At 58.2% G+C, this 57,671-nt stretch carries 41 protein-coding genes (1 of these 41 running past the window's edge); 25 read left to right on the forward strand and 16 right to left on the reverse strand.

From position 1 onward, the window contains the following. From HP459_RS00440 to HP459_RS00475, 8 genes are all read left to right on the forward strand, one after another. A partial coding sequence (locus HP459_RS00440; RefSeq protein WP_171935802.1) for an enoyl-CoA hydratase-related protein occupies nt 1-583 on the forward strand: 583 nt, incomplete at its 5' end. A 1-nt stretch (nt 584) separates the two neighbouring features. Beyond that, on the forward strand, nt 585-2,009 hold the full coding sequence (gene paaH, locus HP459_RS00445; RefSeq protein ID WP_150311817.1) for a 3-hydroxyacyl-CoA dehydrogenase PaaH: 1,425 nt from the start codon (nt 585-587) through the stop codon (nt 2,007-2,009). After that, the gene (gene paaI, locus HP459_RS00450; RefSeq protein WP_023300032.1) at nt 1,999-2,421 is read left to right on the forward strand and encodes a hydroxyphenylacetyl-CoA thioesterase PaaI; all 423 of its coding nucleotides are present in this window, start codon (nt 1,999-2,001) and stop codon (nt 2,419-2,421) included. The genes paaH and paaI overlap by 11 nt, the downstream gene beginning before the upstream one ends. After that, the gene (pcaF, locus tag HP459_RS00455) at nt 2,421-3,626 is read left to right on the forward strand and encodes a 3-oxoadipyl-CoA thiolase (protein WP_171935803.1); all 1,206 of its coding nucleotides are present in this window, start codon (nt 2,421-2,423) and stop codon (nt 3,624-3,626) included. Before paaI ends, pcaF begins: the two co-directional genes overlap by 1 nt. 26 nt (nt 3,627-3,652) lie before the next feature. After that, nucleotides 3,653-4,969, forward strand: a complete 1,317-nt coding sequence (gene paaK / locus HP459_RS00460; RefSeq protein WP_023300034.1) for a phenylacetate--CoA ligase PaaK — start codon at nt 3,653-3,655, stop codon at nt 4,967-4,969. Nucleotides 4,970-5,091: 122 nt separating this feature from the next. Further along, nucleotides 5,092-6,027 carry a phenylacetic acid degradation operon negative regulatory protein PaaX gene (paaX, locus tag HP459_RS00465; protein WP_032622213.1) on the forward strand — a complete coding sequence of 312 codons (936 nt, stop codon included), beginning with the start codon at nt 5,092-5,094 and terminating at the stop codon, nt 6,025-6,027. A 9-nt stretch (nt 6,028-6,036) separates the two neighbouring features. Then, a complete protein-coding gene (gene paaY / locus HP459_RS00470) occupies nt 6,037-6,642 on the forward strand; it encodes a phenylacetic acid degradation protein PaaY (protein WP_023300036.1) in 606 nt (201 codons plus the stop codon). A 179-nt stretch (nt 6,643-6,821) separates the two neighbouring features. Continuing rightward, complete coding sequence (locus tag HP459_RS00475) at nt 6,822-8,819, forward strand: choline BCCT transporter BetT (protein WP_023306141.1); 1,998 nt, start codon at nt 6,822-6,824, stop codon at nt 8,817-8,819. A gap of 38 nt (nt 8,820-8,857) precedes the next feature. On the opposite strand, the gene HP459_RS00480 is transcribed toward HP459_RS00475, so the two are convergent. Further along, nucleotides 8,858-9,493: a helix-turn-helix domain-containing protein gene (locus HP459_RS00480; protein ID WP_171935804.1), complete on the reverse strand. Its 636-nt coding sequence runs from the start codon at nt 9,491-9,493 to the stop codon at nt 8,858-8,860. A gap of 203 nt (nt 9,494-9,696) precedes the next feature. Here HP459_RS00480 and HP459_RS00485 point away from each other — a divergent pair, with 203 nt between their 5' ends. Beyond that, on the forward strand, nt 9,697-11,673 hold the full coding sequence (locus tag HP459_RS00485) for an alkyl/aryl-sulfatase (protein WP_022648033.1): 1,977 nt from the start codon (nt 9,697-9,699) through the stop codon (nt 11,671-11,673). Between the two features lie 53 nt (nt 11,674-11,726). Here the strand turns inward: HP459_RS00485 and HP459_RS00490 are convergent, their stop codons facing one another. Both HP459_RS00490 and HP459_RS00495 read right to left on the reverse strand, forming a co-directional pair. Further along, nucleotides 11,727-12,479, reverse strand: a complete 753-nt coding sequence (locus HP459_RS00490; RefSeq protein ID WP_022648034.1) for a hypothetical protein — start codon at nt 12,477-12,479, stop codon at nt 11,727-11,729. Between the two features lies 1 nt (nt 12,480). Continuing rightward, nucleotides 12,481-12,678 carry a hypothetical protein gene (locus HP459_RS00495; RefSeq protein WP_022648035.1) on the reverse strand — a complete coding sequence of 66 codons (198 nt, stop codon included), beginning with the start codon at nt 12,676-12,678 and terminating at the stop codon, nt 12,481-12,483. A gap of 258 nt (nt 12,679-12,936) precedes the next feature. Between HP459_RS00495 and HP459_RS00500 the strand changes: the two genes are divergently transcribed. From HP459_RS00500 to HP459_RS00535, 8 genes are read left to right on the forward strand one after another with little or no spacing between them, the layout of a single operon-like run. Further along, on the forward strand, nt 12,937-13,371 hold the full coding sequence (locus HP459_RS00500) for a nuclear transport factor 2 family protein (RefSeq protein ID WP_171935805.1): 435 nt from the start codon (nt 12,937-12,939) through the stop codon (nt 13,369-13,371). After that, on the forward strand, nt 13,368-14,087 hold the full coding sequence (locus tag HP459_RS00505) for an SDR family NAD(P)-dependent oxidoreductase (protein WP_171935806.1): 720 nt from the start codon (nt 13,368-13,370) through the stop codon (nt 14,085-14,087). Before HP459_RS00500 ends, HP459_RS00505 begins: the two co-directional genes overlap by 4 nt. Next, entirely contained in the window at nt 14,084-15,343 is a 1,260-nt protein-coding gene (locus HP459_RS00510; RefSeq protein ID WP_058646695.1) for an NAD(P)/FAD-dependent oxidoreductase, read from the forward strand. Before HP459_RS00505 ends, HP459_RS00510 begins: the two co-directional genes overlap by 4 nt. A gap of 1 nt (nt 15,344) precedes the next feature. Then, nucleotides 15,345-16,067 (forward strand): DUF1365 domain-containing protein, encoded by a 723-nt coding sequence (locus HP459_RS00515; RefSeq protein ID WP_023306144.1) that lies wholly within the window; start codon nt 15,345-15,347, stop codon nt 16,065-16,067. After that, a complete protein-coding gene (locus HP459_RS00520; protein ID WP_063147357.1) occupies nt 16,064-17,284 on the forward strand; it encodes a cyclopropane-fatty-acyl-phospholipid synthase family protein in 1,221 nt (406 codons plus the stop codon). Before HP459_RS00515 ends, HP459_RS00520 begins: the two co-directional genes overlap by 4 nt. Beyond that, nucleotides 17,281-17,766, forward strand: a complete 486-nt coding sequence (locus HP459_RS00525; protein WP_023300043.1) for a DUF2878 domain-containing protein — start codon at nt 17,281-17,283, stop codon at nt 17,764-17,766. The genes HP459_RS00520 and HP459_RS00525 overlap by 4 nt, the downstream gene beginning before the upstream one ends. Continuing rightward, entirely contained in the window at nt 17,763-18,287 is a 525-nt protein-coding gene (locus tag HP459_RS00530) for a hypothetical protein (RefSeq protein WP_023306146.1), read from the forward strand. Before HP459_RS00525 ends, HP459_RS00530 begins: the two co-directional genes overlap by 4 nt. Continuing rightward, nucleotides 18,284-18,817, forward strand: a complete 534-nt coding sequence (locus HP459_RS00535; RefSeq protein WP_023300045.1) for a DUF3833 domain-containing protein — start codon at nt 18,284-18,286, stop codon at nt 18,815-18,817. The genes HP459_RS00530 and HP459_RS00535 overlap by 4 nt, the downstream gene beginning before the upstream one ends. Here the strand turns inward: HP459_RS00535 and HP459_RS00540 are convergent. Together HP459_RS00540 and HP459_RS00545 are read right to left on the reverse strand one after the other, a co-directional pair. Continuing rightward, nucleotides 18,814-19,272 carry a DMT family transporter gene (locus tag HP459_RS00540; RefSeq protein ID WP_022648044.1) on the reverse strand — a complete coding sequence of 153 codons (459 nt, stop codon included), beginning with the start codon at nt 19,270-19,272 and terminating at the stop codon, nt 18,814-18,816. The two genes, HP459_RS00535 and HP459_RS00540, sit on opposite strands and share 4 nt — an antisense overlap. Nucleotides 19,273-19,276: 4 nt before the next feature. Next, entirely contained in the window at nt 19,277-19,711 is a 435-nt protein-coding gene (locus HP459_RS00545) for a DMT family transporter (RefSeq protein WP_003857304.1), read from the reverse strand. A 98-nt stretch (nt 19,712-19,809) separates the two neighbouring features. On the opposite strand from HP459_RS00545, the gene HP459_RS00550 reads away from it, so the two are divergent. Beyond that, the gene (locus HP459_RS00550; RefSeq protein WP_171935807.1) at nt 19,810-20,742 is read left to right on the forward strand and encodes a LysR family transcriptional regulator; all 933 of its coding nucleotides are present in this window, start codon (nt 19,810-19,812) and stop codon (nt 20,740-20,742) included. A 3-nt stretch (nt 20,743-20,745) separates the two neighbouring features. Here HP459_RS00550 and HP459_RS00555 read toward each other — a convergent pair whose 3' ends face one another. Then, entirely contained in the window at nt 20,746-21,774 is a 1,029-nt protein-coding gene (locus tag HP459_RS00555; RefSeq protein WP_063145942.1) for a methionine synthase, read from the reverse strand. Between the two features lie 26 nt (nt 21,775-21,800). Next, entirely contained in the window at nt 21,801-22,775 is a 975-nt protein-coding gene (locus HP459_RS00560) for a DUF1852 domain-containing protein (protein ID WP_171935808.1), read from the reverse strand. A gap of 168 nt (nt 22,776-22,943) precedes the next feature. Here HP459_RS00560 and HP459_RS00565 point away from each other — a divergent pair, with 168 nt between their 5' ends. Next, entirely contained in the window at nt 22,944-23,483 is a 540-nt protein-coding gene (locus HP459_RS00565) for a DUF2058 domain-containing protein (protein ID WP_022648048.1), read from the forward strand. A gap of 7 nt (nt 23,484-23,490) precedes the next feature. On the opposite strand, the gene HP459_RS00570 is transcribed toward HP459_RS00565, so the two are convergent. Next, on the reverse strand, nt 23,491-24,177 hold the full coding sequence (locus HP459_RS00570; RefSeq protein ID WP_023300051.1) for an RluA family pseudouridine synthase: 687 nt from the start codon (nt 24,175-24,177) through the stop codon (nt 23,491-23,493). Nucleotides 24,178-24,266: 89 nt separating this feature from the next. Continuing rightward, entirely contained in the window at nt 24,267-24,872 is a 606-nt protein-coding gene (azoR, locus tag HP459_RS00575; protein WP_022648050.1) for an FMN-dependent NADH-azoreductase, read from the reverse strand. A gap of 203 nt (nt 24,873-25,075) precedes the next feature. On the opposite strand from azoR, the gene hrpA reads away from it, so the two are divergent. Further along, complete coding sequence (hrpA, locus tag HP459_RS00580) at nt 25,076-28,978, forward strand: ATP-dependent RNA helicase HrpA (RefSeq protein ID WP_171935809.1); 3,903 nt, start codon at nt 25,076-25,078, stop codon at nt 28,976-28,978. A gap of 83 nt (nt 28,979-29,061) precedes the next feature. Here hrpA and HP459_RS00585 read toward each other — a convergent pair whose 3' ends face one another. From HP459_RS00585 to HP459_RS00605, 5 genes are all read right to left on the reverse strand, one after another. Then, a complete protein-coding gene (locus tag HP459_RS00585; protein WP_171935810.1) occupies nt 29,062-29,721 on the reverse strand; it encodes an O-methyltransferase in 660 nt (219 codons plus the stop codon). A 74-nt stretch (nt 29,722-29,795) separates the two neighbouring features. Beyond that, on the reverse strand, nt 29,796-31,175 hold the full coding sequence (locus HP459_RS00590) for an efflux transporter outer membrane subunit (RefSeq protein ID WP_171935811.1): 1,380 nt from the start codon (nt 31,173-31,175) through the stop codon (nt 29,796-29,798). Beyond that, the gene (locus HP459_RS00595) at nt 31,172-32,254 is read right to left on the reverse strand and encodes an HlyD family secretion protein (RefSeq protein WP_022648054.1); all 1,083 of its coding nucleotides are present in this window, start codon (nt 32,252-32,254) and stop codon (nt 31,172-31,174) included. The genes HP459_RS00590 and HP459_RS00595 overlap by 4 nt, the downstream gene beginning before the upstream one ends. Before the next feature lie 22 nt (nt 32,255-32,276). Next, nucleotides 32,277-33,923, reverse strand: a complete 1,647-nt coding sequence (locus HP459_RS00600; protein ID WP_087878632.1) for an MFS transporter — start codon at nt 33,921-33,923, stop codon at nt 32,277-32,279. A gap of 164 nt (nt 33,924-34,087) precedes the next feature. Further along, nucleotides 34,088-35,407 (reverse strand): MFS transporter, encoded by a 1,320-nt coding sequence (locus tag HP459_RS00605; protein WP_032624298.1) that lies wholly within the window; start codon nt 35,405-35,407, stop codon nt 34,088-34,090. A gap of 391 nt (nt 35,408-35,798) precedes the next feature. On the opposite strand from HP459_RS00605, the gene HP459_RS00610 reads away from it, so the two are divergent. The 3 genes from HP459_RS00610 to cybB all read left to right on the forward strand — a co-directional run bounded on the left by HP459_RS00610 (nt 35,799) and on the right by cybB (nt 39,271). Beyond that, the gene (locus HP459_RS00610; RefSeq protein ID WP_171935812.1) at nt 35,799-36,593 is read left to right on the forward strand and encodes a YdcF family protein; all 795 of its coding nucleotides are present in this window, start codon (nt 35,799-35,801) and stop codon (nt 36,591-36,593) included. Nucleotides 36,594-36,792: 199 nt separating this feature from the next. After that, nucleotides 36,793-38,232 carry an aldehyde dehydrogenase gene (gene aldA, locus HP459_RS00615; RefSeq protein ID WP_032624297.1) on the forward strand — a complete coding sequence of 480 codons (1,440 nt, stop codon included), beginning with the start codon at nt 36,793-36,795 and terminating at the stop codon, nt 38,230-38,232. Between the two features lie 508 nt (nt 38,233-38,740). After that, entirely contained in the window at nt 38,741-39,271 is a 531-nt protein-coding gene (cybB, locus tag HP459_RS00620; protein ID WP_023300059.1) for a cytochrome b561, read from the forward strand. A 41-nt stretch (nt 39,272-39,312) separates the two neighbouring features. Here the strand turns inward: cybB and HP459_RS00625 are convergent, their stop codons facing one another. Then, nucleotides 39,313-40,380 carry an oxidoreductase gene (locus HP459_RS00625; RefSeq protein ID WP_171935813.1) on the reverse strand — a complete coding sequence of 356 codons (1,068 nt, stop codon included), beginning with the start codon at nt 40,378-40,380 and terminating at the stop codon, nt 39,313-39,315. A gap of 13 nt (nt 40,381-40,393) precedes the next feature. Then, on the reverse strand, nt 40,394-41,137 hold the full coding sequence (locus HP459_RS00630) for a DeoR/GlpR family DNA-binding transcription regulator (protein ID WP_022648061.1): 744 nt from the start codon (nt 41,135-41,137) through the stop codon (nt 40,394-40,396). A 756-nt stretch (nt 41,138-41,893) separates the two neighbouring features. Between HP459_RS00630 and HP459_RS00635 the strand changes: the two genes are divergently transcribed. Then, nucleotides 41,894-43,207 carry a TolC family outer membrane protein gene (locus tag HP459_RS00635; protein ID WP_223862012.1) on the forward strand — a complete coding sequence of 438 codons (1,314 nt, stop codon included), beginning with the start codon at nt 41,894-41,896 and terminating at the stop codon, nt 43,205-43,207. A gap of 120 nt (nt 43,208-43,327) precedes the next feature. After that, nucleotides 43,328-57,671 carry the 5' portion of an Ig-like domain-containing protein gene (locus tag HP459_RS00640; protein ID WP_171935814.1) on the forward strand. The gene runs 3,662 nt beyond the window's last position, so the window shows 14,344 of its 18,006 coding nt (coding positions 1-14,344); its start codon is at nt 43,328-43,330; its stop codon lies off the right edge, out of view.

Below are 57,671 nucleotides of genomic sequence, written 5' to 3' on the forward strand. Positions count from 1 at the left end.
TAACGTGGACCCGACCGGCCCCGCGCCGGATCTGGGCATGTCCGTTGAGACTTTTTACAACCCGCTGGTGCGCCGCCTGGCAAAACTGCCGAAGCCGGTGATTTGCGCGGTTAACGGCGTGGCGGCGGGGGCAGGTGCCACGCTGGCCCTCGGCTGTGACATGGTGATTGCGGCCCGTTCAGCCAGCTTTGTGATGGCCTTCAGCAAGCTCGGGCTGGTACCGGACTGCGGCGGAACCTGGCTGCTGCCGCGCGTGACCGGACGCGCCCGCGCCATGGGGCTAGCATTGCTGGGCGACAAGCTCAGCGCCGAGCAGGCACAGGCCTGGGGAATGATCTGGCAGGTGGTGGACGACGAGCAGCTCTCCGCCACCGCACAGCAGATGGCGCTGCATTTTGCCTCGCAGCCGACCTTTGGCCTGGGCTTGATCAAGCAGGCGATCAACGCCGCCGAAACCAACACCCTCGACGCCCAGCTTGATCTGGAGCGCGACTATCAACGTCTGGCTGGACGCAGCGACGACTACCGGGAAGGCGTCAGCGCGTTCCTGGCAAAACGCGCGCCGAACTTTACGGGGAAATAAGATGGTGAATATCCATACGGTCGCCGTCATTGGCAGCGGCACAATGGGCGCCGGGATTGCCGAAGTGGCAGCCAGCCACGGTCATCCGGTTCTGGTGTACGACATTGACGCTGCGGCGATTTCCCGCGCCGTCGACGGCATTCGCCAGCGGCTGTCCTCTCGCGTTGCGCGCGGAAAACTCTCTGCCGACGCCGGGGAACAGATCCTCGCCCGCCTGACGCCGGTGACGAATATCAGTGCTCTGGCGAAAGCCGATCTGGTGATCGAGGCGGCCTCCGAGCGGCTTGAAGTGAAAAAGGCGCTGTTTACCCAGCTGGCAGAGGTTTGCCCGCCGCAGACGCTACTCGCCAGCAATACCTCGTCTATTTCCGTTACCGCGATTGCGGCGGAGATAAACCACCCTGAACGCGTCGCCGGGCTGCACTTCTTCAATCCTGCCCCGGTGATGAAGCTGGTGGAGGTGGTCAGCGGGCTGGCGACCTCACCCGAAGTGGCCGATGCGCTGTGCGAGCTGGCGCTGAGCTGGGGAAAGCAGCCGGTACGCTGCCAGTCCACACCGGGGTTTATCGTCAACCGCGTAGCGCGTCCTTTCTACTCGGAAGCCTGGCGCGCGCTGGAAGAGCAGGTGGCAGCGCCCGAGGTGATCGACGCCGCCGTGCGAGACGGCGGGGGGTTCCCGATGGGGCCGCTTGAGCTGACGGACATGATTGGTCAGGACGTCAACTTTGCCGTGACCTGCTCCGTATTTAACGCCTTCTGGCAGGAGCGTCGTTTTTTGCCGTCGCTGGTGCAGCAGGAGCTGGTGCTGGCGGGGCGTCTGGGTAAGAAAAGCGGGCAGGGCGTTTACCGCTGGCAGGAGGACAAACCCGCCGTCAGCTGGCTCGCCCCGGTCAGCCACAGCTTCAGCCCGATGCGCGCACAGCGAAGAAGTGACGGTGTCACGGAAATTGACGATATGTTGCTGATCGAAACGCAGGGTGAAACCGCGCAGTCGCTGGCGCTGCGCCACGGCTGTCCGGTGGTGGTGGTCGACCGCATCGAGCGGGATGTGGCCGTTATAGCCGCCGCGCCCGGCAACCCGCACGCCGCCACGCAGAAAGCCATTTACTGGTTGCAGCACCAGGAGAAACGTGTGGTCCAGATTGCGGATTACCCCGGCCTGCTGATCTGGCGCACGGTGGCGATGATTGCCAACGAAGCGCTGGATGCCCTGCAAAAAGGGGTCGCCAGTGAGCAAGACATCGATACCGCCATGCGCTTAGGGGTCAACTATCCCTGCGGCCCCATCGCCTGGGGCGAGCGCCTTGGCTGGCAGCGTCTGTTAACGCTGCTGGAGAACCTGCAACGTCACTACGGCGAGGAACGTTATCGCCCCTGTTCACTGCTGCGCCAGCGTGCGCTTCTGGAGAGTAGTTATGAGTCATAACGCCTGGCATAACGCCCGCGCGATGTACGAACGGGACGCCTGCGCGCAGGCGATGGGGATGGACATTATCGAGATGGGCGAGGGCTACGCGGTGGTGACCATGACCATCACCCCGCAGATGCTTAATGGGCATAAAACCTGCCACGGCGGACAGCTATTCTCGCTGGCCGATACCGCCTTTGCCTACGCCTGCAACAGTCAGGGGCTGGCGGCGGTGGCCTCAGGCTGCGCCATCGATTTTCTGCGTCCGGGCTTTGCTGGCGATAAGCTGACCGCTACCGCGCGGGTGAAGCATCAGGGCAAACTGACCGGCGTCTACGACATCGAAATTCAGAATCAACAACAGAAAACCGTCGCTCTTTTTCGCGGGAAATCCCACCGCACCGGCGGCAGTGTGACAGGAGAAGCCTGATGCGTAACGCATTTATTTGTGAGGGTGTGCGTACCCCGGTCGGTCGCTACGGTGGAGGATTATCCAGCCTGCGTGCCGATGACTTAGGGGCCGTTCCGCTGCGTGCGCTGCTGGCGCGTTACCCGCAGCTCGATCTGGAGCGCATAGATGACGTGATCTTCGGCTGCGCAAATCAGGCCGGAGAGGATAACCGCAACGTGGCGCGCATGTCGTCGCTGCTGGCCGGGCTGCCGCAGACCGTTTCCGGTACCACCATTAACCGCCTGTGCGGCTCCGGTCTGGATGCCCTTGGCTTTGCGGCGCGCGCCATTAAGGCCGGGGATGGCGATCTGCTGATCGCCGGTGGCGTCGAATCCATGTCCCGTGCGCCGTTCGTGATGGGTAAAGCCACCGCGGCGTTTCAGCGTCAGGCGGAGATCTTCGATACCACCATCGGCTGGCGATTTGTGAATCCGCTCATGCATCAGCAATACGGAACTGACAGCATGCCGGAAACGGCAGAGAATGTAGCGGAATTGTTAAATATAAGCCGTGCCGATCAGGACGCATTTGCCTTGCGCAGCCAGCAGCGCACCGCGCTGGCGCAGCAGAATGGCGTTCTGGCGCAGGAGATAATCCCGGTACAGGTAACGGGGAAAAAAGGCGCGGTAACGGAAGTGAGCGTAGACGAGCATCCGCGCGCCGAAACCACCCTTGAACAGCTTGCCGCGCTGAAAGCCCCGTTTCGCAAGAACGGTGTGGTGACGGCGGGGAACGCCTCTGGCGTCAACGACGGGGCGGCGGCGCTGATTATCGCCAGCGAGCCGATGGCGCTTGCCCAGGGGTTAACCCCGCGCACCCGCATTGTGGCCATGGCGACCGCGGGCGTCGAGCCGCGTCTGATGGGATTAGGCCCGGTTCCCGCCACCCGTAAGGTGCTGGAACGTGCCGGACTCAGTATCACCGATATGGACGTCATTGAGCTTAACGAAGCCTTCGCCGCACAGGCGCTGGGGGTGCTGCGTCAGCTGGGCTTGCCGGATGACGCGGAGCATGTCAACCCGAACGGCGGAGCGATCGCGCTAGGTCATCCGCTGGGAATGAGCGGTGCCAGACTGGCGCTGGCCGCGAGCAATGAATTGCACCGACGCGGCGGGCGCTACGCGCTGTGTACGATGTGCATCGGTGTGGGTCAGGGCATTGCCATGATCCTTGAGCGTGTTTGAGCGAACAATAATGTGAGTACCCTGCGATGATAAATACAACAAAGCTTGATCCGATCGAAACCGCGTCCATTGATGAATTGCAGGCGTTGCAGACCGCGCGCCTGAAGTGGACGCTGAACCACGCCTACAACAACGTTCCGATGTACAAACGCAAGTTTGATGCCGCGGGCGTTCACCCTGACGATTTCAACGAGCTGGCGGACCTGCAAAAATTCCCGTGCACCACCAAGCAGGATCTGCGCGACAACTACCCGTTCGATACCTTTGCGGTGCCGATGGAGCAGGTGGTGCGTATTCACGCCTCGTCGGGCACCACCGGAAAGCCGACCGTGGTGGGGTATACCCAGAATGATATCGACAACTGGGCCAATATCGTCGCCCGTTCCCTGCGCGCCGCCGGGGGCAGCGCGAAGGATAAAATTCACGTCGCCTACGGTTACGGGCTCTTCACCGGCGGGCTGGGGGCGCACTACGGTGCAGAGCGTCTGGGGGCGACGGTGATCCCGATGTCCGGCGGCCAGACGGAGAAGCAGGCGCAGCTGATCCGCGATTTCCAGCCGGATATGATCATGGTGACGCCCTCTTACTGCCTGAACCTGATCGAAGAGCTGGAGCGTCAGATGGGCGGTGATGCCAGCGCCTGTTCCCTGCGCGTCGGCGTGTTTGGCGCCGAGCCGTGGACGCAGGCGATGCGCCGCGAAATCGAGAAACGGCTGGGCATTACCGCGCTGGATATCTATGGTCTCTCCGAGGTGATGGGGCCGGGCGTGGCGATGGAGTGTCTTGAAACCGCTGACGGCCCGACCATCTGGGAAGATCACTTCTACCCGGAGATCGTCAACCCGAATGACGGCTCGCCGCTGGCCGACGGCGAGCAGGGCGAACTGCTGTTCACCACGCTGACCAAAGAGGCGCTGCCGGTGATCCGCTACCGCACCCGCGACCTGACGCGCCTGCTGCCGGGTACCGCACGCACCATGCGCCGGATGGATCGCATCAGCGGGCGTAGCGACGACATGCTCATCATTCGCGGCGTTAACGTCTTCCCGTCACAGCTTGAAGAGGAGATCGTCAAGTTCGAACATCTTTCGCCGCACTATCAGCTGGAGGTGAACCGCCGCGGGCATCTTGATTCACTTTCGGTGAAGGTCGAGCTGAAACAGAGTAGCTTAACGCTGACGCATGAACAGCGTTGTCAGGTCTGCCATCAGCTGCGTCATCGGATTAAATCGATGGTGGGGATTTCAACCGATGTGATGATCGTTAACTGCGGCAGCATACCGCGATCCGAGGGTAAAGCCTGCCGGGTGTTTGATTTGCGTAAGGTTGCGGCTAACGGATGAGGGATCTACACAAAATAATGTCTGCATCGACGGCCCCCTCTCCCTTGAGGGAAAGGGTTAGGGTGAGGGGGAAACCCCATATTCCTATGCTATGATTCATCCAGGAAAAAAATAACAACAGAATGAATCACATGAATAAACTTGATGCCTTTATCCAGCACGCAGTCAGCTCTGTTCCCGTCAGCGGAACGTCGCTTATCTCCTCGCTGTATGGCGACGCGCTTTCCCATCGCGGCGGAGAGATCTGGCTCGGCAGTCTGGCGGCCCTGCTGGAAGGGATGGGATTCGGGGAGCGCTTTGTGCGCACCGCGCTGTTTCGCCTCAACAAAGAGGGCTGGCTGGACGTGTCCCGCATTGGCCGCCGCAGCTTTTACCGTCTCAGCGACAAGGGGCTGCGTTTGACCCGACGCGCGGAAAATAAAATCTACCGTGCAGAACTGCCGGCATGGGATGGTAAATGGCTGCTACTGCTTTCCGAGGGGCTGGATAAAACCACGCTCGCGGACGTGAAAAAACAGCTCATCTGGCAAGGGTTCGGCACGCTGGCGCCGAGCCTGATGGCCTCGCCGTCGCAGAACCTCGCGGACGTGCAGTCTCTGTTGCATGACGCGGGCGTGGCGGAAAACGTCATTTTCTTTGAAGCTCATTCGCCGCTGGCTTTGTCACGCGCGGCGTTACGATCCCGCGTGGAAGAGTGCTGGCAGCTGACCGAACAAAACGCGATGTACGAAACGTTTATCAACTCGTTCCGTCCGCTGCTGCCGCTGCTGAAAGAGGCGTCGCCCGAGGATTTAACCCCGGAACGCTGCTTCCAGATCCAGCTGTTACTCATTCATTTTTATCGTCGCGTGGTGCTGAAAGATCCGCTGTTGCCGGAGGAGTTACTCCCGGCGCACTGGGCGGGACAGAGCGCGCGACAGCTGTGCATTAACATCTACCAGCGCGTGGCAGCGGGAGCCCTGGCGTTTGTCAGTGAGAAGGGGGAAACCTCCGTCGGCGAGCTGCCCGCGCCCGGCACGCTTTATCACCAGCGTTTTGGTGGTCTGAATATCACATAAGGAGAGGGTATGCCTGTTTATCAAATTGATGGTCTGACGCCGGTCGTGCCTGAAGAGAGCTATGTTCACCCGACCGCGGTGCTGATTGGCGACGTGATCCTCGGCAAAGGTGTTTACGTAGGCCCCAACGCCAGCCTGCGCGGTGATTTTGGCCGGATCGTGGTGAAAGACGGCGCGAACATTCAGGATAACTGTGTGATGCACGGTTTTCCGGAGCAGGACACGGTGGTGGAAGAGGACGGGCATATCGGCCACAGCGCGATCCTGCATGGCTGCATTATCCGTCGTAATGCGCTGGTGGGGATGAATGCGGTGGTGATGGACGGAGCGACGATCGGCGAAAACAGCATCGTCGGGGCGGCGGCGTTTGTGAAGGCCAAAGCGGAAATGCCTGCGAATCACTTAATTCTTGGCAGTCCGGCGAAAGCGATTCGTGAGCTAAGCGCGCAGGAAATAGAGTGGAAAAAGCAGGGCACGCGGGAGTATCAGGTGCTGGTGGATCGCTGTAAGCAAACGCTGCATCAGGTAGAGCCGCTGCGGGAAGAAGAGCCCGGCCGCAAACGGCTGGTATTCGATGAGAACTTACGGCCCAAGTCGGCTGGCCGGGATAATTAACCATTTCTTGCCTGCGAAATAATGCAATGGCATGAGGATGCGTTAACGCGCAACAAATACCCTTTGGGGATAGTGTATAATTGAACGTTTCAGACCTGCATTCATAAAGGGATTTTGTTACCCTGACGCAGATCACGCCTCTCATTCAGAGCGGTCAATGCGTTTATGGAAGACACTATATGAGTGAAAACGACACTATCCCAAAGCAGTCCAAAAGCCAGATTAACAAAGCGGTATTTTACACATCTGCTTTGTTAATTTTCCTTCTTGTCGCCTTTGCCGCGATTTTCCCTGACGTTGCCGATAAAAACTTTAAGCTACTGCAACAGCAAATATTCACCAACGCCAGCTGGTTTTACATTCTTGCCGTCGCGCTGATTTTAATGAGCGTGACGTTCCTCGGCTTGTCCCGCTACGGCGATATTAAACTCGGGCCCGACCACTCCCAGCCTGATTTCAGCTACCACTCGTGGTTCGCCATGCTGTTCTCGGCGGGGATGGGGATCGGCCTGATGTTCTTCGGTGTGGCGGAGCCGGTCATGCACTACCTTTCCCCGCCGGTGGGGACACCTGAAACGGTCGCTGCGGCCAAAGAGGCCATGCGGCTGACATTCTTCCACTGGGGGCTGCACGCCTGGGCTATCTACGCCATCGTTGCGTTGATTCTGGCGTTCTTCAGCTACCGCCACGGCCTGCCTTTGACGCTTCGTTCGGCGCTTTATCCGATTATCGGGGACCGTATTTACGGCCCGATAGGTCATGCGGTGGATATCTTCGCGGTAATCGGCACCGTATTTGGCGTGGCGACCTCGTTAGGCTACGGCGTTTTACAGGTCAATGCCGGGCTGAACCACCTTTTTGGCGTACCCATCAACGATACCGTGCAGGTGATCCTTATCGTCCTGATTACCGGGCTGGCGACCATTTCCGTGGTGTCCGGTCTGGACAAAGGCATTCGCATTTTATCAGAGCTCAATCTGGGGCTGGCGGTACTGCTGCTGGTGCTGGTGTTGTGCCTGGGGCCAACCGTACTCCTGCTGAAATCCTTTGTGGAAAATACCGGCGGATACCTGTCCGAGCTGGTGAGCAAGACGTTTAACCTGTACGCTTATGAACCGAAATCCAGCAACTGGCTGGGAGGCTGGACGCTGCTGTACTGGGGCTGGTGGCTGTCCTGGTCGCCGTTTGTCGGGATGTTCATTGCCCGTGTGTCCCGCGGCAGAACCATCCGCGAGTTCGTGACCGGCGTGCTGTTTGTCCCGGCGGGCTTTACCCTGATGTGGATGACGGTGTTCGGCAATAGCGCCATTTACCTCATCATGAACAAGGGAGCGTCCGATCTGGCGAATACCGTCCAGCAGGACGTGGCGCTGGCGCTGTTTAATTTCCTTGAGCATTTCCCGTTCTCTTCCGTGCTGTCATTTATTGCCATGGCGATGGTCATCGTCTTCTTTGTGACCTCAGCCGACTCCGGGGCGATGGTGGTGGATACCCTCGCGTCCGGCGGCGAGGCCAATACACCCGTCTGGCAGCGCATCTTCTGGGCCGCGCTGATGGGCGTAGTCGCTATCGCGCTGCTGCTCGCGGGCGGACTGAGTGCGCTGCAAACCGTGACTATCGCCAGCGCGCTACCGTTCTCGATGATCCTGCTGGTCTCAATCTATGGGTTGCTGAAGGCGCTCCGACGCGATTTGACCAAACGCGAGAGCCTGAGTATGGCCACGATCGCGCCGACAGCGGCCCGTAACCCCATTCCGTGGCAGCGCAGACTGCGTAACATCGCCTACTTACCTAAACGCTCCCTGGTGAAACGCTTTATGGAAGAGGTGATCAAACCGGCCATGGTGCTGGTGCAGGATGAACTGAATAAGCAGGGAACGCAGAGCCATATCAGCGACGCGTCGGACGATCGTATTCGCCTTGAGGTGGATTTAGGCAATGAGCTGAATTTCATTTATGAAGTCAGGCTGCGTGGCTATAACTCGCCGACCTTCGCGCTAGCGGCCATGGAGAATGATGAGAATCAGGCAGAACAGCACCGGTACTATCGGGCAGAAATCTACCTCAAGGAAGGTGGGCAAAATTACGATGTGATGGGCTGGAACCAGGAGCAGTTAATTAACGATATTCTGGACCAGTATGAAAAACATCTGCACTTCCTGCACCTGGTGCGTTAATCAGCCAGCCCCTGAAGCATTCGCTTCAGGGGCGTAATTTAATACGCCTCCGGCAGCGGACGGTCTATCGACACCAGCTTTCCGCGCTTCATGGTGATATAGCCCCCGGCTTTAAGATCCGCCAGCACGCGAAAGACATGCGTTCGCGACAGGTTAGTGCGCTTGATGATAAACAGCGCCAGACCCTCATTCTCGCCCGTGTGGGTTTCCTGCCGATAAAGATAGCGATAGAGCATGGGTTTAATGGTCTGGTAGCTGGTGACCTGCCTGCGTTCGTTATGCAGGTCGATGGTGAATATCGACATGTAGGTCAGTATGGTGGCCAGCGCCTGCATGCGCTCAGGCCCACCCTGGAAAAATATCTGGTCGAAGTCGGCCCAGGATATTTTCACCAGTTTCACCCTGGCACTGCTGCGATATTCATACTTCGCCAGTGGACAATACCTTTCCATTAACCCGATCGGCATATACTCAATAGTATTGCCAATATTCAGCCCATCATCAGGCATTAATATCGTCAGCGACCCTTCAGTACAGAAATAAATATAGCCAGGTTCAACGGTGAGTTTTTTATTTGCGGCAACGGTTAAGACCTCGCCTTCACAAAGCATTTGCGGAAAAAATTGCCCAATATTGAGTTGCTGATAATAGGTATGGATATCCTGAAAATTCACGCTAAGCCTCTCCCCGCAACGTCTGCTATGGTAGCGAGTATAGCAGCAATAGCCCACGGATTACGAATCGATAAATAACCAGTCCCATATGGGACTATGAAGGGAAGGTATTCTGGTTAGAATGGTCCTCAATGAGTTCGCATTAAAATTATCCGCCACAATTAAATATCGCTGGCGGCGCAATTAATCTATGAGGCCATTTAATGAAATTAACGATAATCGCTAAACATCTGGCGCTGGCCGGTGTGTTGACGTCGCTGTCGCTTTCCGCGTTTGCGGAAGTACAGCCGCAGGATGCCACTCCTACAACCCAGCAGGCTAATAACGCCCTGTATAACAAATTACCGTTTGCCGATAAAACCGACTTTGAAAATGCCCATAAAGGCTTTATCGCCCCGCTGCCGCAAAACATGATCAAAGGCGAGCAGGGGAACGTTATCTGGAACCCGGCGAAATATGATTTCGTCAAAGAGGGTGAAAAAGCCCCGGATACGGTAAACCCGAGTCTGTGGCGTCAGTCACAGTTGATCAACATTGGCGGGCTGTTTAAGGTCACCGACGGCGTGTATCAGATCCGTAATCTCGATCTCTCCAACATGACCATCATTGAGGGCGAGAAGGGCATTACCGTTATCGACCCGCTGTTAAGCGCTGAACCGGCGAAAGAAGCGCTGGATCTCTACTATGCAAACCGCGGCAAGAAACCGGTCGTGGCTGTGGTGATCACCCACAGCCACGTTGACCACTATGGCGGCCTGCGCGGCGTGGTTGACGAAGCTGACGTCAAGTCTGGCAAAGTGAAAATCTACGCGCCGGATGGCTTTATGAAAGAGGCGGTTTCCGAAAACATTATGGCCGGAAACGCGATGAGCCGCCGTGCGAGCTATATGTACGGCAACCTGCTGAAGCCGGATGCAAAAGGCCAGGTGGGTGCAGGCCTTGGCACCACCACCTCTGCGGGTACTGTCACCCTCATCCCGCCGACCGACTACATTACCCATACCGGTCAGGAAGAAGTGATCGACGGTTTGACCTACGACTTTATGATGGCGCCGGGTTCAGAAGCTCCGTCGGAGATGCTGTGGTACGTCAAAGAGAAGAAAATGATCGAGGCCGCAGAGGACGTGACGCATACTCTGCACAACACCTACTCCTTGCGCGGCGCGAAAATCCGCGACCCGCTGGCCTGGTCTAAGTACATTAACGCCGCCATTGAGCGCTGGGGCGCGGACGCGGAAGTGATTATTGCGCAGCACCACTGGCCGACCTGGGGTAACGAGAATATCGTCAAGCTGATGAAAGGCCAGCGCGATATGTACCGCTACATCAACGACCAGACCCTGCGTATGGCCAACAAAGGCCTGACTCGCGATGAGATCGCCGCAGAATTTAAGCTGCCGGAATCGCTCGAGAAACAGTGGGCAAGCCGCGGTTACTACGGCTCCGTTAGCCACGACGTCAAAGCCACTTACGTGTTTTATCTCGGCTGGTTCGACGGCAACCCGGCAACCCTCGACGAGCTGCCGCCTGAACAGGCTGCGAAGAAGTTCGTGCAGTACATGGGCGGCGCTGATGCCATCATGCAGAAAGCCAAAGCGGATTATCAGCAGGGTAATTACCGTTGGGTTGCTCAGGTGGTCAGCAAAGTGGTCTTTGCCGATCCTAACAACCAGGCTGCCCGTAATCTGGAAGCCGACGCGCTTGAGCAGTTAGGTTACCAGGCGGAAGCGGGCACCTGGCGTAACTTCTACCTGACCGGCGCGCAAGAACTGCGTAATGGCGTGAAGAAGCTGCCGACGCCGAACACCGCCAGCCCGGATACCGTGCGAGCGATGACCCCGGAAATGTTCTTCGACTACCTGGGTGTGCACATCAACGGGGTGCGGGCCGGTAACGCGAAGGCGGTCTTCAATGTCGATCTCGGTAAGGATGGCGGAAAATACAAGCTGGAGCTGGAAAACGGCGTGCTGAACCATACCGCCAACGCGCAGGCGAAGGATGCCGACGCAACTATCGCGCTTGACCGCACCACGCTGAACAACATCATCCTTAAGAAAGAGACGCTGAAGCAGGCGATGGATAAAGGTGACGTGAAGGTGAGTGGAAACGGGGCGAAGCTGGAAGAGATGCTGAGCTACATGGACAAATTTGACTTCTGGTTCAATATCGTAACGCCATAAGTTCAGGTTTCGTCCACATAATCCTGGCGCCTTAGAAATAAGGCGCCATTTTTTTATTCACGCATCGCCAGCGCGCTGGCACTTGCCGGATCGAACAGTGAAATACTCTCGATCTGATCAAGCATGATCACCTTACGGAAATCCATAGCGCTTTTTGGCTCTGAGTCGAGCGTAACCTCATGCTCGGCGTACCATTTGCTGTAGTTGTGCTCAATACACAGCTGCATGTTCTCCCCGTCGCGGTAGCCGCTCAGCATCGGGATAAGCACGATATTGGCGGTTTTTTCATACTCCAGCGTGGCGGTATGGATCATGCCAATATAAATCCGCCGCGACTTCAGCGTGACGTGCGCAAGTTCACCTTCCTCCATGCACTGATAGAGCAGTTGTTCAATCCCGCTCGATTGCGCCAGCCGCTTGTAGAGCTTTTTCCGGCCTTCGCCGTCCAGCCGCGCGCTGCCGGCCCAGTTAGAACGATAGAGACAAAACAGGATCGCAAAGGCCAGCATCACCACGACCGGAGCCTGAATCCCTAAAAAGCTCCAGTTCATAAAATCAATTTGCCAGTCGGCGTATTTTGCGGACGTGAAATGGAACGTGTTGTCGGCGGCGGAGAGGGCGAACAACAGCAGCCAGAGCAGGCCGGTGGCGATCACGCCCTGTAAAACGAAAATGCAGCCATACAGCGCCACAAGGAAATAGACATCCCAGCCGAATGAACGCTTAATTTTGAACCGGGTTGAGAGATCGCGGCTGGTGTACCAGTAGCCGCATACCATCAATACCATGAATATTGCCGTTCCCATTTCAGGCCCTCTTCAGCGCGTTGACATGGCGCAGAAAGTCCTGCCGAACCTCGTTACTTTTGTAGTTAACCGAGGCGTTTCCATCCTGATCGATGATGATGCGGTCGCCATCCTCTACGGCTTCGATAATTTCCTGGTGACTCATAACCTGCAACAAGGATTCCGGGCTGGAAAAGAGCGCCATCAGTAAATTTTTCATCGCGTGACATCCTTATGAATTAAAAGGATAAGTCTGGAAGATAAATGGCACCTTTGCCTTAAGGTTATCCCTAAAAAATAACGGCACGGCGGTGAGAATCTGCTTTTGACTCAAATTGGCACCTCAGGGAAAGTTTTTAAAATACTGAATTAAAAGAGGTATAAAAAATATATCTGCACAAACTTGGACAAATAACGCTAATTGTGCAAGTTTTAATTATGCGATTTCGCTACGTTGTTTACAGCCAGGATGTGACCCATGAGCACGTTGCCGTCCGTCATCAGTCGATTCGTTGATTATTACGCCACGCTGGATACCCAGCCACCTTCGGCGCTGGCAAAGATTTATCGCGCCGATGCCACGCTTATCGATCCCTTTGGCGAACACAGCGGGTTGTTCGCGATTCAGCGCTATTTCACTCACCTGCTGGCTAACGTCCAGCGGTGCCGCTTTACCGTCGATGCTCCCTTGCAGCAGGGCGATCGCTTTGTTGTTACCTGGATGATGCACTGGTCGCACCCGCGTATTGCCCGGGGGGCAATGCGCCAGCTGCCGGGCTGCTCTGTGGTAGACATGCGCGACGATCGCATTGTTCGCCAGCGGGATTACTACGATGCCGGAGAGATGATTTACGAACATCTTCCGGTGCTCGGCTGGGCCGTACGCGGCGTGAAGGGGAGAGTGAAATCATGAAAACGGTTCTGATCACCGGCGCAAGCTCGGGCATCGGGGCCGGGCTGGCGAAATCTTTTGCCGACGATGGCTACCGGGTGATTGCCTGCGGGCGCGATGCGCAACGTCTGGCAGCCGTGCATCAGCACAGCCCCAACATTACGGTGCGCCTGTTCGATATGACAGACAGGGACGCCTGTCGCCAGGCGCTGGCGGACTGTGCTGCCGACACGGTGATTCTTTGCGCCGGAACCTGCGAGTATCTCGATCGCGGCGAGGTGGATGCCGCGTTGGTGGCGCGGGTCATGACCACCAATTTCATGGGGCCGGTAAACTGCCTTGCGGCGTTGCAGCCGCAGCTGATATCCGGCAACCGCGTGGTGCTGATCAGTTCGATGGCGCACTGGCTTCACTTCCCGCGAGCCGAAGCCTATGGCGCCTCTAAAGCGGCGTTAACCTGGTTTGCCGACACGCTGCGCCTCGACTGGGAGCCGAAAGGGATCGCCGTCACGGTCGTTTCACCTGGTTTTGTCGACACGCCGCTGACCCGAAAAAATGATTTCCCGATGCCGGGCCGGGTCAGCGTGGAGGACGCCGTCCATGCCATTCGTCGCGGTCTGGCAAAAGGGAAGGATCATATCGCGTTTCCCGCCGGGTTTAGCCTGGCGCTGCGCCTGCTCTCCGGTCTGCCCGATATACTTCAGCGCGCACTGCTGCGCAGGATGGTGCGACCATGAAGATCGCGATTATCGGCAGCGGTATCGCCGGGTTAACCTGTGCCTGGCGGCTCGCCGGACATCATCAGGTCACGCTGTTTGAAGCGCAGGCTACGCCGGGCGGGCATACTGCAACGGTGGATGTCGACACGCCGCAGGGCAACTTTGCCATCGACACCGGTTTTATTGTCTACAACGACCGCACCTATCCGCGCTTCATGGGGCTGCTGAGCGAACTGGGCATCAGCGGGCAAAAAACGCAGATGAGTTTTTCGGTACATAACCCGCAGAGCGGGCTGGAGTACAACGGCCACACGCTGACGTCGCTGTTCGCCCAGCGTCGTAATCTGTTAAACCCTGCCTTCTGGACGCTGCTGAAGGAGATCGTGCGCTTTAACCGGCTGGCGAAACAGACGCTCCGGGGTGACGTCAGCGAGTCCGCCACGCTGGAGACGTTCCTGCACCAGCACCGCTTCACGCCTTTTTTTGCCCGTCACTACATTCTGCCAATGGGGGCGGCTATCTGGTCATCCTCGCTACAGGAGATGAAACGCTTCCCGCTGCCGCTCTTTTTACGCTTTTTTGAAAACCACGGTCTGCTGGACATTACCCATCGTCCGCAGTGGTACGTGGTGCCGGGCGGCTCCCGGGAGTACATCCGCGCGATGATGGACAAGCTTGGCAATCGCCTGACGCTGCACCTCAATGCGCCGGTGCAGCAGGTTATTCGCCACGATCGCGGGGTTGATATAACGCGTGAGGGCGTAACAGACAACTTTGATCAGGTGATCTTCGCCTGCCACTCCGCTCAGGCGCTGGCGATGCTCGCCAGCCCAACGCAGGCTGAACGTGAGGTGCTGGGTGATATCGGCTGGCAGCGTAACGAGGTGGTGCTTCACAGCGATCCGCGCTGGCTGCCGGTGCGCAAGCGCGCGTGGGCGAGCTGGAACTACCGCCTCAGCGAGCAGGATCGGGCCAGCGCCTGCGTCACCTACAACATGAATATCTTGCAGGGACTGCCGCCGGGTAGCCCGCTGTTTTGCGTCACCCTCAACCCGGAAACGCCGGTGGAAGAACGCTATGTGCTGCGCCGCTTTGTCTATGAGCATCCGCTTTTTAACCCGCAAAGCTGGCAAGCCCAGGCCCGGCGTGGCGAAATAAACGGTCGCCAGCGGAGCTGGTTCTGCGGCGCGTACTGGTACAACGGCTTCCACGAAGATGGGGTACGCAGTGCGCTGGATGTGGTAAACGCTATCGCGGCCGGGGAGGGCAACTGAGATGAACAGCTGCCTTTACCACGGCACATTGCGCCATCGCCGTCTTTCGCCAAAAGCGCACCACTTTACCTACAGCGTCTTTATGGCCTGGCTCGATCTCGATGAGCTGGACGCGCTGCCCTCCGTCGGTGTGCGCCGTAACCGCGTTGCGCCCGCGGCATTTTATGATGCGGACTACCCGCTGGGCACCCCGCTCAAAGAGTGCGTCCTTGAGCGTCTGGAAAATCTGACCGGCGAACGCCCGGCGGGGCGGGTCATGCTTCTAACCCAACTGCGTTATTTCGGCTTTCATTTTAACCCAGTCAATTTTTACTACTGCTATGACGGGGAAGACACCCTGCGCTGGGTTCTCGCCGAAGTCCGCAACACGCCGTGGAATGAACGACACTACTACGCGGTAGCGGGGCGGGACGCCCCGCCGACGGAAAAAGCGTTTCACGTCTCGCCCTTTAATCCGATGGACATGGTCTACCACTGGCGCTTCAACAGTCCGGCCAGCACGCTGCGCATGCATATCGAAAACCATCAGGAGACGAAGGTGTTTGATGCCACTCTGACGCTGCGCCGGGAGCCGCTGACGCGCGCAGCGCTGCGGTCGCTGCTGGCGCGGATCCCGTTGATGACCCTCAAAACCGTTTTCGCCATTTACTGGCAGGCGCTCAGGCTGTGGCTGAAGCGCGTGCCGCTGCATAACCATCCCCTAAGCAGGAGTGAACGCTCATGACCGATCCCGTCTTTGCGCTTGAACCCGATATCCCGCGCAACGTCCGCGTCGCGCGATGGCTGCTTTTTCGCCTGCTGAACGGGCTGCGCGGCGGCTCGCTGACGCTGCGTGAAGGCGCGCAGACATTCCAGTTCGGCGACGCCTCCGCCGCGCTTCACGCTGAGGTGCAGGTACTCGCTCCGGGCGTCTACTGGCGCATTCTAACCGGGGGCAGCCTCGCCGCGGCACAAGCGTGGATAGATGGCGACTGGGAGACGGCCCACCTGACGCCGCTGCTGGAGCTGATAGCGCGCAATAGCCAGATCCTCGGGCAACTGGAAAAAGGGTTTCGCCTGCTCGGGAAACCGGTAGAGCGGCTACGGCACTGGATGCGGCGCAACTCCCGCGCGCAGGCACGGGAAAATATTGCCGCCCATTACGATTTGGGCAACGCCTTTTACGCCCATTTCCTTGATGAACAACTCCTTTACTCCAGCGCGCTGTTTACCGGGGAAGAGCAGGATCTCGCGGCGGCTCAGCAGGCGAAAATGGCGAGGCTATGCGACCAGCTGGCGCTCACGGCAAACGATCATCTGCTGGAGATTGGCACCGGCTGGGGGGCGATGGCGGAATATGTCGCCCGTCATTACGGCTGCCGGGTGACCACCACCACGCTGTCTCAGGAGCAGTACCACTGGGCCACCGCGCGGATCGCCCGGGCAGGGTTGCAGGATCGCGTTGAGGTGCTGCTCTGTGACTACCGCGATCTGACCGGAGTGTACGATAAGCTGGTGTCGGTTGAGATGATTGAAGCCGTCGGCCAACGCTACCTGCCAACGTTTTTCCGCACCTGCCAGGCGCGTCTGCGTCCGGGCGGGCGGATGGCGATTCAGGCCATCACCATTCAGGATCAGCGCTATCGCGACTACAGCAAAAGCGTCGATTTTATTCAGCGCTACATCTTCCCCGGCGGCTTTTTGCCCAGCATCACCGCCATGAATGAACTGATGACCCGCCATACCGATTTTGTCGTGCGTAACCTCTTCGATATGGGGCCGGACTACGCCCGCACGCTGGCGCACTGGCGTCAGCGCTTCGTTCACGCCTGGCAGGAGATTGAAAAGCTCGGATTTGATGACCGTTTCCGTAGGATGTGGCTGTACTACCTCGGCTACTGTGAAGCCGGGTTTAACGCCCGCACCATCAGCGTGGTGCAACTGACTGCGGAACGCGTATGAAGCGCTACGGGCAGGTCTTTCTGCTGGCCATCGGGTTTGATCTCTACTGGACGCTGGTGGTGCTGTTTCGCGAGCAGGGGCTGGTCATCTGGATCGCGCTGGCGCTGATTGCCTGGCTGTTGTTACCGCCATCACACCGGGTATACGCCCTTGTGCTGGCGGCGTCGGGCGCGATGCTGGACGCCCTCTGGGCGCTGACGGGGTTGATTTCATTCACTGGCACGTCTCTGATGCCGCTATGGATGGTGGCGCTGTGGCTGATGTTTGCCACCGTCTGGACGCAACTGACCCGCACGACCACCTTGCCGGGCTGGCTGCTGACGGCGCTGGCGACCCTGGGCGGGCCGCTGGCCTACCTGTTTGGCGAGCGTTTGGGGGCCATCACGTTCCTGGAGCCGACTTTTATCGTCGTCAGCTGGATGATCCCGGGCTGGCTGGTGCTGATGCTGTTTTTCCACCTGCTGATGGGGAGACAACAATGAGACATCTGTTACTCGCGCTCGCGCTAACCGTTATGGCCTGTAACGCGCAGGCGACTGACTGGCTGAGCTGGCGCAAGGTAGGCGATGCCACCCTCACCTGGGGGCTGTTTACCGTTTATACCTCTCAGCTGCTGACGCCCGACGGCAGATATACAGGAACAAACAGCGATAACGCGCTGATTATCACCTATGCCCGGGATATCGATGGCGACGACCTGGTCGAGGCGACCCGCGACCAGTGGCAGGCGCAGGGCATTTTGCAGCAGGAGCCGCAGAGTGAAGCCTGGCTGCGGATGCTAAAAGCGCTCTGGCCCGACGTCACGCCCGGCACGCAGCTCGCGTTTGTGGTTAATAACGGTCAGGGGCAATTCTGGTATCGCCCCACGGCGTCGCAGAAAAAATTTACGCCCCTCGGGCCGCGCCAGTCGGCAGCGTTTAGCTCGCGCTTTCTGGCGATCTGGCTCGATCCCCGCACCGAGTATCCTGAACTGCGTCAGCAGTTAATCGGAGGACCACAATGAAACGATTCCTGTTAATGGCGCTTACACTGACAATGCTGGTGGCCGGGTGCAGCACAGAAGTGACCGAGTATCGTCAGCAGCAGCCAAGGCTTGATATTTTCCACTACTTCCAGGGCAAAACCGAGGCGTGGGGGATGGTGCAGGACCGCAGCGGTAAGCAGATCCGCCGTTTTCACGTCGAGATCGCCGGAGATGTCATCGGCGATACGCTGACGCTGAACGAGCATTTTGTCTATGACGACGGCGAGAAGCAAAAGCGCGTCTGGCATATCCGCCGCATTGGCCACGATCGTTACGAAGGCACGGCGGGTGACATAGAAGGTGTCGCGACAGGTCAGGTTTCGGGCAATGCCCTTAACTGGCGCTACAGCATGAACGTGAAGGCGGACGGTAAAACCTGGCTGCTGCACTTTGATGACTGGATGTATTTGCAGGACAGCACCCGCCTATTCAATAAAACCGAGATGAAGAAATTTGGCGTCACCGTCGCCACGGTGACGCTGTTCTTTACCCGCAAAGAGGGCGGTTAATCCTCTTCGGGCTGAGGTTTACTGCTTGAGTAGATGAAGAAGAGCGCGATACTCAGGCAGACCACGGCCCCGAAACGGCTCGCTGAAAACGGAATGGCTTCATTGTTCAGCCAGCCAAAGTTATCAATCAGCATGCTCATGGCCAGCTGACCCAGGATCACCGCTACCGTGGCAACGGCGGTGCCGATACGCTGCACCGCGAGCACCATAATCACTATATAGGGCACGCCGCACAGGGCGCCCAGAAGCTGCCACTTGGGCACATCCATCAGGCTGACCGCCTGTTTCGGCTCAAAAAAGAAAATGAGCAGGGCGGTTACCAGCGCGCCGACGGAAAAGGTCAGAAACGCGCTTTTGAATACCCCCACGCTGCTGCCTAATTGCCCGTTAATGGCAGCCTGAATGCTCAGTGTCGCGCCGCCAATCACCGCCAGAATAATCATAATCACTGTCATAACGTTACCCCTGCGCCACGAGAATGAGCGCGGCGATGATAAATCCCAGCGCAATAATGCGTTTTGTATCGATCCTGCGGTGCGGCGTACCCAGCAGGCCATAGTGGTCAATAATCAGGCTTTTAAAGACCTGGCCTGCCAGAATGCCGATCATCGTCATAGCAATACCGATCGCTGGCGTGGCAATGGTGAGAATGATGACGTAGACCGGGCCGAGCACGCCGCCCAGCAGGTGCCATGACGGCTGCGCAAAAAATGAGGGACTGTTGCGGGGGCTGAAAAACAGCATCAGCAGAAACGTCAGCCCGGTTCCCACGCTAAATATGCTGAACGCCGCCCACAGGTCGCCCACCTCCGCGCCCAGCGGCCCCAGCAGCCCGGCTTCCACGGACAGCCCCATGCCGCCGGCAATCACCAGTAAAATTAAAATAATGTGCATAACGCTTTTTCTCCTTTTTCCAGGCGGAGAAGATTACGTCTGAACATCATTGAGAAAAATGCCATAATGCAGGAAACACCTGTGCAGGAAATGCATTAATGATGGATGCCGGACATATCAGCATTCGCGCGCTGCTGATCTTCATCGACGTTTATGAAACGCAGAATTTTTCCGTGGTGGCGAGGCGGGAAGGGATTTCTGCGTCGCAGGTTTCCCGCATGATCCACCAGCTTGAGGACGCCCTCGGGCAACAGCTTTTCTACCGCAACACGCGGGCGATTATGCCCACAGAGAGCGGGCATCTTTTTGTGCGCTATGCCCGGGCGATGGCCGGAAATCTGGAGGATGCGCGACGCGAGCTGGATGAACGCGCCCGCGAGCCGTCGGGCACGCTGCGTATCAATGGCCCGGTCTTTTTCGGACAACGGCACATCGCGCCGGGCCTGCCGGGGCTTCTGACGCGTTATCCTCGTCTCTCCATTGAACTGACCCTCACCGACGATTTTATCGATCCGCACCGCGACGCCGCGGACGTTATCTTCCGCATCGGCGCGCTGACGGACTCCTCGTTTCACGCCCGGGTGTTCGGTCAGCAGTTCTACCATCTGGCGGCCTCGCCGGACTATCTGCAAAAACATGGCGCACCCGAGGGGCCGGACGATCTCAGCCGTCACCACTGTCTGGTTTACCGCGGTTCGTCCGGGCCTAACCGCTGGCTAATCCGGCAGCCGGGCGAGGCGTGGGTTCACTATCCCATCGTACCGCTGATGACTTCCAATAACGCGGAAACGCTCCTGATTGCGGCGCTGGGCGGCATGGGCGTTGTGCTATTCCCGGACTGGATGGTGAGCGAACGGCTCAAAAGCGGTGAGCTGGTGGCACTGCTGCCGGAAATGGAGTGTTCTATTAATACGGAGCCACTGACGATTGCGGCGATTTACCCGAACGCGCGTCATCCGCCCCTGAACGTCAGGGCGGTGATTGACTACTATATTGAGCGGTTCGGTACGCCGCTGTACTGGCAAACCTGAAGGTTAGCGGGCAAGCTCGCGACGGATAATGTCAGCCCCGGCGCTTAATGCCTTCAGCTTACCGTTGGCGACCTGGCGGGAAAGGGGAGCCATGCCGCAGTTGGTGGACGGATAGAGCTTGGCTGCATCCACAAACTGCAACGCCTTGCGTAGCGTATCGGCAACCTCTTCCGGCGTTTCGATGATCTGGGTGGCAACATCAATTGCCCCGACCATCACTTTTTTACCGCGGATCAGCTCCAGTAGATCCATCGGCACGCGCGAGTTGTGGCACTCCAGCGAGATGATATCGATCTTTGAGGTCTGCAACTTAGGAAACGCCTCTTCATACTGGCGCCACTCGGAGCCGAGCGTTTTTTTCCAGTCCGTATTGGCTTTGATGCCGTACCCGTAGCAGATATGTACTGCGGTTTCGCATTTCAGCCCTTCAATGGCGCGCTCCAGCGCGGCGATGCCCCAGTCATTCACTTCGTCGAAAAAGACGTTAAAAGCAGGTTCGTCGAACTGAATAATGTCAACGCCGGCCGCCTCCAGCTCGCGGGCTTCCTGATTAAGAATTTTTGCGAACTCCCAGGCCAGCTTTTCGCGGCTTTTATAGTGAGCATCGTATAGCGTGTCGATCATGGTCATCGGGCCAGGCAGCGCCCACTTGATCGGCTTGTCCGTCAGCTGGCGAAGGTATTTCGCGTCGTCTACAAACACCGGTTTCTGGCGCGCCACCGCGTCTACCACGGTCGGCACGCTGGCATCGTAACGGTTACGGATGCGCACCGTCTGACGATTTTCAAAATCCACGCCGCTGAGATGTTCAATAAAGGTGGTGACGAAATGCTGGCGGGTTTGTTCCCCGTCGCTGACGATATCAATCCCGGCGCGAATCTGTTCATCCAGAGACAAACGCAGCGCATCCTGTTTCCCTGCCAGTAATTCCTCGTCCTGGAGTTTCCACGGCGACCAGAGCGTTTCCGGCTGCGCAAGCCAGGTGGGTTTCGGCAGGCTGCCAGCCGTCGATGTCGGGAGCAATGTTTTCATAAGAAGAACCTTTTATTCGTATTAAATTAAAGCGTGAAGTGATGAGACCACTGCTCAAGAAGGGTTTTATAGGGTTTGATGAACCGCTCTTCGGTATATTTACCCTGTTCAATGGCCAGCCGGCTGCGCTCTTCACGGTCATAGACGATTTTTGTTAATGAGTGATCCTGCTGATTCAGGTCGGGCTGATAGCACTGTCCCGCAGCGGAATTGGCATTGTAAATTTCTGGTCGATAGATCTTCTGGAACGTCTCCATGGTGCTGATGGTGCCGATCAGTTCCAGATTGGTGTAATCACGCAGTAAATCGCCGGTGAAGAAGAAGGCAAATGGCGCGACGCTGTTTTCCGGCATGAAATAGCGAACCTTGAGGCCCATCTTCGCGAAGTACTGTTCCGTTAGCGACTCGCCGTCCGGCTGGTACTCATACCCCAGCACTGGGTGGTGGTTACCGGTACGACGATAGGTGTCTTTGCTGGAGACGCTCAGGCAGATCACCGGCGCTTTTTTAAAGTTCGCCTGATATTCCGCAGAATGAATGAAGCTTTTAAAGATATTGCCGTGCAGCTCGCCAAAATTCTCGGGGAGGGTAAAACGGGGCTGATCTTTATTATGTTCCAGCAGCAGGACGCTGAAATCATAGTCACGAACATAGGATGAGAAGTTATTCCCGACGATGCCTTCGATGCGCTCGTGGGTCTTTTTATCCACAATCGTCGTTTGCAGAATTTCGATGGCCGGGAAAGTAAAATCGCCGCCGATATTCATATCGACTGAAATAATCTCCAGCTCGACGGCATAGCGGTCGGCTTTCGGGTTATCCCAGCTCGCCAGCGCGTTAAAGCGGTTGTTGATCATCATCAGCGTATTGCGCAGGTTCTGCTGACGCTTCTCGCCACGCGCTAGGTTGGCGAAGTTGGTGGTGGTACGCGTGTTTTCTGACGGGTTATAATTTTCATCAAAGCAACTGCGCTTAAGGGTAAATGTGAAAGCCTGACTCATTTGGTTATGCATCCTAAGTTCATGTTGCCTAAACGTTATCAATGCATAATTTATGCCTGAGCCACTGGCGCAGGGGAAGTGACTTAATTTCACTGCGTCATGAGGGTTCTTCATGAACTGCGCGATTCAGGTATAATCCCCCGACATTTCCAACCGGTTTAAACGATCATGACAAAACTCACCCTACAAGAGCAGATGCTGAAAGCGGGCTTAGTCAGCAGTAAAAAGATGGCGAAGGTTCAGCGCACGGCGAAAAAATCCCGCGTCCAGGCTCGCGAGGCGAGAGAGGCTGTTGAAGAGAACAAGAAAGCCCAGCTGGAGCGTGATAAGCAGCTGAGCGAACAGCAAAAACAGGCGGTGCTGGCAAAAGAGTTCAGGGCGCAGGTGAAGCAGCTGATTGAGATGAACCGCATCACCGTGGCGAAGGGCAACATTACCTTTAACTTTACCGATGGCAGCCTGATCAAAAAAATCGACGTCGATAAGCAGACGCAAACCCAGCTGATCAACGGTCGCCTGGCGATTGCCCGACTGGTGATTAACGCGAATGGCGACTGTGATTACGCGATTATCCCGGCGGTGGTGGCGGATAAAATTGCCCAGCGCGATGCGGACAGCATTGTGCTAAACAGCGCGCTGAGTCAGGAAGAGCAGGACGAAGACGATCCGTACGCAGACTTCAAAATCCCTGACGATTTAATGTGGTAAACCTCGTTCAGAATGGCGCGGCGTGACGGGCATTCATGGTCTCGCCGCTCAGCGGATGAATAAAACTCAGAACGCTTGCATGCAGCATCAGCCGGGGCGTTTCTTCCGCCCCCGGCCATTCCAGACCCCCATACAGATCGCACCCCAAAATAGGGTGGCCTAACTGCTGGCAGTGAATGCGCAGCTGGTGGGTGCGCCCGGTCTCCGGGGTAAGCTCAACCCGCGTCAACGGCATTGTCGTATCCTGGTAAATACGTTCCATCACCCGATAGCGGGAGCGAGCGGGCTTACCAGTGCGCGCGCAGATCGTCATCAGCGGAAACAGCGCCGGATCTTTGGCAATCGGGGCATCCACGGTCCCTTCGTCCTGTTCCACATGTCCGCACAACAGGGCGGTGTAAACCTTGGTCACGGCGCGCTGGCTGAACTGGTGGCAAAGCGCGGCGTTAATCGCTTTGTTACGTGCAATCACCATCAGACCCGAAGTGCCAAAATCAAGACGATGCACCAGCGTGCAGCCGGGAAAGGTTTGCACCAGACGGTGGTGGACGGAATCGCGGTTTTGCGGATTTTTCCCGGACAGGCTGAGCAGACCTGAGGGTTTGTTGATCAGCAGCAGATGCTCGTCCTGCCAGAGGATCTCAATGTCGTCGTGACAGGGTGGTGCAATAAACGTATCGATTATGACAGACATCAGGCCGCCGGGCTGGAGAGTGGGTGCGGATGATAACGAAATACGGGGGAAAGAAAAACCCTCCCACCGGGCGGTGAGAGGGGGAAAATTTAGGCTGCGACCAGGCTGTCGATAGCGGCTTTCGCGTCGGTCTGCGCTTTGGTGGCTACTTCCGGGCCGTAAGCGATACCTTCAGCGAACACGAAGTTCACGTCGGTAATGCCGATGAAGCCCAGGAACAGCGTCATGTACGGTGCGACCAGATCGGTAGGGGTATCTTTGTGAATACCGCCGCGGCTGGTCAGGACGATAGCGCGTTTACCTTTCACCAGACCTTCCGGGCCGTTCTCGGTGTAACGGAAGGTTACGCCAGCGCGCGCCACCAGGTCGAAGTAGTTCTTCAGCTGCGTAGGAATGTTGAAGTTATACATTGGGGCGTTGATCACGATAACGTCGTGGGCCTGCAACTCAGCAATCAGCTCGTCGGAGAGCGCCAGGGCTTCCTGCTGACGTGGGGTGAGAGGCGCATCGCTCGGACGCAGCGCGCCAACCAGCTCGCCGTCCAGCACAGGAATCGGGTTTGCCGCCAGGTCACGCACGGTGATTTCATCCGCGCTGTGCTGTTCACGCCACTGTTCAACGAAATAGTCAGCCAGCTGACCAGACTGTGAATACCCTGCCAGAATACTGGATTTCAACACTAATACTTTGCTCATGGGAATTTCCTGTTTTGTATTTGATTGAGGGGGTTGCCCCGTTGCTTGTTGACACTTTATTCACAATCCTGCCACAGGGATAGCGCAATATATCGAAGCCTATGTTCGAATTTTTTGAATAAGGCGCGAAAAGCACTGATGTGGTACTCTATAGCAATCATTAAAAAGAGATTTTATCCGGCAGTGCACTGCCCGTTAACGCTATGACAGAACAACAGAAATTATCCTTCCCGGTGCTGATGCAACAGCTTGATTCGCTGATGCTGCGCGATAAACAGCGGTTTGCGCGCCGTCTGCACGGCGTTAAGAAGGTTAAAAATCCTGATGCACAACAGGCCATTTACCAGGAGATGGCCAAAGAGATTGAACAGGCGGCAGGGAAAGTTGTGCTGCGTAAAGCCGCACGCCCGGAGATTACCTATCCGGAAAACCTGCCCGTCAGCCAGAAAAAACAGGACATTCTTGAGGCCGTGCGCGACCACCAGGTGGTGATCGTCGCGGGGGAAACCGGTTCAGGTAAAACCACTCAGCTGCCGAAGATCTGCATGGAATTAGGCCGCGGGGTGAAAGGGTTGATCGGTCACACCCAGCCGCGTCGTCTGGCGGCGCGCACCGTGGCGAACCGTATTGCCGACGAGCTGCAAACGGAGCCGGGCGGCTGCATCGGCTACAAGGTGCGATTCAGCGACCACGTCAGCGATAACACCATGGTTAAGCTGATGACCGACGGTATCCTGCTGGCGGAAATCCAGCAGGATCGTCTGCTGATGCAGTACGACACCATCATCATCGATGAAGCGCACGAGCGCAGCCTGAACATTGACTTCCTGCTCGGCTACCTGAAAGAGCTGCTGCCCCGGCGTCCGGATCTGAAAATCATCATCACCTCCGCGACCATCGACCCGGAGCGCTTCTCAAAACATTTCAATAATGCGCCGATCATTGAAGTCTCAGGCCGAACCTACCCGGTTGAAGTGCGCTATCGCCCGATTGTAGAAGAGGCGGACGATACCGAGCGCGACCAGCTTCAGGCCATCTTCGATGCCGTCGACGAGCTGGGCACCGAGAGTTCTGGCGACATTCTGATCTTCATGAGCGGCGAGCGTGAGATCCGCGATACCGCCGATGCGCTCAGCAAGCGCGATCTGCGCCATACCGAGATCCTGCCGCTGTACGCGCGCCTGTCCAACAGCGAGCAGAACCGCGTGTTCCAGCCGCACAGCGGGCGCCGCATCGTGCTGGCGACCAACGTGGCCGAAACCTCGCTGACCGTACCGGGCATTAAATACGTGATCGACCCGGGTACGGCGCGCATCAGCCGCTACAGCTACCGAACCAAAGTTCAGCGTCTGCCGATCGAGCCGGTTTCGCAGGCGTCAGCTAATCAGCGTAAGGGCCGCTGCGGCCGCGTGTCGGAAGGGATCTGTATTCGTCTCTATTCGGAAGACGATTTCCTGTCGCGCCCGGAGTTTACCGATCCGGAGATCCTGCGAACCAACCTGGCATCCGTTATCCTGCAAATGACCGCGCTGGGGCTGGGCGATATCGCCGCCTTCCCGTTTGTGGAAGCGCCGGATAAGCGCAATATTCAGGACGGGGTGCGGCTGCTGGAAGAGCTGGGTGCCATTACCACCGACGAGCAGGCGACGGCCTACAAGCTAACGCCGTTGGGCCGCCAGCTTAGTCAACTGCCGGTCGACCCGCGTCTGGCGCGCATGGTGCTGGAGGCGCAAAAACACGGCTGCGTGCGCGAGGCGATGATCATCACCTCGGCGCTCTCCATTCAGGATCCGCGCGAGCGTCCGATGGACAAACAGCAGGCGTCGGATGAAAAACACCGTCGCTTCCACGATAAAGAGTCCGATTTCCTCGCATTCGTCAACCTGTGGAACTACCTCGGCGAGCAGCAAAAAGCGCTCTCTTCGAATCAGTTCCGCCGTCAGTGCCGGGTGGATTTCCTCAACTACCTGCGCGTGCGCGAGTGGCAGGATATCTACACCCAACTGCGCCAGGTGGTGAAAGAGCTGGGCATCCCGGTGAACAGTGAACCGGCGGAGTACCGCGAAATTCACATCGCCCTGCTGACCGGCCTGCTGTCTCATATCGGGATGAAGGATGCGGATAAACAGGAATTTACCGGCGCACGCAACGCGCGTTTCTCCATCTTCCCGGGCTCCGGTTTGTTCAAGAAGCCGCCGAAGTGGACCATGGTCGCCGAGCTGGTGGAAACCAGCCGTCTGTGGGGGCGTATCGCCGCGCGTATCGATCCAGAGTGGGTTGAACCGGTGGCGCAGCACCTGCTGAAACGCTCGTACAGTGAGCCGCACTGGGAGCGCGGGCAGGGCGCGGTGATGGCGACGGAAAAAGTCACCGTTTACGGCCTGCCGGTGGTTGCAGCGCGTAAGGTTAACTACAGCCAGATTGACCCGGCGCTGAGTCGCGAGCTGTTTATCCGCCATGCGCTGGTGGAAGGCGACTGGCAGACGCGCCATGCGTTCTTCCGCGAAAACCTCAAGCTGCGCGCCGAGGTGGAAGAGCTTGAGCACAAGTCCCGCCGTCGCGACATTCTGGTGGACGACGAGACGCTGTTTGAGTTTTACGACCAGCGCATCAGCCACGATGTGATCTCGGCGCGCCATTTCGACAGCTGGTGGAAGAAAGCCAGCAAAGAGACCCCGGACCTGCTCAACTTTGAAAAGAGCATGCTGATCAAAGAGGGCGCGGAGTCGGTCAGCAAGCTCGACTACCCGAACTTCTGGCATCAGGGCAACCTGAAGCTGCGTCTGACCTATCAGTTTGAGCCGGGCGCGGATGCCGATGGCGTGACGGTGCACATTCCGCTGCCGCTGTTAAACCAGGTGGATGAGAGCGGGTTTGAGTGGCAAATTCCCGGCCTGCGCCGCGAACTGGTCATTGCATTAATCAAATCCCTGCCTAAACCAGTGCGGCGCAACTTTGTACCGGCGCCGAACTACGCCGAAGCGTTTTTAGGCCGCGTCACGCCGCTGGAACTGCCGCTGCTGGACGCACTGGAGCGTGAGTTCCGACGCATGACCGGGACCACCATTGACCGCGACGACTGGAACTGGGATCAGGTGCCCGATCACCTGAAAATCACATTCCGCGTAGTGGACGATAAAAACAAAAAGCTGCTCGAAGGCCGTTCTCTGACGGAGCTGAAAGAAGCGCTGAAAGGTAAAGTCCAGGAGACGCTCTCTGCGGTGGCCGATGACGGCATTGAGCAGAGCGGGCTGCACATCTGGAGCTTTGGTCAGCTTCCGGAAAGCTATGAGCAGAAGCGCGGGAACTACAAGGTGAAAGCCTGGCCCGCGCTGGTGGATGAGCGCGACAGCGTGGCGATTAAGCTCTTTGACAATCCGCAGGAGCAACAGCAGATGATGTGGCGCGGGCTGCGTCGCCTGCTGCTGCTTAACATCCCGTCGCCGATTAAGTATCTGCACGAGAAGCTGCCGAACAAAGCCAAGCTGGGGCTCTACTTTAACCCGTACGGTAAGGTGCTGGATCTGATCGACGACTGCATCTCCTGCGGTGTGGACAAACTGATCCACGAGGCGGGCGGTCCGGTCTGGACGGAAGAGGGCTTTGCTCAGCTTCATGAAAAGGTGCGCGCGGAGCTGAACGACACCGTGGTGGAGATTGCCAAACAGGTCGAGCAGATCCTCACCGCCGTGTTCAATATCAACAAGCGTCTGAAGGGGCGGGTGGATATGACCATGGCCCTGGGTCTGTCGGACGTGAAGGCGCAGATGGCGGGGCTGGTGTATCGCGGCTTTGTCACCGGCAACGGCTTTAAGCGTCTGGGTGATACGCTGCGTTATTTGCAGGCGATTGAGAAGCGTCTGGAGAAAATGGCGGTCGATCCGCATCGCGATCGAGCGCAGATGCTGAAAGTCGAAAACGTGCAGCAGGCGTGGCAGCAGTGGCTCAACAAACTGCCGCCAGCGCGTCGCGATGACGACGACGTGCGGGAGATCCGCTGGATGATCGAGGAGCTGCGCGTCAGCTTCTTCGCCCAGCAGCTCGGTACGCCGTATCCCATTTCGGATAAGCGTATCTTGCAGGCGATGGAGCAGATCTCCGGCTAAAACCATTGCCCGGTGGCGCTGCGCTTACCGGGCCTACGGGAGAACATGCAGGCCGGGTAAGGCGTAGCCGCCACCCGGCTTTTTTATCGTTCCACCATCGTTAGCGTAAACCCATCCCACCCCTTAACGCCCACCGTTTGCAGCGCGGTGGCGGTTAAGCGTGGGTTATCTCCAGTCATCTCGATAAACTTCCGTACCCCCTGCACGCGTGCATCGTCGCTTTGCCCGTTAACCACCTCGCCGTCGCGCACCACGTTATCGCCGATTATGACCGTGCCGGGACGGGAGTAGTGCAGCGCCCACTCCAGGTAGCCGGGATTGTTTGGCTTATCGGCATCAATAAAGATCAGGTCAAAGGGCGGGACGTCACCGAAATTCTCGAGCGACTTTAGCGCCGGGCCTGTAATCAGTTCGATACGATCGCCGAGTCCCGCAAGATGAATATTCTGTCGTGCAACTGCGGCATGTGTCGGGTCCGCTTCTAGCGTAATCAACTTTCCGTCCGGCGGTAGGGCGCGCGCCATCCAGATTGAGCTATATGCACCCAGCGTACCGATTTCCAGTATTCGACGCGCCTGCGTCATGCGGACAAACAGCGCCAGCAGTTGCCCCTGATTTGCGGCAACGTCGTGCTCGGGTAAACCGGCGCGTTTGTTGTTTTCAAGGACGTTCTGGAGAACTTCATCTTCAGGAATAAGCGACGAAATCATGTAATTATCTACTGAACACCACTGCTGTTGCATAGATTGACTCCTTGGGGGTATCGCCAGAGGCGAAATGTAGGCCGGGTAAGGCGTAGCCGCCACCCGGCATGTTTTCACGCACTGACCCAACCGCCGCCCAGCGCTTTATACAAATCAATTTGCGCCAGCAGCAGGTTGTTTTTCACCTGTACCACGCTGGTCTGCACCGAGAACAGCGTGCGCTGTGCATCGAGCACATCCAGATAAGAAGAGTACCCGTTGCGGTAGCGGTTTTGCGCTATCCGCAGCGTCTCCTGCGCGACCGCCTGCTGAGCCAGCAGCTCGTTAAGCTGTTCCTGATAACGGGTGATGGCATCAAGGCTGTCATTCACCTCGGCAAACGCATTACGTACGGTTTTTTCGTAGCTGTACAACGCCTGATTACGCTGAGACTGAGAGATATCCACTTGTGCATTCAGCGCCTGTCGGTTCAGCAGCGGCGCAAGAATACTGCCGCCCACGCTCCAGAGCTGGAGGGGGTTATCCAGCAATCCCGACAGCGTGCGATCCTGCACCGATCCTGTGGCCGTGAGGTTGATCGACGGCAGCAGGCTGGCACGCGATGCCGCCAGCGTCGCGTCCGCCGCAATCAGCTGACGTTCAGCCTGGACGATATCCGGACGCCGGTTCAGTAACGTCGACGGCAGTTGGGAGGGCAGTTTCAGCGGCATCAGGGCATCAAAGCTTTCACCGCGCACAACGTCACCCGGGTTGCTGCCCAGCAGCAGGCTGAGCGCATTCTCCTGCTGCGCAATCTGGTGCTGAAGCAGTGGAACCTGAGCGCGGGTGGCGCGCAGCTCAGAATCCGATTGCATCAGCTCAAGGCGAGAGCTGTATCCCGTCTCAAACTGTCGTTTAGCAAGATTGAACGCCTCTTCACGCGATTTCAGCGTGGACTGGGTAACGCGAAGCTGTTCATCCAGCGACAGCAGGGTGACGTACCCGGAGGCCACCGACGATGCGACCGTGAGATCTGCCGCCGCGGCCGCCGCCTTTTGTGCCTCCAGCGACGCTTCGGCGGCACGGGAGGTGCTGCGGTTTACCCCCCAGATATCCACGTCGTAGCTGGCGGTCAGGCTGCCTTTGTACAACGTACCGTATACCGGAAGGCCTGTTGCGGCGGACTGCGAGCGCGCGCGCGTCCCGGTCACGCCCGCGTCAAGCGACGGGAACAGGCTGCCGTCGGCGGCGTATACCCGGGCCTGATACTCGTTAATCCGCTCGCGGGCAATCAGCACGTCGCTGTTGTTCTTCAGCGCCTGATCCACATAGTGATTCAGATTGCTGTCGTGGAAATTACGCCACCAGAGCTGCTCTGTCGGGCTGGTTGGCCCCGACGTCGCGCGCCACTGGGCCGGGATGTGCAGGGACGATGTGGCGGGCTCTACGTCAACCGACTGGCAACCCGCTAGGATAGCCATCATCAGCAGGCCGGCTATCGGGCGAAGCGTCATTGTTTTGCCTCCCGCGTGTCGATGGTGACCTGCACCGACATGCCAGGGCGCAGCAGCCGGTACGCCTCCGGCTCACCGAGTACCTCAATGCGTACCGGGATGCGCTGGGCGATTTTAACAAAGTTGCCCGTGGCGTTATCCGGGGTAATAGCGCTGAACTCGACGCCTGTGGCCGGGGATATGCTCTCCACGCGGCCCTGATAGGCTTTATCGTTTAACGCATCGACGGTGAATTTCACTGGCTGTCCGACGCGTAAATTCGCCAGCTGCGTCTCTTTGATATTGGCGATCACCCAGTGCTGCGGCGGGACCAGCGTGGTAAGGTGCGTCCCGGCGGTGACGTACGCTCCAAGACGCACCGCAATCTGCCCGAGCTGACCGTCACGCGGCGCGACAATGCGGGTGTTTTGCAGATCGATCTGCGCAAGCTCCAGCGCGGCTTTCGCATTTTGAACGTCCGCTTCCAGCGAAGCGCGATTGACGATAACCGTTTGTAGATCCTGGCGCGACATCTCAAGCGTTGCTTTCGCCTGGTCGATATCGGCGCTCCCCTGGGCGGCACTGGCCAGCGCCGCATCGCGCTCGCGAATGGACAGGGAGCCGTCTGCGGTCAGATCCTTCACGCGTTTCAGATCCGCCTGGGTTTTCAGACTTTGGGCACGGGCGTTTTTCAGTGCCGCTTCGTTTTTGGCAATCACCGCTTCCGCGCTTTTACGCTGTTGCAGGTTGTTGTTCAGCGCAGCAATTTTCATTGCCAGCTGCGCCTCGGCCTGATGGACGCGCTGGCGATAGATCCGGTCATCAATCTGCAACAGCAGGTCGCCTTTTTTAACCTGCACAAAATCCTGAACATGGACCTCAGTAATGTAGCCGTTGACTTGCGGACTGATGAACGTGGTCTGGCCGCGCACGTAGGCGTTATCAGTAAACTGGGTATGACGCGTGAACGGGGGCAACTGCCAGGCATAAAGGATCACCAGCACCCCGACAATGCCGATAGCCGCGGCGGTGAAAATGGAAACGACGCGTACATTTTTGCGGGTGTTGGCCTGCTCTTTGGCGGCATCCTGCTGACTCATAACTTCTCCTGAAAAATAGTCATTACTTATTGCCAGTGGCGTTCTTAAGGGCCATACGGGCGGTGATGCGCAGGCGCAGCAAGCGCCATAAAATCCAGACCAGCGTGGCTGTGGCAATGCTCGCCGTCAGGAGATAAGTATCGTTGTAAGCCAGAATGTTTGCCTCAAGCGTCGTCACCGTCTGAAGCTGAATAATGGCCTGGGTTCCCAACAGGGAACTGTCGCCAACCAGGCTTTTATACATCTGGGTGTAAAGCTGAATGCGTTCGTTCACCAGCGGGTTGAGGGTGGTGAGCTGGTCAGCCAGCAGGCTGGAATGGTACTTCTCGCGCCAGGTCTGGAAGGTACCAAGGATTGCAGAACCCAGCAGGCCACCAAGGTTCTGACTCATGCCAAACATCACGGAAAAGCTGACCAGATTGCGTGGATCGGCGATCACCCCGCCAATGGCGGCCAGCATCGCAGGGGCGAGGAAGAAAGCGCTGCCGAAACCAAGCAGGAACTGGCTGAACATCAGCTGATCCGGCCGGGTCAGGTTGTTGGACTGGCTGTCCAGCAGCGAAGCAACAATCATCAGCGCCAGCGAGGTGATAATCGGCCAGGCCAGCTTAGTGGGTTTGATCGTCAGACAGCTGGTGACGATACCGCAGACGATTCCGGCGAAAATAGACCACGCCAGATGGGTCATCTGTTCATTCTGTAGGCCTGCATATTGCAGCCAGCCGATGACGCCGGTGTTCTGTTCCGCCAGTACGATGCGGATCAGCAGCATAATCAACCCCAGGCGTACGATGCTGCCGCTGGACAGCCAGCGGGTATTGAGCAGCGGGTTGCTGCGGTTATGTTCAAAGACGATTGCACAGACAATTAGCACCAGCGAGAGAGCCAACGCCCAGCCGATCCACGGTGTTTCAAACCACCATTCCAGACGCCCTAGCGACAGAACCGCGCACAACAGCGCCATACCGGGCGCAAGCAAAAAGAAGGTGATGAAATCTTTCTTCTCGAAAACTTTGCGTCGATCGCCCGGGGGCAGTTTCAGCACCATCACGCAGGCCAGTGAGATCAGGGCCAAACCCAGCTCGAAGAAGTACAGCCCACGCCACTCATCAAGCTGCAACAGCTCGGTGGAGAACAGCCGCGCCAGCGGTATCGCCAGCGACGAACCGGTAATGCCGATGGTCAGCGCCTTCAGTCGGTGCTTCGCGGGCCAGGCCTGTATCTGGTAATAAATGCCGAGCGAGCTGAGCGCGGCGGCGACCATCCCGTGTGCCGCCCGTACCATCAGCGCCGAGCTGAGATCGTTCACAAACAGGTGGAAAAAGGTGACCAGCACATACAGCACCAGGAAGCCTTCCGTAAACGCGCGCAAACCGTACTGCTGGCGAAACTTTACCAGCAGCAGGTTGATAGAGACGTTAGTCATGACATAGACGGCAGGCAGCCAGGCGATTTCAGTCGACCAGGCGCCGAAGGTGCCTTGCAGATTTTGCAGATTGGCGGTGACGACCGCGTTACCCAGCGCCCCGGTCAGGCACACCAGCAGGCCGACCACGCCATAGGCGATCCGTTTCGACGTCGGATGTTCCGGGGTGGAAGGGGAACCCAGCAGAGCGGGTTTCTCGTGTGGCTGCCACTCGCGAGGAGCATAAGGATCGCGTTGGGGCAGGCGCATAACGGGGTTTACCTTTAAAAATGTTGAATTGTGAGCGGGCTAATGATTCTACGGCTGACGCAAATCATAATTCAAGTGAATACGAATATTGTATGTTAATCAAATGTAGAGGGAATGATGAAGAAAAAGTGCGGCTCGCGAACGGAGCCGCAATAATATTATCGCTGTTCCGGCTGCGCCTGAAGGTGGCGTTCACGGTTGATGCGGCTGGCACAAAAAATTGCAATGAGGGAGATAGCGACCGTCACGCCCAGATACCAGGCCACGGGTACCCAGTCGCCGTCGTATTTCGCCAGCAGTCCGGTAGCTATTAGCGGTGCCGTTCCGCCCGCCAGCGCGGCCCCAAGTTGATAACCCAGCGTGATACCGGTGTAGCGAACGTTGGCACTGAAAATTTCAGAGCAGAGCGTGCCGAGAACTGCCGTCACCGGTGCCCACAGTACGCCAAAAGCGATAACGGTCGCGAGCACAATTCCCCAGGTGGTACCGGTATTCAGCAGCATAAACCAGGGCACGATAAACAGGCCGAGCACGAAGACACTGACGGCGTACATACGCTGGCGGCCAACCCTGTCGGAGAGCAGCCCCATCAGCGGGATCATGATAGTGGCGACCAGTGCGCCAAGAGTTACTGCCTCCAGCGCCTGGGATTTCTGATAGGTCAGGGTGGTAGTGGCGTAGCTCACCACAAACGTGGAGAAAATATAGAACGGTGCTGTCTCAACAACCTTAAGCCCGGCGGCAATTAGCACTTCACGCCAGTGGTGTTTTATGGTGTCGCGCAGCGGAGCTTTCGCAACCTGGCCGGATTTTTTCACTTTCTGGAAATCAGGCGTTTCGTCAATATCTTTCCGGATCCAAAGCCCCAATATTACCAGCACGGAACTGAGCAGGAACGGAATGCGCCAGCCCCAGGAGAGAAAATCCTCTTCGCTGAACAGCGTCATTAGCGAGACGATAAATGTCGCCATCAACATGCCGATGGTAACGCCCGCCTGCGGAATACTGCCGAAGAAGCCTTTGCGTTTTTCTGGAGCATACTCATAAGCCAGCAGCAGCGCGCCACCCCATTCACCGCCGATACCCATCCCCTGAATAATACGCATCAGGATCAGCAACGCGGGCGCCCACATCCCGATCATGTCGTAGGTGGGCAGCAGGCCAATCATCACGGTTGCACCTCCCATCAATGAAAGGGTGAGGACAAGCGTTTTTTTGCGACCGATACGATCCCCGATATGTGCAAAGAGAACGCCGCCAATGGGGCGAATAAAGAAGGTCAACGAGAAGGAGAGATAGGAGAGGATCAGCCCGATTACCGGGTCGACCATCGGAAAGAAAATCTTGTTAAACACCAGCGCGGCAGCGGTGCCATAGAGAAAATAATCAAACCATTCAATAGAACTTCCCGTAAGACTGGCAATTAATACCTTTTTGTTTTTCCGCAATACCGTTGTCGTGCTCTCATGTTGTGTCATGACTCAAAACTCCGCCACGTGGATGATAATAGAGGTGTTACCTGGCGCGCTTCAGGTGCAACCTGTCGGTGTGTAATGGTTGTGAAATTGTTAAGCAACTTAGGGTTGGATGTTACGTTTGGCAAGTCAGCCAGAACTAAAACGGGTCAGATCACGATGGATTAAGCAGCAACTGGTGCTTTTTCAGCACGCTGTTGTGGCAGGATGTGTTGAAGGGCAGATAATCAAAAGCACAAACTCAGGGTGCAACCCAATTGTTTTTGGATGTTTCTGGTTATTTCATCAAAATGACAAATATGCAGCGTAATGAGCACCTCGGCTTTCAGAGTGATCTCCTTTTCACCCCCGTTGTGTGAAGTACTCTAAAGATTAATGCTGTAAGGAGGTAACGATGACAATGGCACTTTTCCCCTGTCTGCCTGGCACAACACTCGACGCCGTGAACACCGTTGGGGCGTGGCTTGCTCAGGACGACTATCAGGACAACCAGCCCGTTGATCTGGTGATTCTGGCGGGTAACGCGGTGATCCCCGCGATTGATGCTGCCTGTAAAATCGCGGCTGAACAGGGGGTTCCTCTGATCATCAGCGGCGGGATCGGTCACTCGACGACCTTCCTCTACGCCGCGATTGCTAAGCACCCCCGCTATAACAGGATACCCACCACCGGGCGGGCTGAGGCGGCTATTCTGGCCGACATCGCCCGTGAATTCTGGAACATTCCGGCTGAGCATCTTCACGTTGAGGATCAGTCGACCAACTGTGGCGAAAACGCCCGCTTCAGCCGGGCGTTGATGAAGCAGTCCGGACTGAACGCCGCCCGGGTGCTGGTAGTGCAGGACCCGACGATGCAGCGTCGCACAATGGCTACGTTTGCCCGCGTTTGCCGCGACGAGGCTGCATCGCCCGCATGGATGAGTCATCCCGGCCTGACGCCCGTGCTGCAAAACAGTGACGACGGTCTGGTGTTCAGCGGCCCGGTCGAGGGGTTATGGCCGGTAGAACGTTACCTGTCGCTGGTGCTGGGTGAATTTCCGCGACTCAGGGACGACATCAACGGCTACGGTCCGGCGGGACGTGATTTCATTGCCCATGTCGATATCCCTGCCGACGTGGACGCCGCGTGGCAGATCCTGCGAAATGACGTCATTCTCACCGACGCGCTGGTGAGCCGTTCTCTGCTGTAATGCTCTTGCCCGTTTGCGCCATCTTTTACGCAAACGGGCAGCCTTTGTTGACGATTTGTGATTTTTGAAACGGGCTGACCCGTTTCTTTTATGAGATATCTCACAAAAACAGACTCATAGAGTAGGCAATTGCCCCGGTAATTATAGTTTTTAACATTAAGTTTACTTGTTAAAAACAGTGTGATTACAGGAGCAGGTTATGACAGTACCCGTACAACATCCTATGTATATTGATGGACAGTTTGTTGCCTGGCAGGGTGATGCCTGGATTGACGTGATCAATCCGGCCACGGAAGAGGTCATTTCCCGTATTCCCGATGGCACCGCCGAGGACGCCCGCAAGGCCATTGACGCGGCAGAGCGCGCGCAGGCTGGCTGGGAGGCGCTGCCGGCCATTGAACGCGCCAGCTGGCTACGCAAAATTTCCGCCGGGATCCGCGAGCGCGTCAGCGAAATCAGCGCGCTGATTGTGGCCGAAGGGGGCAAGATCCAGCAGCTGGCGGAAGTGGAAGTTAACTTTACAGCTGACTATATCGACTATATGGCCGAGTGGGCGCGCCGTTATGAAGGGGAAATCATTCAGAGCGACCGTCCGGGCGAGAATATTCTGGTGTTTAAGCGCGCCCTTGGCGTCACCACCGGCATTCTGCCGTGGAACTTTCCCTTCTTCCTGATTGCCCGTAAGCTCGCTCCTGCGCTAATCACCGGCAACACCATCGTTATCAAACCGAGCGAATTTACCCCAAACAACGCCATTGCGTTTGCCAAAATCGTCGACGAGATTGGCCTGCCGAAAGGCGTCTTCAACCTGGTGCTGGGCCGCGGTGAAACCGTCGGACAGGAGCTGGCCGGGAACCCGAAAGTGGCGATGGTCAGCATGACCGGCAGCGTCGGGGCGGGTGAAAAGATCATGGCTGCGGCTGCGAAAAACATCACCAAAGTGGGGCTGGAGCTGGGTGGTAAAGCCCCGGCCATCGTGATGGACGATGCCGACCTTGAGCTGGCCGTGAAGGCCATTGTGGATTCACGCGTCATCAATACCGGACAGGTGTGTAACTGTGCGGAACGTGTCTATGTCCAGAAGGGGATCTATGACCGCTTTGTGAATCGTCTGGGCGAGGCAATGAAAGCCGTCCAGTTTGGCAATCCGGCTGAGCGAACGGATATTGCCATGGGGCCGCTGATCAACGCCGCCGCGCTGGAGCGTGTGGAGCAGAAGGTGGCGCGCGCGGTGCAGGAAGGGGCTAAAGTGGTCCTTGGCGGTAAAGCGGCAGAGGGTAAAGGGTATTTTTATCCCCCAACGCTGCTGCTGGACGTACATCAGGACATGGCCATCATGCACGAAGAGACCTTTGGCCCGGTGTTGCCGGTGGTGGCTTTCGACACCCTGGAAGAGGCCCTGAAAATGGCCAACGACAGCGACTACGGTTTAACCTCGTCTGTATATACGCAGGATCTGAATGTCGCCATGAAAGCCATTAAAGGGCTTAAGTTCGGCGAGACCTACATTAACCGTGAAAACTTTGAAGCGATGCAGGGCTTCCATGCGGGCTGGCGGAAATCCGGGATCGGCGGGGCGGATGGCAAACACGGTCTGAATGAGTATTTGCAGACGCAGGTAGTCTATTTGCAGTCGTAATCAGGAGCCCCCTCCATGCGAGATAATGTGTGCACGGAGCAGTTCCCTCGCCCCTTTGGGGAGAGGGTTAGGGTGAGGGGAACATACGGCTCTGGTGGTCATTCCGTTCACTTTAGGTTCCTTGCTACTCTGTAACAAAATGACCGGTGAACGTGCCAGGGTGGCTCAGTCGCCACCACCCTGGCGACCCGGGCTCCCGGCGGTAAATCGCCGCTTCGCGGTCCCTTCGGCTTATTCCTTCCGGCTTATCGGGGACGGGCGGAGGTAACATCCCTGTAAAGCCCGCCCTCTCGGCGCATCCCTGCGCCTCGCCCCGGCCGGAAGGCAAACGCCTCAGCGATTTACAGCCGGACCTGGGCATCGCTGTAATCCCTCCGTTATTCTGAAGGCACGTTAATGCTTCTGATTTCAAATAACTGGGAATACTCGGCCCTCCGTAAAAGGGGGTTCACATTTTCAGGAAAGGTGGTTATGTTGGCGCGATAACTGTTATTTATCGGGAAACAACATGCGCACAAAATATACGGGTCTGCAAATCAGCATTCACTGGCTGGTCTTTCTGTTAGTGATTATGGCCTATTGCGCCATGGAATTCAGAGGTTGGTTCCCGCGAACCGATCGTCCGCTTATTAATATGATCCACGTTTCCTGCGGGATTAGCATCCTGGTGCTGATGGTGGCGCGCCTGCTTATCCGCCTGAAATTCCCGGCTCCGCCCATTCAACCGAAACCAAAAGCGATGATCACCGGGCTGTCCCATCTGGGGCATCTGGTTATCTACCTGCTGTTTATTGCGCTGCCGCTGATCGGCATGGTGATGATGTATAACCGGGGAAATGACTGGTTTGCGTTTGGCCTGACGATGCCGCATGCGGCGGAGGGGAATTTTGACCTGGTGGATACGCTAAAAGCGTGGCACGTAACGCTGGCGAATCTGGGGTATTTTGTGATTGGTTTGCACGCCTTTGCCGCGCTGATGCATCACTATTTCTGGAAAGACAATACGCTGCTGCGCATGATGCCGAAAAAGCGTCAGTGACCGATAATGCCCTGCCAACCCGCAGGGCATTTTTTTGCGGCTTATTGCAGTTGCGCGCGCTCCTGCGCCGTTAAGTCCAGTTCCTGAGTTGTACCCGTTTCTGAAGATTTTACCGCCGCTTCCAGCACCGCCATCACCGCCAGGGCTTCCACCGGATGGACCGGATTGTCAATCTTGCCGTTCAGGGCATCGCGCACATTTATATAGTACTGCCGCTGGTCGCCTTTTGGCGCAGGGATAGCGCTGGCTTCACCCTGGGCATTAAACAGCACCATAGCGTCGCTGTCCTCCCCCCAGCTTTCGCTACCCGGAATGACGCCTGCCAGAAGCTGGGCTTCCTGCTGATCGATGCGCGCTTTCACCACGCTGGCCTTATCGCCGTGGACGGTAAAGCGGGCAACGCCGCCTGCCACCAGCATGCTGCAATGGAGGACCACTTTGTGTTCAGGATAGTTCAGCACCACGTGCGCCCAGTCGTTAATTTCCGCACCGTCACGCAGGGTGGCGATGTTGCCCTGTACCGACAGCGGCAGACCAAAAAGCTGTAGCGTCTGGTCAATCATGTGCGGGCCTAAGTCGAACCACAGGCCACTGCCGGGAACATTTTGCTCTCTCCAGCGCACGCGAACCTCCGGGCGGAAACGATCGATATGCGATTCAAAGTGTTTTACCTTGCCGATACTGCCTTGCTCAATCACCTGCTTAATGCCGAGAAAATCGCTGTCCCAGCGGCGGTTATGGAAGACAGAGAGCAGGTGCTGTTTTTCTTGCGCAAGCGCAATCAGATCTCGCGCTTCCTGCATATCCAGCGTAAATGGCTTATCCACCACTACGTGCTTGCCGGCGTTGAGCGCCAGGGTGGCCAGCGGCGCATGGGTCGCGTTAGGGGAGGCGATAACCACCAGGTCGATATCCGGGTGCTGAATAGCCTCTTCAGGGGTGGCAACAACGAGGACGTCCGGCAGATCGCGTTTGACCTTTTCTTCATCCCGGGATGAGACCACCGCCAGCTTCAGGCCGTCGACGGACTGGATCAGCGGGGCATGAAACGTCTTACCCACAAAACCATACCCGATCAGCGCAATATTCATTGTCTTCACTTTATTCATGACCTTCTCCACGTTAATGCGCGCAAACGGTAACCTGCACGGCGCTATGGTCCCCGAGCTCTGCCCAGGGACGATCTAAAAACAGTTGATGAATCTGGGATAACCCTGAAACCAGATAAGGTTCGCACTGGTTGAGTTTCAGATGATCGGCGACTACCCAGTGCGCCTGGCTTGCGGCCAGCATGGCACGCTTCACCTCGGCATCCGCCTCCTGACTGGCGCTCAATCCGAGCTCGGCATGAATGGCGCATGCGCCAAGGATGGCGATATCCGCCCGGTAGCGAGAGAGCAGCGAAAGGGTGGCGCTTCCGGCAAACAGGCGCTGTTTCTGATCCCACTTTCCACCAAGCAGGATCAGATCGATATCTTCCCGATCGCTAACCTGCTGGGCGATATCAAGAGAAGGGGTGATGATGGTCAGCGGTCCCTGCAGGAAAGAGGCAACGGCCAGAAGTGTGCTTCCGGCGTCCAGAAAAAGCGTCGAGCCCGCAGGTACGCACTGCGCAACCTGTTTACCCAGCCGCTGCTTGATTTCAGGCAGTAAGGTATTCCTGCTAACTCGGTTCATCGTCGAGAGATTCAGCGCGATGGCGCCGCCATGGTTTTTTTGCGCCAGTCCCTGTTTTTCCAGATCGGTCAGATCGCGACGGATGGTATCCGCCGAAACCTGCAACTTTTCTGCCAGCTCAGTGATGCTGGCCTGGCCTTGTTCAGTAATAATTTCAAGTACATATTTCTGTCTGGCGGTTTTATGCATGGGTGCAGTATCCTGCAAAATGTCGCAATACTATGCAGTTTACAGCATTTTACAGGAAAGGGAATCGTAACAGGAGGGGGATGTTGTCCAAAAACAGTTTGATAAGGTGAATATTGAATTAGCATTAATCAGTCATCAAAAACATGTATGTATCGTTTAGACCTGATGTTAACGCTATGTTTTACATAGAGATTTGGTTAAAGCTACCGAATAAGGAGTTCGAATAAGAATATAAAACCAGATTATAAATATAAATTGGTGCTTATATCTATTAGATATTCTTTTTAAAGTAAAATAATTTAATATTAATCAGCGAATGACTTAAATTGACAGTTCTTTGAAAATCTTTGTGTCTGATTCGCGATGAAATAAACGCAAAAATGTACATCAAGGTGTTTCAGAATTTTCCTTAAATTACAGAGGGTTTATATGTTTCAGCGTAAACGCATCTAATAGCCATTTGTCCAGAAACCCCATCTTTTTTCTTATTTGTAACACCGCATTAACACTACAGGTGTGGTCGCTCATATCACATTTTGTTATGCTGCGAATCAATAAATATTTAAGTAAATTCTTAAAAGAAAAAAAGAGATTGAACGGCTCTCATCTCAATTGAAATGGGTGTGGTCGACTATTGGCGGAATTTATCAAACAGGAGTGGGGTAAATAGGGTGAATTATTTGTACCTCTTCCTGGTAATTATTTAGCCATCACCTGAAGTCCGGGGGTATTATAAAGATGAAATGCAATAACAGGATGCTCAGATTATCTGCTTCCCTGACCTTAATTTCACTGGTGGTGACTGCGGCTCATGCAACTAACGGTCTGGTAGGGATATCTCCCGTTGCGGCAATGACGATGAAAGAAAGTATTCTTTTCGCTCTTGACCGCGACCCGTCGGTGAGTCAGCAGGCTGCACAGCTGGGGATTGGCCAGGCACAAATAGACGAAGCGCGTAGTGGCTGGATGCCACAAATAGCCCTGAACGGGAGTACGGGTCACAGCCAGACCACCGATTCGAGCGGCTCGTTGCGAAATTCCGCAGCCTGGGGGCTGAGCCTGACGCAGCTTGTGTACGATTTTGGCAAGACCAATAACAGCATCAGCCAGTCTTCAGCTCAGCGTGACAGCTATCGCTACCAGCTGATGAGCACGATGTCTGCCGTCGCGGAAAAAACGGCCCTCAGCTATGTGGAAGTGAAACGCTACAGCGATCTGTTACAGGCGGCAACAGAGAACGTGCAGGCGCTTAAAAACGTTGAGCAGCTGGCAAAACTCCGCGCCGATGCAGGCGTAAGCTCCACCTCTGATGAGCTTCAGACCCGCACCCGTATTGCCGGAATGCAGGCGACGGTAGAGCAGTACAATGCGTCCCTCAATAGCGCCCGCGCGCGGCTGGCGGTATTGACTGGCATACAGACTGAACGCTATTCACCGGTTCCGGGAGGTCTGGCCGTGGAGCCGGATTCTCTCAATCGGATTGATTATTCACTGATCCCAACGGTGATGGCCGCGCAGAACATGGAGCGATCAGCCCAGTACGGCGTAGAAACCGCGAAGTCTCAGCACTGGCCAACCTTAAGCCTGAAAGGGGGCCGCACCCGGTACGAGTCTGATAATCGCGCGTACTGGGATGATCAGATCCAGCTCAATATTGATGCACCGCTTTATCAGGGCGGCGCGGTCTCGGCGCGCGTCCGTCAGGCCGAGGGCGCAAGGGCAATGGCATCGTCTCAGGTCGATCAGGCCCGTTTTGATGTCCTGCAAAAAGCCTCCGTCGCACAGGCCGACTGGACCGGGGCGCAAGGACGTATGGAGGCCGGAAAACGTCAGCTGGAAAATGCGTTGCGCGCCCGCGACGTCTACAAAAATGAATATACCCTGAGCAAGCGCAGCATTAACGATCTGCTCAGCGTGGAGCAGGATGTCTGGTCTGCCACCTCAGCGAAAATAATGGCTGAATACGATGGCTGGAGCGCGGCGATTAATTACGCCTCCGCGGTGGATAATCTCATGCCGCTTATCGGAATAGAGAAAAACGCTGCCGCGAAATTACCTGATTTGAGTTAAAAAAGGCGCGCCTTTCTGCGCGAAATAAGTCAGACAATAATGGGTGGTTTTTCCCAGGGATAGTTACATCCCTCTGGTGGACATAACCACAGGAATACGCGCACCTGCAAGGAGAAGAATATGAGTAACGCAAAAGTTGTTGATGTTATCATTCGAAAAACGGCAGAAAAAACGAAATTAACCGGTGAAGGGAATCTCTCGGTCTCTATTTCATCGCCGAGCGTGATTGAAATTCAGGGTTCTGCTCAGGACGTGGTGCGTTATGTCCGCCAGGGGAATGACCTCCTCATTTATATGAAAGATGGCAGCGTGATCCGCTGCAATAATTATTTTGTCGAAGACACGGAAACCCATAATCATTCCGAACTGGTATTTAACGATAACCAGGAGTTGACGCATATTTCATTTGCCGATGCCGGGGAAGCATCAGGCGTTGCCGCCACCGAATTAACCGCCCAGGCTGCACCCATTAGCAGCATTGAACCTTTTCTGGAGCAGGGAAGCGTCTTAAGCGATGCGCCGTGGGGCTGGATTGCCGGAGCGGCGTTGGGAGGCGGTGCGATTGGCGCACTGCTGGCTCACGGCGGTGACGGCGAAACCAAAACAAAAGTTATTGATAATACAAAAGAAGTCGAAAGCGCCACGCCAACATTTTTGCTGACGGATAACGCGGGTGACAAGCAGGGGGTGCTGAGTGCAAAAGAGGTCACGGATGATAACACCCCAACCTTCAGCGGTACCGGGCAGCCGGGCGCGACCATTCAGGTTAAAGACAGCAGCGGCAGCACCATCGCCAGCACCATGGTCGCAAAGGACGGCACCTGGACGGTAACACTTCCGACCCAGGCGGAGGGGGAACATACCTGGTCCGTCGTCCAGATCGACGGCAGTAAAACGACCTCTGCGGGCAGTATTACCGTAACCGTTTCTACAGCGGATACCAGCGTGACGCTCGCCACCACGGCGGGCGATAACGTGATCAACGCCAGCGAGCAGGCCGCTGGCTTTACGCTGTCCGGCACCAGCAAAAACCTGGCGCAGGGAACGGCGCTTACCGTCACGCTGAACGGTAAAACCTATTCCGCAGAAGTGGGGGCAAACGGCGCATGGAGCGTGAAGGTGCCTGCTGCTGACGCGCAGGCGCTGGGCGATGGTACCTGGACGGTCAACGTCAGCGGCAAAGACGCGGCGGGCAACACCGTGACCGGCAGCCAGACGATTGGCGTCGATACCGCTGCGCCAGCGATTTCTGTCGACACGATCGCCCAGGACAACATCATCAACGCGGCTGAACATAATCAGCCGCTGACGCTGACCGGAAAAACCGATGCGGAAGCGGGCCAGATTGTGACGGTCACGCTGAACGGCAAAAATCACACGGCGACCGTGGGCAGCGACGGCACCTGGTCCGTTACGCTTTCGGCCAGTGAAGTACAGGCGATGGCTAACGGCGAGCACACCCTGACGGCAAACGTCAGCGACAAAGCGGGTAACGGGGCCTCCACCACCGCCGATTTCACGGTCGATACCGTAGCGCCAGTGGTCACTATCTACACTGTCGCGGGCGACGACATTCTGAACACCAGCGAGCAGGGGCAGGCTCAGATTATTTCCGGCCAGGCGAACGGCGCGGCGGCGGGCGACGTTGTCACCGTGACCGTTGGCGGCAAGACCTTTACCGGTGTCGTCCAGGCGGACGGCAGCTGGAGCGTCGGCGTGCCAGCCTCTGTCATTGGCGCGCTGGGTGAAGGTAGCCACAGCATTTCGGTCTCCGTGACCGATGCGGCGGGCAACACCAGCAGCGCGACGCACGGCATTACGCTCAGCGGCAACCCGCCGGAATTTACCCTTGACCCCATCAGCCAGGATAACGTCCTGAATGCGCTGGAGGCCATGCAGCCTCTGAGCCTGAGCGGGACCAGTAATCTGCCGAACGGCAGCGCTGTCACCGTGACATTGAACAACGTTAACTATCAGGCCACCGTTGAGAACGGTAGCTGGTCCGTTCAGGTGCCGGTTTCCGACGTGCTGGATCTGGCGAATACCCTTTACACCGTGAGCGTCAGCGGCACCGACAGCGTGGGTAACAGCGGCTCCGCCGAGGCGAATCTGCTGGTCGATACCGCGCTGCCGCAGGTGATCCTCAACACCTTTGCCGGGGATAACCTGGTCAATAACGCCGAAGCGGCGGTTGACCAAACCCTCAGCGGACGCGTCACCGGCGCGGCGGCGGGCGATACCGTCTCTGTCACCGTGGGCGGCAAGAGCTACACCGCGACGGTTGGCAGCGACCTGAAATGGAGCGTGACCATCCCATCGGCCGACCTTCAGGCGTTTGGCGACGGCGAGTTAACCTTCAGCGCCTCTGTCACCAATGCGCACGGCAACACCGGCACCGGCGAACGTGATATCAACATCAACGCCGAACTGCCGGGCCTGCGCGTGAACACGATCTCTGGCGATGACGTGATTAACGCCATTGAACAGCAGCAGGATCTGGCCGTGACCGGCTCCAGCACTCATCTGGCCGAAGGCACACAGATCACCGTCACCATCAATAATGTTGAATACGTCACCACGGTTAACGCCAGCGGCAGCTGGCAGATTGGCGTGCCGTCAGCGGACCTGCAGGCATGGACGGCGGGAGGCATGACCGTCAGCGTCAGTGCGGAAGATGCCTGGGGCAACACCGTGGCGGCTGAACACCCGATCGAGCTTGACCTGAACGCGGTGGCCGTCACCATCGATACCGTAACCACTGACGATAGGCTCAACGCGGCGGAAAAAGGCGCGGATGTCACGCTTTCCGGTCAGACGCAGGGCGTAGAGGCCGGGCAAACCGTGGTGGTGAAATTCGCGGATCAAACCTTTACCGCACAGGTGCAGCAGGACGGCTCCTGGCGCCTGACCGTTCCGGCGAGCGCGATGGAAACGCTGATCGACGGGCGGGCGCAGGTGAGCGTCAGCGTGACTAACGTCAACGGCAACAGCGCGGACGCCTCACGCGTGGTGATTGTCGATACACAGCCGCCAGCCATTACGCTTGATAACCTGACCGACGACAACATCATTAATGCGGCAGAAGCGCAGCAGGATCTGGTGCTCAGCGGCAGCACAACCGCTGAAGCGGGCCAGACGGTCACCGTGACGCTGAACGGTAAATCTTACCAGACCACGGTCCAGGCGGACGGTCGCTGGCAGTTGAACGTGCCTGCCGCCGACGTTGGCGCGCTGACCGATGGCAATGTCACCGTCACGGCCACCGTCAGTGACGTGGCGGGCAACAGCAGCAGCGCGGACCGCGTTGGGCTGGTGGATGCCACCGTGCCGCAGGTGACCATCAACGATTTCGTCACCGACACCAACACCGTTAACCAGCTGGCCCATTCACAGGCGCAGATCCTGAGCGGCTCCGTCACCGGCGCGGCGGCGGGTGATTTGGTCATCATCACCATCAATAACGTGGACTACACCACCGTGGTGGATGCGGCGGGCAACTGGAGCCTCGGCCTGCCTGCGTCCGTCGTTCAGGGGCTGACGGACGGCACCTGGACCATTAACGTCTCCGTGACCGATCGGTCCGGCAACACCGGCAGCAGTTCAGTGGATGTGGTGGTCAATACAGTCACGCCTGTAATCGGTATTAATACGCTGGCAGCGGATGACGTGATCAATGCGGCAGAGAAGGGCGAAGATCTGCTGCTTTCCGGTACCAGCAACCAGCCGGAAGGAACCACCATCACCGTTAATCTGAACGGTATCAACTACGCTGCCACCACCGACGCCAGCGGCAACTGGAGCGTTACCGTACCCGCCTCTGCGGTGAGCGCGCTGGGTGAAGCCAATTACACCGTGACGGCGAGCGTCACCGATAATGTGGGCAACAGCGCCTCTGCCACGCACGATGTGCTGGTGGACAGCTCGCTGCCGGTTGTTACCCTCAACAACGTCGCGGGCGACAATATCGTTAACGCGGCGGAAGTGGCCGCAGGGCAAACCCTGACCGGGAAAGTATCGAACGCGGCATCGGGCGATACCGTCACCATTATCATCGGCGGGCAGACATACACGGCTACCGTACAGGACGATCTCACCTGGAGCCTGCCGTTAACCCAGAGTCAGTTAACCGCGCTCGGCAACGGCGACCTGACCGTCTCGGCCAGCGTGACGAACGCGCACGGTAATACCGGATCGTCTTCCCTGGATGTCACCATTGACGCCCAGTTGCCCGGCCTGCGCATTGATACCGTCGCCGGTGACGACGTCATTAACGTTATTGAACACGCGCAGAACCTGGTTATCTCCGGCACCAGCACCGACCTGGCGGCGGGTAGCACCGTCACCTTGAGCATCAACGGCAAGAGTTATTCCGCCTCGGTACTGGCGGACGGCACCTGGCAGGCTGCGGTTCCGGCCGCGGACGTCTCCCGGTGGGAGGACGGGTCGCTCACCATCAGCGCCAGCGCGCAGGATACCTCCGGCAACCCGGTGAACATCGGTACCGTGGTGGATGTCGATCTCGCCCCGGTGGCGATAAGCATCAACAGCGTGACGGACGACAACGTGCTGAACGCGGCAGAGAAAGGCCAGGATCTGGTGCTGTCCGGCTCCTCCTCGAACGTTGAAGCGGGCCAGACCGTTACCATTATCTTTGCGGGTAAAACCTGGACCACGATGGTCGATGCCAACGGCGACTGGACCTGCACCGTACCGGCTGCCGATCTGAGCGGCCTGAAGGATGGCGACGCCAGCGTACAGGTTAGCGTAACCAACATGAACGGCAACGCGGCCTCTTCCTCGCAGGCATTCAGCGTCGATACCGCCGCGCCAGCGGTCACCATCAACACCATCAGCGGCGACAACATGCTAAATGCGGCAGAGGCGGCGCAGGACCTGACCCTGAGCGGGACGTCTACTGCCGAAGCAGGCCAGACGGTCACCGTGACCTTCAACGGCAATCAGTACACCGCCCAGGTGCAGGCAAACGGCAGCTGGACGCTGGATGTACCGGCGGCGGATCTGGCGGGGATCGCAGACGGTAGCGCGGCGGTCACGGCGACCGTGTCCGATAAAGCCGGGAACCCGGCCAGCGCGGGGGCGTCCGTGCTGGTCGACACCACCGTGCCGCAGATTACCTTCAACAGCGTGGCGGGCGACGACATTGTTAATATTGCCGAGCACGGCCAGGCGCTGATTGTCACCGGCAAGGTGACGGGCGCGCAGGCGGGGGATGTGATTACCCTGACCCTGAACGGCAAAGACTACACCGCGATGCTGGACGGTGCCGGTAACTGGAGCGTGGGCGTTCCGGCAACGGACGTGGGCGCGCTGGCTAACGGCGATCAGACGATCTCCGCCACACTCACCGATAACGCGGGCAACAGCACCAGCGCGACGCACGCGTTTGACGTCTCCCTGACCGCGCCGGTGATTGCCATCAACACCCTGGCGGTTGACGACGTGATCAACGCGACCGAAAAAGGCCAGGACCTGCTGATCTCCGGCACCAGCAACCAGCCGGACGGGACCCACATCACCGTAACCCTGAACGGTATCAGTTACGCCGCCACCACCGATGCCAGCGGTAACTGGAGCGTCACCGTTCCGGCGGTAAACGTCTCGGCACTGGGCGAAGCGAGCTACAGCGTGACGGCCAGCGTGACCGATACCGCAGGTAATAGCGCGAACACCAGCCATAGCGTGCTGGTCGACAGCGCGCTGCCGCAGGTCACCATTAATGCAGTTGCCACCGACGACGTGATTAACGCGGCGGAAGTGGCTTCCGGACAAACCCTGAGCGGGAAAGTGAGCGGCGCGGCGAGCGGTGACACTGTCACGATCGGTATCGGGGGCAACACCTATACCGCGACGGTTCAGGACGACCTGAGCTGGTCGGTTAACGTGCCGTCTGACGTTTTAACCGCTATCGGTAACGGCAATCTGACCGTAACAGCGAGCGTGACCAACGGCCACGGCAACACCGGCACCGGCGAACGCGACATCACGATTGATGCCAGCCTGCCGGGCCTGCGCGTGGATACCGTGGCAGGCGACGATGTGATCAACAGCATCGAGCATGGTCAAAACCTGATTATCACTGGCTCCAGCGACGGGCTGGCGAGCGGATCGGCGCTGACGGTCACCGTCAACGGCAAAACCTACGCGGCAACCGTGCTGGCGGACGGCACCTGGACGGCGGCTATTCCGGCGGCGGACGTCGGCGCGCTGAGCGCAGGCACGATCACCGTGACCGTTGACGGCCAGAGCGCGGCGGGTAACCCGGTTTCCATCAGCCACGATGTGAAAGTGGATCTGGCGGCAGTCGCCATCAGCATTAACCCGATAGCCTCGGACGACGTAATCAACGCGGCTGAGAAAGGCGCGGACCTGGTGCTGTCTGGCTCGACCACCAACGTGGAAGAAAACCAGACCGTTACCATCACCTTCGGCGGCAAGTTGTACACCGCGACGGTGGATGCCAGCGGCAACTGGACGGCGACCGTACCGTCTGCCGATTTAGGTAGCCTGAAAGACGGCGACGCCAGCGTGCAGGTCAGCGTCACCAACGTGAACGGCAACAGCGCCTCGGCGGGCCGCGAGTACAGCGTGGACGCCACCGCGCCGACGGTGTCCATCGAGATCGTCAGCGACAACAACATCATCAACGCGGCCGAAGCGCAGCAGGATCTGGTCGTTAACGGTGTCTCCAACGCCGAAGCGGGCCAGACCGTGACCGTGACGCTGAACGGCGTGGACTACACCACCACCGTACAGGCGAACGGCAGCTGGAGCGTCACCGTACCGTCTGCGGATGTCGGCGCGATTTCCGACGGCGATTACACCATCACGGCAGCCGTCGCGGATAAAGCGGGTAACCCGGCCTCGGCGGACCGCGATGTGCTGGTGGATACCACGGTGCCACAGCTGACCATTAACACCGTTTCCGACGACGACGTGATCAACAGCGCCGAGCATGCGCAGGCGCTGATTGTCACCGGTTCCGTGACCGGTGCGGCGGCGGGCGACGTGGTGACCGTCACCATCAATAACAAAGATTACACCGCGACCCTGGACACTTCCGGCAGGTGGAGCGTGGGCGTGCCTGCGGCGGACGTGAGTGCTCTGACCGCAGGGGATCACACCATCACCGCGGCGCTGACCGATAAAGCCGGAAACAGCAACAGCACAACGCACGAGGTTGAAGTCAACCTCACCGCGCCGGTGCTGACCATTGACACCGTGTCCGGTGACGATGTGATCAACAACACCGAGAAAACTCAGGATCTGACCATCACAGGTACGGCTTCCGGGCTGGCGGCGGGCGCGGTGGTGACCGTGATGCTCAACGGCAAAGCGTACAGCGCCACGGTAGCTACCAATGGCCAATGGACTACAACCGTTCCGGCGAGCGAGGTGGGGCAACTGGGTGAAGCGCTTTACACCGTGTCGGCCTCCGCGACGGACAGCGTCGGCAACAGCACCAGCACCTCGCACACCGTGAACGTGGAATCCGTTCTGCCGGGCGTGATTATCAACACCGTGGCAGGTGACGACGTCATTAACGCGGCGGAGCTGGCAACCGGCCAGACCATCAGCGGTAAGGTGGTGAATGCCGAAGCAGGCAACACCGTGACCGTGACCATTGGCGGCAACAGCTACACCGCAACGGTGCAGAGCGATCTCACCTGGTCCGTGAGCGTGCCGGAGTCGGTGCTGACCGCACTGGGCAACGGCGATTTAACCGTGTCAGCCAGCGTCACCAACGGCGTGGGCAATAGCGGAACGGGCGAGCGCGAAATCGTGATAGACGCGAATCTGCCGGGCCTGCGCGTGGACACCGTGGCGGGCGATGACGTGATTAACAGCATCGAACACGGGCAGAATCTGATTATCACGGGTTCAAGCGACGGCCTGACGGCGGGTACGGCGCTGACCGTCACCGTAAACGGTAAAACCTATGCGGCTACCGTGCTGGCAGACGGCACCTGGAGTGCGGCGATCCCTTCTGCGGACGTGAGTGCCCTTGCCGCAGGCACGGTCACCTTGACCGTTGAAGGCCAGAGCAGCGCGGGCAATCCGGTGACTATCAACCATGATGTGACGGTGGATCTGGCAAACGTCGCCATCAGCATTGACGCCATCGCTTCCGATGACGTGATCAACGCCGCCGAGAAGGGCGCGGATCTGGTGCTCTCCGGCACCACTGCGAACGTGGAGGAAAATCAAACCGTCACCATCGCCTTCGGCGGCAAGAACTACACCGCCACGGTGGACGCTGAGGGTAAATGGACCGCCACTGTGCCATCTTCGGATCTGACCGGTCTGAAAGAGGGTGATGCCAGCGTGCAGGTAAGCGTCACCAACGTGAACGGCAACAGCGCCTCGGCGGGTCGCGAGTACAGCGTGGATGCTACCGCGCCGTCCGTGACCATCAACACGATTGCCACAGATGATATCCTCAACGCCTCAGAAGCGCAGTCAGACCTGGCAATTTCCGGCACCAGCACCGCCGAAGCAGGCCAGACGCTGACCGTATCGCTGAACGGCAAAGATTACACCACAACCGTCAGCGCAGACGGCAACTGGACGCTGAACGTTCCGGCGGCGGATCTGGCAGGATTAACCGACGGCAGCGTGACGGTAACTGCCTCAGTCAGCGACAAGGCGGGTAACCCGGCATCGGTTGATCACACTCTGATGGTGGATGTGACCGTTCCTGCGGTGACCATCCACACCGTGGCAGGCGACGACGTGATTAACGTGGCTGAACACAAGCAGGCACAGATTATCAGCGGCTCCGCCACCGGCGCGGCGGCGGGCGATAAGGTCACCGTCACGATCGGCGGCCAGACTTACACCACCGTGCTGGACGCGGCGGGTAACTGGAGCGTGGGCGTTCCGGCAAATGTGATTTCAGGCCTCAGCGACGGCACCGTGACCGTCACTGCGTCTGTCACCGACGCGGCGGGCAACACCGGCAGCGGCACGCATAATGTGACCGTCGATACCGGTCTGCCGTCGGTCAGCTTCAACGCCATCAGTGATGACAACGTCCTGAACGCCGTTGAAAAAGGGCAGGACCTGAGCGTCAGCGGCACCAGCGCCAACCTGACGGAAGGCACCCTGGTGACCGTAATTCTGAACGGTAAAAACTACACGGCGACAACTGCGGCAGACGGCACCTGGAGCCTGACGGTTCCGGCGGCGGATCTGGCCGGTCTCGGTCAGGCCAGTTACACCCTGAACGCGACCGCCACCAACGGCGTGGGCAACAGCGTGAGCAACACCGCGAACCTGCTGGTGGACACCGCGCTGCCAACCGTCACCATCAACACCGTGGCGGGCGACAACGTCATCAACGCGGCGGAAGTGGCGGCAGGTCAGACCCTGAGCGGCACCGTGGCGAATGCCGAAGCGGGCAACACCGTGACGGTGACTATCGGCGGCCACAGCTACACCGCAACGGTGCAGAACAATTTGTCCTGGTCCGTCAACGTGCCGTCTGACGTGCTGACCGCACTCGGCAACGGCAGCCTGAGCGTGACGGCAACCGTCACCAACGGCCACGGCAACACCGGGACCGGCGAGCGCGAGATCGCTATCGACGCTAACCTGCCGGGCCTGCGCGTGAATACCGTGGCGGGTGATGACGTGATCAACACCATTGAGCACGCGCAGAACCTGATTGTTTCAGGCTCCAGCGACGGGCTGGCGCCGGGCACGGCGCTGACGGTTACCGTCAACGGTAAAGATTACGCGGCAACGGTGCTGGCAGACGGCACCTGGCGCGCGGCGATCCCGTCCACCGACGTGAGCGCGTGGCCGGAAGGCACCGTGAAAATCAGCGTTACCGGCGACAGCGCGGCGGGTAACCCGATCACCATCAGCCACGATGTGACCGTGGATCTGGCTACCGTTGCCATCAGCATCAATGCGCTTGCCACCGACGACGTGATTAACGCGGCGGAGAAGGGCGCGGATCTGGTGCTGTCCGGTGCGACCACCAACGTGGAAGCCGGGCAGACCGTGACCATCAGTCTGAACGGCAGGATCTACACCACCACCGTGGACGACAGCGGCAACTGGACTTACACCGTGCCGTCAGCGGATCTGGCTGGCCTGAAGGATGGCGACGCCAGCGTGCAGGTGAGCGTCACCAACGTGAACGGCAACAGCGCGTCTGCGGGCCACGAGTACAGCGTGGATGCTACCGCGCCGTCCGTGACCATCAACACGATTGCCACAGACGATATCCTCAACGCCACGGAAGCGCAGTCAGACCTGGCAATCTCCGGCACCAGCACCGCCGAAGCGGGCCAGACGCTGACCGTATCGCTGAACGGCAAAGATTACACCACAACCGTCAGCGCGAACGGCAGCTGGACGCTGAACGTTCCGGCGGCGGATCTGGCAGGATTAACCGACGGCAGCGTGACGGTCACTGCCTCAGTCAGCGACAAGGCGGGTAACCCGGCATCGGTTGATCACACTCTGACGGTGGATGTGACCGTTCCTGGAGTGACCATCCACACCGTTGCAGGTGACGATGTGATTAACGCGGCTGAACACAATCAGGCGCAGATCGTCAGCGGCTCCGCCACCGGCGCGGCAGCGGGCGATAAGGTCACCGTCACGATTGGCGGCCAGACTTATACCACCGTGCTGGACGCGGCGGGTAACTGGAGCGTGGGCGTTCCGGCCAGCGTCATTTCAGTCCTCAGCGACGGCACCGTGACCGTCACTGCGTCTGTCACCGACGCGGCGGGCAACACCGGCAGCGGCACGCATAATGTGACCGTCGATACCGGTCTGCCGTCGGTCAGCTTTAACGCCATCAGCGATGACAACGTACTGAACGCGGTAGAAAAAGGGCAGGACCTGAGCGTCAGCGGCACCAGCGCCAACCTGGCGGAAGGCACCGTGGTGACCGTAATTCTGAACGGTAAAAACTACACGGCGACAACTGCGGCAGACGGCACCTGGAGCCTGACCGTTCCGGCGGCGGATCTGGCGAGCCTGGGCGAAGCCAACTACACCCTGAGCGCGACCGCCACCAACGGCGTGGGCAACAGCGTGAGCAATACCGCGAACCTGCTTGTCGACACCGCGCTGCCAACCGTCACCATCAACACAGTGGCGGGCGACAACGTGATTAACGCGGCGGAAGTGGCTGCGGGGCAGACCCTCAGCGGCACGGTAACGAACGCTGAGGCGGGCAACACCGTGACGGTGACCATCGGCGGCAACAGCTACACCGCGACGGTGCAGAGCGATCTTACCTGGTCCGTGAACGTGCCTGAGTCGGTTCTGACGGCGCTGGGCAACGGCGATTTAACGGTGTCAGCGACCGTCACTAATGACCATGGCAATTCGGGAACGGGCGAGCGCGATATCACTATCGACGCCAGCCTGCCGGGGCTGCGCGTGGATACCGTGGCGGGCGATGACGTGATCAACAGCATTGAGCATGGTCAGAATCTTATCGTCACTGGCTCAAGCGATGGGCTGGCGGCGGGCACTACGCTCACCGTGACCCTGAATGGCAAGACCTATGCCGCGTCGGTACTGGCAGACGGCTCCTGGACCGCGGCGATCCCGGTGGCAGACGTGGGCGCTCTGGCCGCAGGCACGATGACCGTCACCGTAGGGGGCCAGAGCGCGGCGGGCAATCCGGTCTCCATCAGCCACGACGTCACCGTCGATCTGGCAGCCGTGGCAATCAGCATCGATGCCATCGCCACCGACGACGTGATTAATACGGCGGAGAAAGGCGCGGATCTGGTGCTTTCCGGCAGCACATCCAATGTGGAAGAGAACCAGACCGTGACCATCACCTTTGGCGGCAAGTCTTACACCGCCAAAGTCGATGCCGACGGCAACTGGACGGCGAGCGTGCCTTCCTCGGATCTGGCGGGTCTGAAAGACGGCGACGCCAGCGTGCAGGTGAGCATCACCAACGCGCACGGCAACAGCGCTTCGGCGGGCCGCGAATACAGTGTAGATGCCACCGCGCCAACCGTGACGATTGACACGGTCGCAGGCGACAACGTGATCAACGGCAGCGAAGCGGCTGCGGGCGTGGCCATTTCCGGCACCACCACGGCGGAAGTCGGTCAGACGGTAACCGTAACCTTCGGCGGGAACAGCTACACCGCGCAGGTTCAGCAGGGCGGCGTCTGGAGCGTTAACGTGCCGGGCACAGACCTGTCCGCCCTGGCGGATAACGGCTACACCGTGCAGGTGAGCGTGAGTGACGCCGCGGGTAACCCGGGCAGCGCGGGTAAAGCGATTACGCTTGATACCACACCGCCGACCGTCAGCTTTAACGTTGTGGCGGGCGATGACGTCATCAACAGCGTGGAGCACGGGCAGGCGCAGATCGTCAGCGGCACCGCAACCGGCGCCAGCGTCGGCGATAAGCTGATTATCACCATCGGTTCGAATCAGTACACCACCACCGTTGACGCCAGTGGCAAATGGAGCGTGGGCGTTCCTGCCAGCGACATTTCTGCCCTGACCGACGGCACCGTGACCCTCAGCGCGACAATCACCGACAGCGCGGGCAACAGCAGCACCCAGACCCATGACGTGGTGGTAAATACCGCATCGGTCGCGCTGACCGTCAACACCCTCAGCGGCGATGACGTGATCAATGCGGCAGAAGCGGGGGCGTCGCTGGTCATCAACGGCTCCAGCGCGCAGTTCGCCAGCGGTACGCAGGTCACTATCACCCTGAATGGTAAGAGCTATACGGCCACTATCCAGAGCGATGGCTCCTGGACAACCACTGTACCGGCCGCCGACGTGGGCACCCTGGCCGACGGCGCGAGCTACCAGGTTTCTGTTTCGGCGCAGGACAGCGCCGGGAACAGCGCCTCGGCGACGCACACCATCAGCGTGGACACCACCGCGCCGGTGATTAGCGTGAACACGTTGTCGGGCGACGACGTGCTGAATGCGGCGGAAGCTCAGCAGCCGCTCACCGTACACGGCTCTTCCAGCGCGGAAGCAGGCCAGACGGTGACCGTCACGCTGGGCGGAAAAACCTACACTGCGCTTGTCGGCAGCGATGGCACCTGGACGCTGGACGTTCCGGCGGCAGACCTGGTCGCACTGAGCCAGGGTGCGCTGACGGTGACCGCCGTGGTCAACGATAAAGCCGGTAACAGCGGCCAGACGACCCATACCTTAACGGTCGATACCGTCGCACCAGCCGTCACCATCAGCACCGTGGCCGATGACGATATCGTCAACAACGCCGAGCAGCTGGCGGGGCAGACTATTAGCGGGACCACCACCGCGGAGCAGGGCCAGACGGTGACCGTCTCCTTCAACGGGCACAGCTATCAGGCGACCGTTGGAGCAGACGGTTCGTGGTCGGTCTTCGTGCCGGGCCGCGACTTCCTCGGCCTGAGCGATGGGGATTACACCATTACGGCTACGGTGAGCGATAAGGCGGGTAACCCGGGCAGCGCAACACACGACGTGACGCTGAACGGCGACGTGCCGACCATCGTCATCAACACCTTTGCCCAGGACGATATCGTCAACGCCGCCGAGCACGGCACGCCGCTGATTGTCAGCGGCACCACCGACGCGCCTGCGGGCCAGACGGTGACCATTACGCTGAACGGTAAAACCTACACGGCTACCGTTCAAAATGACGGCGCCTGGAGCTATACGGTCGGCAGCGCAGACGTGACCGCGCTGGCGGACGGCGGTTCGTACGTGATCAATGCGCAGGTGAGCAACGCCATCGGCAACAGCGCCAGCGATAATCACAGCGTCACCGTGGATCTCACCGCACCGTCGATGGGGATCAGCATTGATTCCCTGCAAAACGATACCGGCCTGAGCGCGAGTGACTTCATCACCAACGATAAGCAGGTGGTGGTGAACGGTTCGCTATCGGCGCAGCTCGGCAATAACGAGAAGGCGCAGATCAGCCTCGACGGTGGTTCAACCTGGATTGACCTGACCGTGACCGGCACCACCTGGCGCTACACCGATGGGCGTACCCTGACGGACGGGACGTACCCGTACCAGGTGCGCGTCATTGATAATGCGGGGAACGTTGGGGCAACGGACAGCCAGGACGTGGTAATCGATCTGACGAAGCCTGCGGCGACGAGCATTACCGTGGATTCCGTCTCGCAGGATTCCGGCCTGTCCGACAGCGACTTCATTACCAGCGACAACCAGATTAGCCTGAAAGGGACGCTCGGCGCGGCCCTGGGCAGCGGCGACCACGCGCAGATCAGCCTGGACGGTGGCGCGACCTGGACTGACGTGAGCGTCAGCGGTCTGAGCTGGACCTACGTTGATGGCCGCACGCTGGCCGACGGAGACTACAACTACCAGCTGCGGGTGATTGACGACGCGGGGAATATCAGCGCCACCACCAGCCAGGTGGTGACCATTGATACCGTCGCGCCGGACGCCAGCAAAACGATCGCTATCGACA

The sequence above is a fragment of the Enterobacter sp. CM29 genome (genome assembly GCF_013179605.1).
GTDB classification, from domain to species: domain Bacteria; phylum Pseudomonadota; class Gammaproteobacteria; order Enterobacterales; family Enterobacteriaceae; genus Enterobacter; species Enterobacter intestinihominis.

Coding starts and splice junctions, on each gene's coding strand:
- HP459_RS00535 (WP_023300045.1), top strand. CDS start 18,284: ATGAAACGATTCCTGTTAATGGCGCTTACACTGACAATGCTGGTGGCC.
- HP459_RS00495 (WP_022648035.1), bottom strand. CDS start 12,678: ATGAAAAATTTACTGATGGCGCTCTTTTCCAGCCCGGAATCCTTGTTG.
- HP459_RS00555 (WP_063145942.1), bottom strand. CDS start 21,774: ATGAAAACATTGCTCCCGACATCGACGGCTGGCAGCCTGCCGAAACCC.
- HP459_RS00540 (WP_022648044.1), bottom strand. CDS start 19,272: ATGACAGTGATTATGATTATTCTGGCGGTGATTGGCGGCGCGACACTG.
- HP459_RS00625 (WP_171935813.1), bottom strand. CDS start 40,380: ATGAATAAAGTGAAGACAATGAATATTGCGCTGATCGGGTATGGTTTT.
- HP459_RS00510 (WP_058646695.1), top strand. CDS start 14,084: ATGAAGATCGCGATTATCGGCAGCGGTATCGCCGGGTTAACCTGTGCC.
- hrpA (WP_171935809.1), top strand. CDS start 25,076: ATGACAGAACAACAGAAATTATCCTTCCCGGTGCTGATGCAACAGCTT.
- HP459_RS00635 (WP_223862012.1), top strand. CDS start 41,894: ATGCTCAGATTATCTGCTTCCCTGACCTTAATTTCACTGGTGGTGACT.
- aldA (WP_032624297.1), top strand. CDS start 36,793: ATGACAGTACCCGTACAACATCCTATGTATATTGATGGACAGTTTGTT.
- paaY (WP_023300036.1), top strand. CDS start 6,037: ATGCCTGTTTATCAAATTGATGGTCTGACGCCGGTCGTGCCTGAAGAG.
- paaH (WP_150311817.1), top strand. CDS start 585: ATGGTGAATATCCATACGGTCGCCGTCATTGGCAGCGGCACAATGGGC.
- HP459_RS00530 (WP_023306146.1), top strand. CDS start 17,763: ATGAGACATCTGTTACTCGCGCTCGCGCTAACCGTTATGGCCTGTAAC.
- HP459_RS00550 (WP_171935807.1), top strand. CDS start 19,810: ATGATGGATGCCGGACATATCAGCATTCGCGCGCTGCTGATCTTCATC.
- HP459_RS00525 (WP_023300043.1), top strand. CDS start 17,281: ATGAAGCGCTACGGGCAGGTCTTTCTGCTGGCCATCGGGTTTGATCTC.
- HP459_RS00560 (WP_171935808.1), bottom strand. CDS start 22,775: ATGAGTCAGGCTTTCACATTTACCCTTAAGCGCAGTTGCTTTGATGAA.
- paaK (WP_023300034.1), top strand. CDS start 3,653: ATGATAAATACAACAAAGCTTGATCCGATCGAAACCGCGTCCATTGAT.
- HP459_RS00475 (WP_023306141.1), top strand. CDS start 6,822: ATGAGTGAAAACGACACTATCCCAAAGCAGTCCAAAAGCCAGATTAAC.
- HP459_RS00505 (WP_171935806.1), top strand. CDS start 13,368: ATGAAAACGGTTCTGATCACCGGCGCAAGCTCGGGCATCGGGGCCGGG.
- HP459_RS00500 (WP_171935805.1), top strand. CDS start 12,937: ATGAGCACGTTGCCGTCCGTCATCAGTCGATTCGTTGATTATTACGCC.
- pcaF (WP_171935803.1), top strand. CDS start 2,421: ATGCGTAACGCATTTATTTGTGAGGGTGTGCGTACCCCGGTCGGTCGC.
- paaI (WP_023300032.1), top strand. CDS start 1,999: ATGAGTCATAACGCCTGGCATAACGCCCGCGCGATGTACGAACGGGAC.
- HP459_RS00545 (WP_003857304.1), bottom strand. CDS start 19,711: ATGCACATTATTTTAATTTTACTGGTGATTGCCGGCGGCATGGGGCTG.
- HP459_RS00485 (WP_022648033.1), top strand. CDS start 9,697: ATGAAATTAACGATAATCGCTAAACATCTGGCGCTGGCCGGTGTGTTG.
- HP459_RS00630 (WP_022648061.1), bottom strand. CDS start 41,137: ATGCATAAAACCGCCAGACAGAAATATGTACTTGAAATTATTACTGAA.
- HP459_RS00595 (WP_022648054.1), bottom strand. CDS start 32,254: ATGAGTCAGCAGGATGCCGCCAAAGAGCAGGCCAACACCCGCAAAAAT.
- HP459_RS00490 (WP_022648034.1), bottom strand. CDS start 12,479: ATGGGAACGGCAATATTCATGGTATTGATGGTATGCGGCTACTGGTAC.
- HP459_RS00570 (WP_023300051.1), bottom strand. CDS start 24,177: ATGTCTGTCATAATCGATACGTTTATTGCACCACCCTGTCACGACGAC.
- cybB (WP_023300059.1), top strand. CDS start 38,741: ATGCGCACAAAATATACGGGTCTGCAAATCAGCATTCACTGGCTGGTC.
- HP459_RS00515 (WP_023306144.1), top strand. CDS start 15,345: ATGAACAGCTGCCTTTACCACGGCACATTGCGCCATCGCCGTCTTTCG.
- HP459_RS00610 (WP_171935812.1), top strand. CDS start 35,799: ATGACAATGGCACTTTTCCCCTGTCTGCCTGGCACAACACTCGACGCC.
- paaX (WP_032622213.1), top strand. CDS start 5,092: ATGAATCACATGAATAAACTTGATGCCTTTATCCAGCACGCAGTCAGC.
- HP459_RS00565 (WP_022648048.1), top strand. CDS start 22,944: ATGACAAAACTCACCCTACAAGAGCAGATGCTGAAAGCGGGCTTAGTC.
- HP459_RS00590 (WP_171935811.1), bottom strand. CDS start 31,175: ATGACGCTTCGCCCGATAGCCGGCCTGCTGATGATGGCTATCCTAGCG.
- HP459_RS00585 (WP_171935810.1), bottom strand. CDS start 29,721: ATGCAACAGCAGTGGTGTTCAGTAGATAATTACATGATTTCGTCGCTT.
- azoR (WP_022648050.1), bottom strand. CDS start 24,872: ATGAGCAAAGTATTAGTGTTGAAATCCAGTATTCTGGCAGGGTATTCA.
- HP459_RS00520 (WP_063147357.1), top strand. CDS start 16,064: ATGACCGATCCCGTCTTTGCGCTTGAACCCGATATCCCGCGCAACGTC.
- HP459_RS00605 (WP_032624298.1), bottom strand. CDS start 35,407: ATGACACAACATGAGAGCACGACAACGGTATTGCGGAAAAACAAAAAG.